Origin of the sequence: Synechococcus sp. OH30, from assembly GCF_047462175.1 — a bacterium.
Lineage (GTDB): Bacteria > Cyanobacteriota > Cyanobacteriia > Thermostichales > Thermostichaceae > Thermostichus.
Genome location: NZ_JANSIP010000001.1, coordinates 1 through 54,390, shown reverse-complemented (window position 1 = coordinate 54,390; position 54,390 = coordinate 1). Strand labels below are relative to the sequence as shown.

Annotated in this window: 60 protein-coding genes and 2 pseudogenes (1 of these 62 only partly in view); 34 read left to right on the top strand and 28 right to left on the bottom strand. The window is 58.9% G+C overall.

Going from position 1 to position 54,390, the window contains the following annotated elements; all coding sequences use genetic code 11:
• Positions 1-661: the 3' portion of an ABC transporter substrate-binding protein gene (locus NW830_RS00310; protein WP_414359988.1), read on the top strand. It extends 344 nt beyond the left edge of the window; only the last 661 of its 1,005 coding nucleotides appear in the window; its start codon lies beyond the left edge, outside the window; it ends in the stop codon at positions 659-661.
• On the opposite strand, the gene NW830_RS00305 is transcribed toward NW830_RS00310, so the two are convergent.
• Positions 658-1,188, bottom strand: a complete 531-nt coding sequence (locus tag NW830_RS00305) for a phycobilisome rod-core linker polypeptide (protein WP_414359990.1) — start codon at positions 1,186-1,188, stop codon at positions 658-660. The two genes, NW830_RS00310 and NW830_RS00305, sit on opposite strands and share 4 nt — an antisense overlap.
• Positions 1,189-1,633: 445 nt before the next feature.
• On the opposite strand from NW830_RS00305, the gene NW830_RS00300 reads away from it, so the two are divergent.
• The 7 genes from NW830_RS00300 to NW830_RS00270 all read left to right on the top strand — a co-directional run bounded on the left by NW830_RS00300 (position 1,634) and on the right by NW830_RS00270 (position 5,702).
• Positions 1,634-2,119: a 2Fe-2S iron-sulfur cluster-binding protein gene (locus NW830_RS00300; RefSeq protein ID WP_414348783.1), complete on the top strand. Its 486-nt coding sequence runs from the start codon at positions 1,634-1,636 to the stop codon at positions 2,117-2,119.
• 69 nt (positions 2,120-2,188) lie between these two features.
• Positions 2,189-2,872 (top strand): V4R domain-containing protein, encoded by a 684-nt coding sequence (locus NW830_RS00295; RefSeq protein ID WP_414359992.1) that lies wholly within the window; start codon positions 2,189-2,191, stop codon positions 2,870-2,872.
• A gap of 52 nt (positions 2,873-2,924) precedes the next feature.
• Entirely contained in the window at positions 2,925-3,206 is a 282-nt protein-coding gene (locus NW830_RS00290; protein ID WP_414332444.1) for a hypothetical protein, read from the top strand.
• Positions 3,207-3,296: 90 nt separating this feature from the next.
• Positions 3,297-3,836: a hypothetical protein gene (locus NW830_RS00285; RefSeq protein WP_414359994.1), complete on the top strand. Its 540-nt coding sequence runs from the start codon at positions 3,297-3,299 to the stop codon at positions 3,834-3,836.
• A gap of 16 nt (positions 3,837-3,852) precedes the next feature.
• Positions 3,853-4,323, top strand: a complete 471-nt coding sequence (locus NW830_RS00280) for a phycobilisome protein (protein ID WP_414359996.1) — start codon at positions 3,853-3,855, stop codon at positions 4,321-4,323.
• Positions 4,324-4,522: 199 nt separating this feature from the next.
• Complete coding sequence (locus NW830_RS00275; protein WP_414359998.1) at positions 4,523-5,212, top strand: V4R domain-containing protein; 690 nt, start codon at positions 4,523-4,525, stop codon at positions 5,210-5,212.
• Between the two features lie 310 nt (positions 5,213-5,522).
• Positions 5,523-5,702 carry a hypothetical protein gene (locus tag NW830_RS00270; protein WP_414360001.1) on the top strand — a complete coding sequence of 60 codons (180 nt, stop codon included), beginning with the start codon at positions 5,523-5,525 and terminating at the stop codon, positions 5,700-5,702.
• A gap of 128 nt (positions 5,703-5,830) precedes the next feature.
• Here NW830_RS00270 and NW830_RS00265 read toward each other — a convergent pair whose 3' ends face one another.
• Positions 5,831-7,411, bottom strand: coding sequence for an NAD(P)H-quinone oxidoreductase subunit 4 (locus NW830_RS00265; protein WP_414360004.1), 1,581 nt, complete (start codon positions 7,409-7,411; stop codon positions 5,831-5,833).
• A 220-nt stretch (positions 7,412-7,631) separates the two neighbouring features.
• Positions 7,632-8,633, bottom strand: coding sequence for a pyruvate dehydrogenase (acetyl-transferring) E1 component subunit alpha (gene pdhA / locus NW830_RS00260; RefSeq protein ID WP_414360006.1), 1,002 nt, complete (start codon positions 8,631-8,633; stop codon positions 7,632-7,634).
• A gap of 291 nt (positions 8,634-8,924) precedes the next feature.
• Here pdhA and NW830_RS00255 point away from each other — a divergent pair, with 291 nt between their 5' ends.
• Complete coding sequence (locus NW830_RS00255; protein ID WP_414360009.1) at positions 8,925-9,746, top strand: phosphatidate cytidylyltransferase; 822 nt, start codon at positions 8,925-8,927, stop codon at positions 9,744-9,746.
• A 142-nt stretch (positions 9,747-9,888) separates the two neighbouring features.
• Here the strand turns inward: NW830_RS00255 and NW830_RS00250 are convergent, their stop codons facing one another.
• Positions 9,889-10,326, bottom strand: coding sequence for a putative iron-sulfur cluster-binding metallochaperone (locus NW830_RS00250; RefSeq protein ID WP_414360011.1), 438 nt, complete (start codon positions 10,324-10,326; stop codon positions 9,889-9,891).
• Between the two features lie 44 nt (positions 10,327-10,370).
• Entirely contained in the window at positions 10,371-10,793 is a 423-nt protein-coding gene (locus NW830_RS00245) for a heavy metal-responsive transcriptional regulator (protein WP_414360014.1), read from the bottom strand.
• Between the two features lie 184 nt (positions 10,794-10,977).
• Between NW830_RS00245 and NW830_RS00240 the strand changes: the two genes are divergently transcribed.
• A complete protein-coding gene (locus NW830_RS00240) occupies positions 10,978-13,716 on the top strand; it encodes a valine--tRNA ligase (protein ID WP_414360016.1) in 2,739 nt (912 codons plus the stop codon).
• Positions 13,717-13,936: 220 nt separating this feature from the next.
• Positions 13,937-14,248 carry an RNA recognition motif domain-containing protein gene (locus NW830_RS00235; protein WP_414360089.1) on the top strand — a complete coding sequence of 104 codons (312 nt, stop codon included), beginning with the start codon at positions 13,937-13,939 and terminating at the stop codon, positions 14,246-14,248.
• Positions 14,249-14,320: 72 nt separating this feature from the next.
• Here the strand turns inward: NW830_RS00235 and cobN are convergent, their stop codons facing one another.
• From cobN to NW830_RS00215, 4 genes are all read right to left on the bottom strand, one after another.
• Complete coding sequence (gene cobN / locus NW830_RS00230; protein ID WP_414362811.1) at positions 14,321-16,531, bottom strand: cobaltochelatase subunit CobN; 2,211 nt, start codon at positions 16,529-16,531, stop codon at positions 14,321-14,323.
• A gap of 289 nt (positions 16,532-16,820) precedes the next feature.
• Complete coding sequence (locus NW830_RS00225) at positions 16,821-18,008, bottom strand: SBBP repeat-containing protein (RefSeq protein ID WP_414362810.1); 1,188 nt, start codon at positions 18,006-18,008, stop codon at positions 16,821-16,823.
• Positions 18,009-18,212: 204 nt separating this feature from the next.
• On the bottom strand, positions 18,213-18,452 hold the full coding sequence (locus NW830_RS00220; protein ID WP_414362809.1) for a hypothetical protein: 240 nt from the start codon (positions 18,450-18,452) through the stop codon (positions 18,213-18,215).
• A 171-nt stretch (positions 18,453-18,623) separates the two neighbouring features.
• On the bottom strand, positions 18,624-19,730 hold the full coding sequence (locus NW830_RS00215) for a dockerin type I domain-containing protein (RefSeq protein WP_414362808.1): 1,107 nt from the start codon (positions 19,728-19,730) through the stop codon (positions 18,624-18,626).
• Positions 19,731-19,911: 181 nt separating this feature from the next.
• On the opposite strand from NW830_RS00215, the gene NW830_RS00210 reads away from it, so the two are divergent.
• Together NW830_RS00210 and rpmB are read left to right on the top strand one after the other, a co-directional pair.
• The gene (locus NW830_RS00210; protein ID WP_414362806.1) at positions 19,912-20,268 is read left to right on the top strand and encodes a hypothetical protein; all 357 of its coding nucleotides are present in this window, start codon (positions 19,912-19,914) and stop codon (positions 20,266-20,268) included.
• A 23-nt stretch (positions 20,269-20,291) separates the two neighbouring features.
• The gene (gene rpmB / locus NW830_RS00205; RefSeq protein WP_414362805.1) at positions 20,292-20,528 is read left to right on the top strand and encodes a 50S ribosomal protein L28; all 237 of its coding nucleotides are present in this window, start codon (positions 20,292-20,294) and stop codon (positions 20,526-20,528) included.
• 57 nt (positions 20,529-20,585) lie between these two features.
• Here the strand turns inward: rpmB and NW830_RS00200 are convergent, their stop codons facing one another.
• Positions 20,586-21,314, bottom strand: a complete 729-nt coding sequence (locus NW830_RS00200) for a pentapeptide repeat-containing protein (RefSeq protein ID WP_414362804.1) — start codon at positions 21,312-21,314, stop codon at positions 20,586-20,588.
• A 244-nt stretch (positions 21,315-21,558) separates the two neighbouring features.
• Between NW830_RS00200 and gshB the strand changes: the two genes are divergently transcribed.
• The gene (gene gshB / locus NW830_RS00195; RefSeq protein ID WP_414362803.1) at positions 21,559-22,506 is read left to right on the top strand and encodes a glutathione synthase; all 948 of its coding nucleotides are present in this window, start codon (positions 21,559-21,561) and stop codon (positions 22,504-22,506) included.
• A gap of 361 nt (positions 22,507-22,867) precedes the next feature.
• Here gshB and NW830_RS00190 read toward each other — a convergent pair whose 3' ends face one another.
• From NW830_RS00190 to NW830_RS00170, 5 genes are all read right to left on the bottom strand, one after another.
• Entirely contained in the window at positions 22,868-23,488 is a 621-nt protein-coding gene (locus tag NW830_RS00190; protein WP_414362801.1) for a biotin transporter BioY, read from the bottom strand.
• 330 nt (positions 23,489-23,818) lie between these two features.
• Complete coding sequence (locus NW830_RS00185) at positions 23,819-25,186, bottom strand: RtcB family protein (protein ID WP_414362800.1); 1,368 nt, start codon at positions 25,184-25,186, stop codon at positions 23,819-23,821.
• A gap of 75 nt (positions 25,187-25,261) precedes the next feature.
• On the bottom strand, positions 25,262-25,684 hold the full coding sequence (locus NW830_RS00180; RefSeq protein ID WP_414362798.1) for an archease: 423 nt from the start codon (positions 25,682-25,684) through the stop codon (positions 25,262-25,264).
• A gap of 141 nt (positions 25,685-25,825) precedes the next feature.
• Positions 25,826-26,515, bottom strand: coding sequence for a hypothetical protein (locus tag NW830_RS00175; protein ID WP_414404510.1), 690 nt, complete (start codon positions 26,513-26,515; stop codon positions 25,826-25,828).
• A gap of 293 nt (positions 26,516-26,808) precedes the next feature.
• The gene (locus tag NW830_RS00170; protein ID WP_414362796.1) at positions 26,809-27,264 is read right to left on the bottom strand and encodes an ABA4-like family protein; all 456 of its coding nucleotides are present in this window, start codon (positions 27,262-27,264) and stop codon (positions 26,809-26,811) included.
• Here NW830_RS00170 and NW830_RS00165 point away from each other — a divergent pair.
• Together NW830_RS00165 and NW830_RS00160 are read left to right on the top strand one after the other, a co-directional pair.
• Positions 27,263-27,433 (top strand): hypothetical protein, encoded by a 171-nt coding sequence (locus tag NW830_RS00165; RefSeq protein WP_414362794.1) that lies wholly within the window; start codon positions 27,263-27,265, stop codon positions 27,431-27,433. The genes NW830_RS00170 and NW830_RS00165 overlap by 2 nt on opposite strands.
• Positions 27,434-27,810: 377 nt before the next feature.
• On the top strand, positions 27,811-28,074 hold the full coding sequence (locus tag NW830_RS00160) for a ParB N-terminal domain-containing protein (RefSeq protein WP_414362793.1): 264 nt from the start codon (positions 27,811-27,813) through the stop codon (positions 28,072-28,074).
• Here NW830_RS00160 and NW830_RS00155 read toward each other — a convergent pair.
• The 4 genes from NW830_RS00155 to NW830_RS00140 form a co-directional block, all read right to left on the bottom strand.
• Positions 28,054-28,752 (bottom strand): response regulator transcription factor, encoded by a 699-nt coding sequence (locus tag NW830_RS00155; protein ID WP_414362792.1) that lies wholly within the window; start codon positions 28,750-28,752, stop codon positions 28,054-28,056. The genes NW830_RS00160 and NW830_RS00155 overlap by 21 nt on opposite strands.
• 126 nt (positions 28,753-28,878) lie before the next feature.
• The gene (locus tag NW830_RS00150) at positions 28,879-29,667 is read right to left on the bottom strand and encodes an ABC transporter permease (RefSeq protein WP_414362791.1); all 789 of its coding nucleotides are present in this window, start codon (positions 29,665-29,667) and stop codon (positions 28,879-28,881) included.
• Positions 29,667-30,428: a uroporphyrinogen-III C-methyltransferase gene (gene cobA / locus NW830_RS00145; protein WP_414362790.1), complete on the bottom strand. Its 762-nt coding sequence runs from the start codon at positions 30,426-30,428 to the stop codon at positions 29,667-29,669. The genes NW830_RS00150 and cobA overlap by 1 nt, the downstream gene beginning before the upstream one ends.
• Positions 30,429-30,494: 66 nt before the next feature.
• The gene (locus NW830_RS00140; RefSeq protein ID WP_414362789.1) at positions 30,495-31,253 is read right to left on the bottom strand and encodes a sirohydrochlorin chelatase; all 759 of its coding nucleotides are present in this window, start codon (positions 31,251-31,253) and stop codon (positions 30,495-30,497) included.
• A 130-nt stretch (positions 31,254-31,383) separates the two neighbouring features.
• Between NW830_RS00140 and NW830_RS00135 the strand changes: the two genes are divergently transcribed.
• The 5 genes and pseudogenes from NW830_RS00135 (at position 31,384) to NW830_RS00115 (ending at position 35,353) form a co-directional block, all read left to right on the top strand.
• Positions 31,384-32,337: an asparaginase gene (locus tag NW830_RS00135; RefSeq protein WP_414362787.1), complete on the top strand. Its 954-nt coding sequence runs from the start codon at positions 31,384-31,386 to the stop codon at positions 32,335-32,337.
• 72 nt (positions 32,338-32,409) lie between these two features.
• Positions 32,410-33,177, top strand: coding sequence for a hypothetical protein (locus NW830_RS00130; protein ID WP_414362786.1), 768 nt, complete (start codon positions 32,410-32,412; stop codon positions 33,175-33,177).
• Positions 33,174-34,118, top strand: coding sequence for a hypothetical protein (locus NW830_RS00125; RefSeq protein WP_414362785.1), 945 nt, complete (start codon positions 33,174-33,176; stop codon positions 34,116-34,118). Before NW830_RS00130 ends, NW830_RS00125 begins: the two co-directional genes overlap by 4 nt.
• Positions 34,115-34,378 (top strand): annotated as a pseudogene (locus NW830_RS00120) (BREX system ATP-binding domain-containing protein); the annotation flags it as partial. The gene NW830_RS00125 and the pseudogene NW830_RS00120, both read left to right, overlap by 4 nt.
• Positions 34,379-34,441: 63 nt before the next feature.
• The gene (locus NW830_RS00115; protein ID WP_414362815.1) at positions 34,442-35,353 is read left to right on the top strand and encodes a hypothetical protein; all 912 of its coding nucleotides are present in this window, start codon (positions 34,442-34,444) and stop codon (positions 35,351-35,353) included.
• A gap of 312 nt (positions 35,354-35,665) precedes the next feature.
• Here the strand turns inward: NW830_RS00115 and NW830_RS00110 are convergent, their stop codons facing one another.
• Together NW830_RS00110 and NW830_RS00105 are read right to left on the bottom strand one after the other, a co-directional pair.
• Positions 35,666-36,340, bottom strand: a complete 675-nt coding sequence (locus NW830_RS00110; protein WP_414362783.1) for a DUF3318 domain-containing protein — start codon at positions 36,338-36,340, stop codon at positions 35,666-35,668.
• Between the two features lie 127 nt (positions 36,341-36,467).
• Entirely contained in the window at positions 36,468-36,959 is a 492-nt protein-coding gene (locus tag NW830_RS00105; RefSeq protein WP_414362781.1) for a YajQ family cyclic di-GMP-binding protein, read from the bottom strand.
• A 100-nt stretch (positions 36,960-37,059) separates the two neighbouring features.
• On the opposite strand from NW830_RS00105, the gene NW830_RS00100 reads away from it, so the two are divergent.
• Positions 37,060-37,899, top strand: a complete 840-nt coding sequence (locus tag NW830_RS00100; RefSeq protein ID WP_414362780.1) for an SDR family NAD(P)-dependent oxidoreductase — start codon at positions 37,060-37,062, stop codon at positions 37,897-37,899.
• Positions 37,900-37,971: 72 nt separating this feature from the next.
• Positions 37,972-38,334, top strand: coding sequence for an FHA domain-containing protein (locus tag NW830_RS00095; protein WP_414362778.1), 363 nt, complete (start codon positions 37,972-37,974; stop codon positions 38,332-38,334).
• Here NW830_RS00095 and NW830_RS00090 read toward each other — a convergent pair.
• Complete coding sequence (locus tag NW830_RS00090; protein ID WP_414362776.1) at positions 38,331-39,554, bottom strand: lipopolysaccharide biosynthesis protein; 1,224 nt, start codon at positions 39,552-39,554, stop codon at positions 38,331-38,333. The genes NW830_RS00095 and NW830_RS00090 overlap by 4 nt on opposite strands.
• A gap of 163 nt (positions 39,555-39,717) precedes the next feature.
• On the opposite strand from NW830_RS00090, the gene mrdA reads away from it, so the two are divergent.
• The 4 genes from mrdA to NW830_RS00070 all read left to right on the top strand — a co-directional run bounded on the left by mrdA (position 39,718) and on the right by NW830_RS00070 (position 44,680).
• A complete protein-coding gene (gene mrdA / locus NW830_RS00085; RefSeq protein ID WP_414362774.1) occupies positions 39,718-41,592 on the top strand; it encodes a penicillin-binding protein 2 in 1,875 nt (624 codons plus the stop codon).
• Positions 41,593-41,925: 333 nt separating this feature from the next.
• Positions 41,926-42,234: an HU family DNA-binding protein gene (locus NW830_RS00080; RefSeq protein WP_414362772.1), complete on the top strand. Its 309-nt coding sequence runs from the start codon at positions 41,926-41,928 to the stop codon at positions 42,232-42,234.
• A gap of 85 nt (positions 42,235-42,319) precedes the next feature.
• Complete coding sequence (locus NW830_RS00075) at positions 42,320-43,540, top strand: pyridoxal phosphate-dependent aminotransferase (protein ID WP_414362771.1); 1,221 nt, start codon at positions 42,320-42,322, stop codon at positions 43,538-43,540.
• A 189-nt stretch (positions 43,541-43,729) separates the two neighbouring features.
• Positions 43,730-44,680, top strand: a complete 951-nt coding sequence (locus NW830_RS00070; RefSeq protein ID WP_414362769.1) for a hypothetical protein — start codon at positions 43,730-43,732, stop codon at positions 44,678-44,680.
• 14 nt (positions 44,681-44,694) lie between these two features.
• On the opposite strand, the gene NW830_RS00065 is transcribed toward NW830_RS00070, so the two are convergent.
• Positions 44,695-45,177, bottom strand: a complete 483-nt coding sequence (locus tag NW830_RS00065) for a bis(5'-nucleosyl)-tetraphosphatase (RefSeq protein WP_414362767.1) — start codon at positions 45,175-45,177, stop codon at positions 44,695-44,697.
• A gap of 402 nt (positions 45,178-45,579) precedes the next feature.
• Between NW830_RS00065 and NW830_RS00060 the strand changes: the two genes are divergently transcribed.
• Positions 45,580-45,972, top strand: coding sequence for a YidH family protein (locus tag NW830_RS00060; RefSeq protein WP_414362813.1), 393 nt, complete (start codon positions 45,580-45,582; stop codon positions 45,970-45,972).
• Here the strand turns inward: NW830_RS00060 and NW830_RS00055 are convergent.
• On the bottom strand, positions 45,939-46,346 hold the full coding sequence (locus NW830_RS00055; RefSeq protein WP_414362765.1) for an ArsR/SmtB family transcription factor: 408 nt from the start codon (positions 46,344-46,346) through the stop codon (positions 45,939-45,941). The two genes, NW830_RS00060 and NW830_RS00055, sit on opposite strands and share 34 nt — an antisense overlap.
• Before the next feature lie 113 nt (positions 46,347-46,459).
• On the opposite strand from NW830_RS00055, the gene NW830_RS00050 reads away from it, so the two are divergent.
• From NW830_RS00050 to NW830_RS00035, 4 genes are read left to right on the top strand one after another with little or no spacing between them, the layout of a single operon-like run.
• Positions 46,460-47,176 (top strand): MBL fold metallo-hydrolase, encoded by a 717-nt coding sequence (locus NW830_RS00050; protein ID WP_414362763.1) that lies wholly within the window; start codon positions 46,460-46,462, stop codon positions 47,174-47,176.
• A 42-nt stretch (positions 47,177-47,218) separates the two neighbouring features.
• The gene (locus NW830_RS00045; RefSeq protein WP_414362762.1) at positions 47,219-47,686 is read left to right on the top strand and encodes a DUF29 domain-containing protein; all 468 of its coding nucleotides are present in this window, start codon (positions 47,219-47,221) and stop codon (positions 47,684-47,686) included.
• 44 nt (positions 47,687-47,730) lie between these two features.
• Positions 47,731-48,306: a rhodanese-like domain-containing protein gene (locus tag NW830_RS00040; protein WP_414362761.1), complete on the top strand. Its 576-nt coding sequence runs from the start codon at positions 47,731-47,733 to the stop codon at positions 48,304-48,306.
• Positions 48,303-50,090, top strand: a complete 1,788-nt coding sequence (locus NW830_RS00035) for a SulP family inorganic anion transporter (protein ID WP_414362760.1) — start codon at positions 48,303-48,305, stop codon at positions 50,088-50,090. The genes NW830_RS00040 and NW830_RS00035 overlap by 4 nt, the downstream gene beginning before the upstream one ends.
• Here NW830_RS00035 and NW830_RS00030 read toward each other — a convergent pair.
• The gene (locus tag NW830_RS00030; protein ID WP_414362759.1) at positions 50,053-51,321 is read right to left on the bottom strand and encodes a hypothetical protein; all 1,269 of its coding nucleotides are present in this window, start codon (positions 51,319-51,321) and stop codon (positions 50,053-50,055) included. The genes NW830_RS00035 and NW830_RS00030 overlap by 38 nt on opposite strands.
• Positions 51,322-51,539: 218 nt before the next feature.
• Between NW830_RS00030 and trxA the strand changes: the two genes are divergently transcribed.
• A complete protein-coding gene (gene trxA / locus NW830_RS00025; RefSeq protein ID WP_414362758.1) occupies positions 51,540-51,872 on the top strand; it encodes a thioredoxin in 333 nt (110 codons plus the stop codon).
• Positions 51,873-51,893: 21 nt separating this feature from the next.
• Positions 51,894-52,637 carry a lipoyl(octanoyl) transferase LipB gene (gene lipB / locus NW830_RS00020; RefSeq protein ID WP_414362757.1) on the top strand — a complete coding sequence of 248 codons (744 nt, stop codon included), beginning with the start codon at positions 51,894-51,896 and terminating at the stop codon, positions 52,635-52,637.
• A gap of 34 nt (positions 52,638-52,671) precedes the next feature.
• On the opposite strand, the gene NW830_RS00015 is transcribed toward lipB, so the two are convergent.
• From NW830_RS00015 to NW830_RS00005, 3 genes and pseudogenes are all read right to left on the bottom strand, one after another.
• Entirely contained in the window at positions 52,672-53,160 is a 489-nt protein-coding gene (locus tag NW830_RS00015; RefSeq protein ID WP_414362756.1) for a tetratricopeptide repeat protein, read from the bottom strand.
• 81 nt (positions 53,161-53,241) lie between these two features.
• Positions 53,242-53,688, bottom strand: coding sequence for a Uma2 family endonuclease (locus NW830_RS00010; protein WP_414362812.1), 447 nt, complete (start codon positions 53,686-53,688; stop codon positions 53,242-53,244).
• A gap of 324 nt (positions 53,689-54,012) precedes the next feature.
• Positions 54,013-54,390 (bottom strand): annotated as a pseudogene (locus NW830_RS00005) (hypothetical protein); the annotation flags it as partial.

Here is a 54,390-nt window from a genome sequence, read left to right as displayed (position 1 = left end):
GAAGGATCCCCAGTGTCTTTTGGCCCATCCGGGCGTGGGCATCGAGCGCCTGGAGGACTTGCGGGGCAAGCCCATCTGGGTCTCTCCGGGAGCCAACCTTACCTACTGGCCTTTCTTGCGGGCCAAGTTTGGCTTTACCGACGAGCAAAAGCGCCCCTACAACCTCAGCCTCACCCCCTTCCTGCTGGACAAACACTCTGCCCAGCAGGGCTATGTCACCTCCGAGCCCTTCCGCGTGCGCCAGGAGGGCGGCTTTGATCCGGTTGTCTTCCTGCTGGCCGACTACGGCTATTCCCCTTATGCCACCACGCTGGAGACTACCCGCCCCTTTGCCGAACAGCACCCGGAGGAGGTGCGAAAATTTGTGGCCGCCTCTATCCAGGGCTGGCAGAGCTACCTGGAGGATCCCCGCCCCGGCAACCGCCTCATCCGCCAGGACAACCCCAACATGAGCGAGGCCCTTCTGGCCTATGCCCACCAAGCCCTAAAAGACTACGACCTCCTCACTGCCGGCGACGCGGCCACCCTGGGGATCGGCGCCATGACCCACCAGCGCTGGCAGACCTATTTTCAGGAAATGGTGGCCCTGGGAATTGTCGAAGCTGGCCTGAATGTCCGCCAGGCCTACACCCTTGAGTTCCTCCCCAGCCCGATCGCCTAAGGGATCCCACCTCCCTCCATCACCGCCAAGCTCTGCAGCCGCGGGGATCCCTGCATCGCCAGCTCATGGCGCCGGTGCATCTGCTCTGTCAGCAGGTAGGCCCGGGGCGGATGGCCGCTCAGCCGCTGCCGCGGGTGGGGCAGTTGGTCGTTGCCAAAGCTGTGGCGGTACTCCTCCGAGTCGATAAAGGCATTGACCATGGCCTGAAAGCCCTGGCGCACCAGAATGTTGTGATAGGCCGCCACCTCCTCCTTGCTGGCCGGGGCCCGTCCCAAAAAGTGCTTAAAACCCTGCTCCACACAGCGGGTGTTGCAGCCGGCACTGAAAAAGAGCTGCCGGTAGAGCCGGGATCCCCCAATTTGGCGAACCAAGCGCTTGATCCCAATCCGACCCCGCAGGAAGTCCTGCTCGATTTTCTCCAGCTCTCCCGCCTTCTCGTGCTGGTAGGGCTGGCGTTCCAAAAGCTGTTGGTAGGCGGCCCGCAACAGGTTTTGCAACGTTTGCGGATCCCGCTGGCGTAGTTCCATAGCGATAGCTCCCAAGCAACGCGACCGACAAAAACCGATTGGGCAAGAGGTCAACTTAAAGAAACGATGAAGATGGAGTTGCTCGATACACTTTTACAGTCGGCATTAACCAGATCCAAAAATTGTCAATGCCAACCCGGAAGCCAATCGAGCAAAAGTCCTACTCAAGATTTATCTTGTCGATAAGTTGAACTGGGGAAGCTTGCGATAAATATTTACAAGAAGGCCCCAGTTTTTTTGAGTTTACGTGACTCTACTTTCCAGCTTTCTACATGGAGAAACTTTTCGTACTTACCCGTAGTTAAAGATTGTGACGTTTTGATTCCCCCAGCCTGGTCAAGATCCAGAATATGAGTAGGAACTGATTTCCTGCTTGCATTGCTTTTGCGGCAGGGCGTATCTGCCGGCAGAGTTTTTGTCTGCCTTGAAGTTGCGGATCCCACCTATGGTGAAACAGATCCGGCTAGATCCTCTATCCCGTGTCTCGGAGGTGGATACCTACAGCAATCTGCTGTCGGCCATTTTGTCGGAGGAGCTCCATGTCTCCAAGGAATGTAACGGCCGCGGCCTCTGCGCCACCTGTCATGTCTACGTCAAGGAGGGGATGGAGAGCCTCACCCCCATCACCCCCCGCGAGGCCAAAACCCTGGAGACGATCACCAGCGCCCGCAGCAATTCCCGCTTGGCCTGTCAGGCACGGGTGGTGGCCGATGGGGTGGTGGTGGAGCTGCCGCCGGGGATGTACGTGAACTCGCTGAAGGATATCGAGGTGCTCATCGGTCGGCGGGCCGAACAAGACTTGCTGCACCCCCGAACAGGGCGCGTTTTGGTGGAGCAGGGCAAGATCATCACCCGTTCCACGATCAAGCAACTGGAAAACGAAGACTTCCGCATCATCGGCAGCACCCTTGCCCAGACCCGCGAGGCCTAAGGGATCCCAACACTCTGCTTGGGTTCCTGCTGCAGTGGATCACGGCTCAGTTTTGTTGAGGAGAAAGCCATGGCCAGCGTTACCACTCGACCGGATCCCCGTCCCGCAGTCACCATGCCGGTGGGCCGCGACAAGCACGCCCACTACAGCTACCGCGATTTCTTCCGCTTTAACCGAGAGCAAGGCACGATCATCGACTGGAATAACACCCAAAACCTGCTGCTTAGCGAAGACTTTATTGTCGGCCTGCAGGCGGGCCTAGAGCAGGAAGTGGGCGATGCCTCTGCGGCGGTGATGTACACCATCGGCAGAGACTGGGGCATGCGCGATGCCCAGCATTTTTCCCAGTGGTATGAGCGGGAGTACGGGATTGGGGTCAAGCAGTCCAACCTTCTGTTTTTGCTGGAGACCTGGTGGTGGCCTTTTACGGCGCAAGGCTGGGGCAAGTGGGAGGTGGAAACCGAGTCCAAACAAAAAGGGTTCCTATTCATCAACCTGTTTGACTCGCTGGTGGCCCGCACCCTGGGCGATGTGGGCAAGCCAGTTTGTCACCTCTACGCCGGGCTATTTGCCGGATTTTTCTCTGCTATGACTTCCCGCGAGCTGGCTTGCATCGAGATCCAGTGCTACGCCATGGGGGAGACCTACTGCAAGTTTTTGCTGGGCGGGCAAGAGCGCATCGATGCTGCCAATTTCTGGATGAGCGAAGGGGCCAGCGCCCGCGAGATCGAGCGGCGTTTGTACCAACTGTGAGGTCTGCCTGTGGCTTTTGCAGTCCTTCCCCCGCCACTTTGGAGAAACGCCCATGGTCACCCTCAACCTAGACACCGATCTGGACTTAACCCAGCCGCTGGCGGTGTTTTTACAGGGGTTGAACTGGGATAACCGGCCCTTGGCCAAAGCTCCCTTCGCTCCAGAATCGCTGTCGGACTCCCCCCTGTTCTTGGCCCAGTCGGTAGGGCAGTTTTTTGCCGGCTGCAATTGGTCGGGCGTCCGCCCGCGCCCTGAGCCACCGCCGGAGCTGCCGCCAGAGGATCCCTTTACGCTTGAGGATTTTGCCGCTTTGTTTGGTGGAGCCTTGCTCTAGCCCTGCTTTGCCCCAACTTGGGTTTTGCTTCCTCGAGCCGCTCGATCTTTTGACTGGTTTTGAATCGGGTTTTTTAAGGAGACCTCACCCATGAATGACCTTCACCCTTGGCCAGAGCGCATTGCCGATCGAGAAGGGGATTACCTGACGCCCGACGATCTACAGGATCTCCTCCGCTACGCTCTCTCCTTTCCAGAGCGGCTGGATCTCTACCAGGTTTTGCAACAGCAGGAGGTGGCGTGGATCGAGAAGGTTCTGCAACAGCACGGGTACAGCGGTGAGGCAGGATCCTCTCTCACCCCCACTCAGCGTCTCTTGGCCCGGCAACTGGCCTTTTGCTTGCGCTCCCTGGGCCTGAGCTTGTTGTTGGGGGATCCCCTGCCCCTGCGGCAATGGAGGTGTGGGGCGATGGAACGGTATCTGGGTTTGCCGGAAGCGCTCCGGCAGTTGCAGGCGGTGGTGCAGGGATCCCTGCCGGCGGATCAGCAGGGTTTGCTTGCCCCCTACTGGCAAGCGCTACAGGCTGTCTGCACCCCTTCCCCAGAGCGGCTTGAGCCAGAATTTGCTCCTCAAACCGAGACTGCAGCTCCGTCGGAAGAAGCGCTCACCTTGATGCACATGTTCGTCTAAACCAAGGGGGCTTCTTATGAATTCAATGGTGACCGCGCTGATGCAACAAAGTGAGGGCCGCTATCTGCGCCCAGACGAGCTGAAAACCCTACACGCCTATGTGGAAGGGATCCCCAAACGAGTCCGCCTCTATCAAGTCCTGCAGGCCAAAGAGCAGGAGCTAGTGGAGCGGGTGATGGAAAAGTTCCAGCCGATGATGCCCCATTTGCCCCGCCAACATGGGCACCTGGCCTGGGAGCGTTGCCGCCGCGATCTAAGCATGGTGTGGCGCTACTGCTGCCTGGCCATGCTGCTCAACGATGAGGATTACCTGCGGGATAAGTTGCTCTACTGGCTGGAGACGATCCTGAAGTCCTTCAAGATGCGCGACCAGTGCCAGCCTGCCTATAAGTTGATGCTCGACTCCCTCAGCGCTGTCTTCGGCCCCGAAGCGAGCGAGGCCATCCGCCCCTACGTGCTCTTGGCCAAGTCGATGCTGGTCAACTGAGGTCAATGGGCTCTCAATATACAGCCCACTCCCTGGTCATCCATTCCTTGCACCTAACGCGACCACCCCCGGCCCCTCTCCCCAAGGGAGAGGGGAGTTGGGATCCAGGCAACCAACTATTTTGTTGCTATTTGAAATGACCATAAAAGCCTAAGTTTCAGCCGCCCTCAAGTCCGTCTATCTCCCTGCGAGGACAGCCATGACTACCCTGCAAGAGATCCTGCAAGACCAGATCCTGCCCGGGCACTGCTTTAGCCCTGCCTACTACATCCGTCCCGACATCCACAGCGGCCTGCTCTACAGCCGGGGAGGATACCGCCTGGCAGCCTTTCCCATGCCTCTCCTGGAAGCCATCTACGCCGGCTTGCGCTATGAGACGGGGCAAGCCACCCGCGTCATCCTCTACAACTGTGGCCGCCACTGGGGAGAAGCGTTTTTCCGCCGCATCGAAGACGAACTCTCCCGCTACTACCAACAGCCGTTGCAGGAATTGCCGCTGGGGATCTTCCTCGATGCCCTCAGCGAGCTCTGGGCCACCCACGGCTGGGGCCGCCTAGAGCTGGACTTTTCCGCTGCTGACCGCGGCTTGGTGGAGGCTAGGATCCGCAACTCCGGCTTTGCCCTGGCTGCTCGTGCCAGCCTCAGGCCGGAGGAACTGTCTGCGCGGCGGGAGCCTGCCGGCTATCTAGAGGCAGGAATGCTGGCCGGCCTCTTCTCGTTGCTCTCGGGCCGAGATCTGGTCTGTGTGCAAACCACCTGTGAATCCCTGGGAGCCGACTGCAACCGCTTCCTTATTGGCACCGCTCAGCGGCTGCACAATGGTGAAGAATGGGTGCGCAAGGGCCTCTCCCACGAGGAGATTGTGGATCGGCTGGCCGCTGGTTCCTAGAGGGGGAGCCTTTCTGAAAAACTGCCCTTCCAGGCGGCTGCCGAAGGAGAGAGTTAAGCTTTTCCAAGTCTTAAGACTTGTGAAGATAGGGATGGCTCACCTGCTCAATCCCTCACTTTTTGCGAAGTTTTTTAGCTCCTCAGCCAGCAGGTTCTCAACTGAGAAGCCTCTGCGATCCAAATTACTAAGAAAGTTATCTATTCCTGGGGATCCCTGCGTAATATATTTTTTCACACGCTCCCCCCTCAATTCGTCATCCTAAAATATTAGCTATCCCAGGTCTTGAGTTGGTGAGGGGAGAGAGAAAAAAATGAACGCCCGCGAACGGAGCCAAATCATCGCTTCCGAGTGGATGATTGATAGCCAAAATCCGGTTCATTCTATTTTCCGGCTGAAGCAGAGGGCAACTTACTCCGACGTTACCCTTTGGTGGTTGGCAGTGCAGCTCAACCTGAGCGAACGCAACTCCATTCATTCTGATCCTCGCTAGGGGCCAGAAGCGAACTCCAGCCTAAAACATCCCCCCTCCCACGTTTAACCTCGAAATAAAAAAAGAAGAGCTGGACTTCTCAAGCAACAGCTCTTCCGTTGAAGGCAAAAGCGGGGATCCCGACCCACTTAATCGGTCGGGGGCAAAGCCGCTACCTGAGCCGTCTGCAGGGGTCGGAGAGGTCGTTGCACAATTTCCGTCGGCAAGGCACTGCGCAAGTGGGCTGCCACTGCCACTGTTGTCACGTCATAGGTCTGAGTAGCCAAACGCGGGTAGAGGCCGATGCCGAGGATGGGCAAGAGCAGGCAGAGGGCGACAGCCATTTCCCGCGGGCGCAGATCCCCTAGATACTCCTCTAGCACCAGCCCGGGATCCTGAGCTCCATAGAACACCTGCCGCAGCAGGGAGAGCAAGTAGATGGGGGTAAGAATGAGGCCTACCGCCGCCAACAGGGCCACCCCTGCCTTAAAGGCCGGCGCATAGGCATCGCTGGTGGTCCAGCCCAGCAACACCGTCAGCTCACCCACAAAGCCGCTCATCCCCGGCAGCGCCAACGAGGCCAAAGCTCCTGCTGTAAACAGGGCAAAGGTTTTAGGCATTTGCTGGGCCAGGCCGCCCAGCTTGTCGAGAGCAAGGGTGTGGGTGCGCTCGTAGGTGATCCCTGTCAAGAAGAAGAGCACCGCCGCAATGAGACCGTGGGAGATCATCTGCAGCAGGGCGCCGTTGAGGCCTAGCTCTGTAAAAGTGGCAATGCCGATTAACACAAAGCCCATGTGGGCAATGGAAGAATAGGCCAGGCGCCGCTTGAGGTGGTTTTGCCCCAAAGCCCCCAGGGCCCCGTAGATGATGTTTACTGTGCCCAACACCGCCAGCACCGGGGCAAAGGACACATGGGCCTCCGGGAGTAGGCCCAGGTTTAGGCGGATGAGGCCGTAGCCCCCCATCTTGAGCAGCACCCCAGCCAAGATCATCGAAATGGGCGCCGAGGCTTCGCTATGGGCATCCGGCAGCCAGGTGTGAAACGGAAAGATGGGCAGCTTCACCCCAAAGGCAATCAGGAAAGCTGCATACGCCAAGACCTGCAGGGCCAGCGGGTAGGATTTTGCGCCCAGCTCTGCCATCTCCAAGCTAAAGCCCTCGCCGTAGAAGGCCATCGCCAGGGATCCCACCAGAATAAAAATAGAGGCGGCAGCGGTGTAGAGGAGGAACTTGGTGGCGGCGTATTGGCGCTGCGGCCCACCCCAAATGGAGATGAGAAGATAAACGGGTACCAGCTCGATCTCCCACATCAAGAAGAAAAGCAGCAGATCCTGCGCCAGGAACACACCCACCTGGGCGCCATACATCAATAGCAGTAGGAAGAAAAACAGGCGCGGCTTCTGGGCTACCTCCCAAGCCGCCACCATCGCCAAAGTCGTAATCAAGCCCGAGAGCAACACCAGCGGGAAGGACAGGCCATCCACCGCCAGCGACCAGTGAAACCCAATTTGGGGTACCCAGGCGTAGCGTTCTGCCAGTTGCAGCGAAAAATCCCGCAAGTCGTAGCGCTGCCCGAAAACATAGACCATCAGGCCCAAATCCAAAGCCCCCACCGCCAGGGCATACCAACGCACCCAGCGGCTCTGGGGGATCAAGGGGATTCCAAAGGCACCCAGCAGCGGCAGGAGCACCAGGACTGACAGCCAGGGAAACTCAAGAGAACTGCTCATGACTGGAAATGGGAATAAGTACTTATGCTCAATATCTCACTAATATGAAGCTATGTAAACAAATGGAAAGGGAGATTTACAAAAAAATCTGCGCCAGAGCGCAGATCTAGGTCCCCTCTCCAACGCTTGTCATGGAGAGCGCTAAAGGATCTGGCCTGACCATGCGCCTTGGGGTAGTTGGCCAGGCGAAGTCTCAGAGTGGGAACTCCCCGCTGCCTAGCTAGTCGTCTTCGGCAAAAACGAAGCGGTGCAACTCGTCCAGGGTAGGCTCAGGGCTTTCCAGCGCGAAAAGGACGGCATCCTCAATCACGGCGCTCACCTTTTCCTGAATGGCCTGGAAGTCCGCCTCAGTCATTAAGTTGTGTTCGAGGGCGTAGCGCTCCAGTTGCTTAATGGGATCCCGCTGCCGCCAGAATTCTTTTTCTTCCGGGCTGCGCAGCTCGTCGGGGTCGGCCAACGAGTGGCCACGGAAGCGATAGGTGAGGCACTCCAGCAAGGTGGGGCCTTCCCCGGCGCGGGCCCGCGCGATAGCCTGTTGGGCAGCCTCCCGCACCGCCAGCACGTCCATACCGTCCACCTGGTAGCCGGGCATGCCAAAGGCAGGGCCCTTGAGGTAGATGTCGGTTACCGAAGTGGCCCGTTTGTGGGCCATGCCAATGGCCCAGAAGTTGTTTTCCACCACGTAGACGATGGGCAACTTCCAGAGGGCGGCCATGTTAAGGCATTCATAAAATTGGCCATTGTTACAAGCCCCATCCCCAAAAAAGCAGACGGTCACCTGGTCGGTGCCGCGGTACTTGGCCGAAAACGCTGCTCCCGTCGCCACCGGGATCCCTTCCGCCACAAAGGCATAGCCCCCCAAAAAGTTGTGCTCCGCCGAAAAGAGATGCATGGAGCCACCTCGTCCCTTGCTGCAGCCGGTGGCTTTGCCAAAGAGCTCCGCCATCACTGCTCGTGGGGGAATCCCGGTGCTAAGGGCATGCACGTGATCCCGGTAGGTGCTGCAGACGTAGTCGGTGGGCTTGAGCGCCTTGATCACCCCCGTGGACACCGCCTCCTGCCCGTTGTACAGGTGCACAAAGCCAAACATCTTGCCCTTGTAGTACATTTCGGCGCACTTGTCCTCAAACAGGCGCCCCAACACCATGTCTTCGTAGAGCATGCGGGCCTCTTCGGCAGAGATGCGAGCACTCGCCACGGGAGGGGTAAGTTCCTGAACCATGCTGGAAGGTGATTAAGGGTAACCCATTTTTGCAGTCTTTTAATTATCCCACGCTTGGGGGCACTTGCAATCCCGCTGAGGGGGAGATCGAGGTGGATCCCAGTTCTGGAGGAAGGGGGGTAGACTGGAAGATTAAGGCAGGAGGCATTGCCATTGCAGCAGCCGCATCAAAGTCAGAACTCCGTCCCGCTGAGGCGAATACCGCAAGAGCAGGTATCCTGGCAAAGGCTTTTTCTAGGGGGGATCTTCTCCTGGAAGCCGAACGGCCGGCCAAGATAACGGGGTGCGCCTATGGGAGCCCGTTGGGTTAGCGGTTTTGCGGCGGTGCTATTTGCCCTGACGGTCACCCTGCTAGGGGGCTGGTACTTCACGGCAGCCATTGGGCTGATTATTTTTCTGGCGCAACTGGAGTTCTTTCGTCTGGTGCAGGCCAAGGGCAATGCGCCGGCCATGCGCACCACCATGTTTTCCAGCCAAGTGCTGGTGATTTTGCAGCAGGTTAAGCCGGAGTGGACCAGCCCTGCCTTTATCGTGGCCGGTTCTGTGATCTGCTTTTATCTGCTCTTTAAGCCCAAGCTGGCCACCATCGCCGACATTGCCACCTCGATTTTGGGATTGTTTTACTGTGCGCTGTTGCCCAGCTTCTGGATCCGCGTCAGGGCTTTGTCTTTTTCCCAAGGACTTGGCGAAGGGCTGTGGATTACGCTGCTAGCCATTGGCTGTGTCATTGCTGCCGATGTAGCGGCCTACCTCTGTGGGCGGGCCTTTGGGCGCACCAAGCTCTCCCTCCTCAGCCCAAAAAAAACGGTGGAAGGGGCCGTGGCCGGGATCGCGGCCAGCATGGCCCTGGCCATGGCCGGAGCCTACTACCTGAACTGGCCCTGGCACTGGTGGAGCGGCAGCGTGCTGGGGTTTTTGATTGGGCTAACGGGCCTGTTGGGCGACCTAACGGAATCGCTGATGAAGCGGGATGCCGGCGTCAAAGACTCCGGGGATCTCATCCCCGGCCACGGCGGCATTTTGGATCGGGGCGATAGCTATGTCTTTACCGCGCCGTTGGTGTTTTACTTTATGGAATGCCTGGAATGGCTCAACGCCTATTTCAGCCGATAATTGCGATAATTCCCACCCCAGCCGAGGAGATTCTAGACACAAGTTTGCCTTTAGAAGGTTGGACAATCTGTGCACAATCCTCGCAGGAACGGTACGACCAAAGCTACCCTTGGAACGGAGAAATCTCTGGTCTTTTGGCTCTTCAGCTATCTCGTTTCTCAACCTTCTCTTGCTGCACTTCTAAGATGACCTGCCTGACATTTTCCAGACAGCAAAACCCCTGGGGGTTGTTGACCTGGCAGCCACAGCGCCTGGCTTTGATGTGGGCGGCAATCTCGGCAAGAATGGCCTGGGGCGTTGTGGATCCCTGCAGCTCCTGCCGAATGCGCCGGCGCGTCCATGCAAAACAGTAGCAGACGGGTACGTCCTCGCCACTTTCTTTTTGAAAGACTGGCACCTTGAGGTCGTCAACCCCAAAGCTTTGACCTTGCTCAGAAAAATAAACAACAGGACAAATGGGATCCTGACAAAACGCGTAGCTACTGTCTGCATTCAGTTGTGCCAAAGCTCGAGGGCACAGCAGGCTCTTCAGGGTAATCAGTTGAACCGGGATCCCTTGCTCCCCGCTCCTTGGACACAAGGGCTGCCAAGCATTAGCAGAAAATGGTGCAAGGGGTTCTCTTGTCATGGGTCATCGAGCTGTTGTTGGAAGATAGTGCAAGAGGAACTTTTCTCTTGTTCAGAAAATTTCTGTTGACACTGTTCAATGAGTGTCGATAGCTCCCCTTTGAGTTCCTGCAGATGGGCAATTGACTTATCGATTTGTCTAAGTTTTTCCGTTAGCTTTACGTACACCTGCCAGCAGGGCAGAGCTTGCCCATTTTCCTGAAGCAAGAGCAGTTCTTTGATCTCAGCCAGGGTAAGTCCCAAAGCCTTGGCACGGGCAATAAAAGCCAGCCGCTCCAGCTCAGGCTCCCCGTAGAGGCGATAGCCCCCCTCCGTCCTGCGCGGTTTGGGAATGAGCCCCAGGCGCTCGTAGAAGTAGAGGGTTTGGGGACTGATGCCCAACTTCTCGGCTACCTGACCCACCCGCAGCAGTTCAGTCATGCCCGGTTCTATACCCTCTCTCCAGCAGCTCTCCTAGCCTAAACCCTATAGCTAACTACAAGGTCAAGAGGGATCCCCCGCAAGGTCCACCCCGGCAAAGAGAGCCGCAAGAGCCCGTCAGGCTAAAGTAAGCCTGCTAACCTATTAGGGTAGTCCTTACAAGAAGCCCTGGCCTAGATTCGGCATGACTGCTGCACCTGCCCTTGCCCACCTGCCCAGTCAGTACAACCCCTTTGCAACCGAGCCGAAGTGGCAGCGCTTTTGGGAGGAAAAGGGGTTTTATGTGGCGGATCCCAAGGCGCCGGGAGAAGCCTTCAGCATGGTGCTGCCCCCGCCCAACGTCACGGGCAGCCTCCACATGGGCCATGCCTTTGCCTTTACCCTGCCGGATGTGGTGGTGCGCTACAAGCGCATGCGCGGCTACAACGTCCTCTGGCTGCCCGGTACGGATCATGCCAGCATTGCCGTGCACACCATCCTGGAAAACCAACTGCGCCAGGAGGGCAAGAGCCGCTTTGACCTGGGCCGCGAGGCTTTTCTGGAGCGGGCCTGGGCTTGGAAGGAGCAATCCCAGGGCACCATCAAAAGCCAACTACGGCGCCTGGGCTTGTCACTGGACTGGACGCGGGATCGCTTTACTCTCGATGAGGGGCTGAGCCGGGCAGTTACGGAAGCCTTTGTCCGCCTCTACGAAGCAGGGCTAATTTACCGGGGCGAGTATTTGGTCAACTGGTGTCCGGCCACCCAGTCGGCTGTCTCCGACATCGAGGTGGACAACAGAGAGGTCAAGGGCCACCTCTGGCATTTCCGCTATCCCCTGGCTGCGGATCCCAGCCAGTACCTGGTGGTGGCCACCACCCGCCCCGAGACAATGCTGGGGGATACAGCCGTGGCGGTCCACCCCCAAGACGAGCGCTACCGCCATCTCATTGGCCAGTTCGTGCGGCTGCCCATCAAGGAGCGCCTGATCCCCATCATTGCCGACGAGTACGTGGATCCCTCCTTTGGCTCCGGCTGTGTCAAAGTTACCCCAGCCCACGATCCCAACGACTTTGAGATGGGCCGGCGCCATCAGTTGCCCTTGATCAACATTCTCAACAAGGACGGCACCCTCAACGAGAACGGGGATCCCTTCACTGGTCTAGATCGCTTTGTGGCCCGCGAGAGGGTGGTGCAGTGGTTTGCCGAGCACGGTCTGCTGGAGAAGGTGGAGGAGTACACCCACAGCGTGCCCTACAGCGACCGCGGGGGTGTGCCCATTGAGCCGCTGCTCTCCATTCAGTGGTTTTGCGATGTTTCCGGCATGGCGGCCCGCTGCCTGCAGGAGGAGCGGGAGCACCACAACCCCCGCTTTATTCCGGAGCGCTGGACCAAGGTCTACACGGGCTGGCTGGAGAAGCTGCGCCCCTGGTGCATCTCGCGGCAACTGTGGTGGGGGCACCAGATCCCGGCCTGGTACCCCGTCATCGACGGCCAGATCCCTGAGGATCCCCAGGCTTTTGTGGTGGCCCGCAATGCTGAAGAGGCTTGGGCGAAGGCACGGGAGAAGTTTGGCCCGGCCCTCGAGCGGCTGGAGCGGGATCCCGATGTGTTGGACACCTGGTTTAGCTCGGCTCTGTGGCCTTTTTCCACACTGGGCTGGCCGGAGGAGACGGAGGACTTCAAGCGCTACTACCCCACCTCCCTCATGTCCACGGGCTTCGACATCATCTTCTTCTGGGTGGCCCGCATGGCCATGATGGGAGTGCAGTTTACCGGCCAGATCCCCTTCAAAGATGTCTATATCAACGGCCTGGTGCGGGACGAGCACGGGGCAAAAATGTCCAAGTCCAAGGGCAACGGCATCGATCCCATCGAGCTCTTGGACAAATACGGCACCGACGCCCTGCGCTACGCTTTGGTTAAAGAAGTGGTGGGGGCAGGGCAGGATATCCGCCTGGCCTACGACCGCAAGACTGGCGAGAGCGCCAGCGTGGAGGCGGCCCGCAACTTTGCCAACAAGATCTGGAACGCCTCCCGCTTTGTGCTCCTGAACCTAGAGGGGCAAACCCCCGCCCAACTGGGATCCCCGGCTCCGGAGGCGCTGGAGCTGGCCGATCGCTGGATCCTGTCGCGGCTGCACTCCACGGCCACCCAGGTTATTGAAGAGCTGGAAGCCTACGGCCTGGGCGAGGGGGCGCGGCTCTTGTACTCCCTGATTTGGGATGACTTTTGTGACTGGTACATCGAGCTGGTCAAGCCGCGGCTGCGGGGGGAAGACCCCACCTCCAAGCGCACGGCACAGCAGGTGTTGGCCAGCGTGCTGGAGACCATCCTCCGGCTGCTGCACCCCTGGATGCCCCATATCACCGAAGAAGTCTGGCAGCTCCTCACCCAGGCCAACCAAGCCACCTCCATCTCCGTCCAACCCTATCCCACCCCCGACCCCAGCTGGGTTAACCCGCAACTGGAGCGGGAGTTTGGCCTGGTGATCCAGACCATCAGCAGCCTGCGCAACCTGCGGGCAGAGGCTGGCCTTAAGCCCCATCAAACCATCACGGCTCTGCTGGTTACCGAGGATCCTGACGAGCAGCGGATCCTCACCGCTGCCCAGGCCTACATCCGCGAGCTGGCCAAGGTTGAGTCCTTAGAAATCACGGGATCCCTGGCCACGGAACCCAAGCAGGTGGCGGCTGCCGTGGTGGGCACAGTGCAGGTGCTGGTGCCCTTGGGGGGGCTGGTGGATGTGGAGGCGCTGCGGGCCAAAGTGAAAAAAGATCTGGCCAAGCTGGAAAAAGAGGCCCAAGGGATCCGCGCCCGCCTAGAGAACCCCAATTTCCTCAGTCGGGCCAACCCGGAAGTGGTGCAGGCCAGCCGTGAGCAACTGGCAGAGCTGGAGGCCCAGATGCAGCTCTTGCAAGCCCGCTTGGAAAAGTTGGGCTAGCTCTCTTTTGGGGCTCTTGCCCTTGACAGCCGACTTGCGTAGCCTCGAGCTCAATGGCACTGGCTATTTTCGTGCAATGGGAGTGGCTATCCCCCATCTCTGTGTTCGAGATAGATGTCGGTTGTAGCGTTCGGTTCTTCTGATCTTGGCGGGTTTTCACGTTTTGTATTGGCAGACGGCTCTCCGAATATCTCGCTTTTTGTTCCTCTCTCTTTCGGAGATCGTCGATGTCAATTCCTTTAAGGTGACGGAAGCGGATTTGACCGCTGTTTTTGCTGAGTACGGTTCCGTGAAGCGGGTGCAGATCCCCACCGACTGTGAGACAGGCCGCATCCGCGGTTTTGGGTTCGTGGAAATGAGCTCTGAAGCCGAAGAGCAGGCTGCCATTGCCGCTCTGGACGGCGCAGAATGGATGGGCCGCAACCTCAAGGTCAACAAGGCTCGCCCCCGAGAAGAACGCCCCACCTCAGGCTTCCGGTCTGCCAACTCAAACGGCGGCGACCGGCGGCGGAGCTTCCAATCTCGCTATTGAGATGTCAACCCCTCACCCCCGGCCCCTCTCCCAGAGGGAGAGGGGAGCTGGGGAGCGAGCCTTTCCTTGCAATTAAGCCGGCGGTTTGTTCGGCCAGGGATCCGTGAGGTCGGCGGCCAGGGGATCCCAGTCCCAGCCCCAGTCGCGGGCGATGGCCTGCGTAAGGCCCAACTGTCCAGCACCCGGGTAGCGGGCCAGGGCCAACAGGAGATCCACCAGTTGCTCGCCAGTGGGGGTGCGGCCAAAAATGTGCAGTCCATCCCGGATCTGGGATTCCTTGAGCTCGCAGAGGTAGCCATCGAGGCGGGTCCAGTCTTCCTCTTTCTCTAGGTTGAACTGCAAGTCGAGGTGCTCTTGGCGGACAAGTTCCTGGATCTGGGCGCGGATCAGCGGGCAGCGCCCCGGATCCATCTGCTGGGCCTCGTAGTACTCGTCCATCAGCCGCTCCAGTTCCGCCAAGGGTCCGTAGAGCTCGGCGCGGGTTAGGGGCGGGGTGAGGTGGTCGAGGATGACAGCCTGAGCCCGCCGCTTGGCCTGGGATCCCTCGCCGGGATCGTTGACGATGAAGGGGTAGAAGTGGGGCAGGGGCCCCAAGGCTATTTCTGGGTAGCAGGTGGCTGAAAGGGCGGATCCCTTGCCAGGCAGCCACTCCAGGTTGCCGTGCTTGCCCACATGCACCACCGCCTGCACGCCAAACACTTGCCGCAGCCACAGGTAAAAGGCCAGGTACTCATGGGGTGGTACCAAATCTGGGGCGTGGTAGTTCAAAGAGGGATCCCGGTCGTAGCCTCGCGGCGGCTGGAGGCCGACAAAAACATGCTCCAGCTGCAGGCCGACAATGGGGAGGTCGTGGGCGGGCGGATCCCCCCACTGCCGCACCAGATCCTCTTGGACAGCGGCAGGCAACTGGGCAAACCACTCCCGATAGAGGGCAGCCGGCAGCACCTGCCGCGCCGGGCGTAGGGATCCCAACGGATCATAGGTTTGGCCCTGGGTTAGCCAGCGGATGAGCTCATCTCCGCTCTGGGGCAGTGGACAGGCGCGGTAGCCAGCTTCCGCCAGGGCCTTGAGGATCTCCACGCAGCTTGCCGGTGTATCCAACCCTACCCCATTGGCCAGCCGTCCATCCCGGCTGGGGTAGTTGGCCAAAATCAAGGCTAGACGGCGCTGATTGGCAGGAGTGCGCCGCAGCTTTACCCAGTTGGCCGCCAGCTCGGCCACAAACGCCACCCGATCCGGCACAGCCTCATAGGCCATGATCTCCGTCTGCAGGCGGGGATCCCACTGTTGAACCGTCTTGAACGAGATGGCGCGGCTGAGGAGGCGCCCGTCCACCTCCGGCAACACCACGTTCATGGCCAGATCCCGCGCCCCCAAGCCCCGAGTGGAGTTCTCCCAGCGCTCCCGCGACCCACTGCTCAAGACCACCTGCACAACCGGCACATCCAGCTCCTGCCAGAGGCGGACATCGGGCTGCTCGCTCTCCAGGCGGGCCAGGGAAAAGCTAGTGGTGTTCAACAGAAGTTCAATTTGGCCGCCGAAGTGCTCCCGGATGGCCTGCGGCAAGTCCGGTTCCTGCAGGCCATAGGTGTACAGACACAGCGGCTGCAACCCCCGCTCCTGCAGGGCTTTGGCCAGGGCATCTATTGGCTGCGTATTCCCCGCCAAAACATGGGCGCGGTAGAGCAGGATCCCTACCTTGGGGGCGTGGGGATCCTTGAGGGGGGATAGGGGGGGATGGTAGATCCCCAGCCGAGGCAGCACCTGCGGCTCTGGCACGGCGTACTCCTGTCCCAGGAACTCCCTGGCCAAGAATTTCAAGCAAGCCGCCACATTGGCTGCTCCTCCCTCCAGCCAGTACTGCCACACCCGGTCGGCCACTGCCAGGGGCACGGTGGAGTGGCTAACCAAATCCCAATCGGGGCGGTCATCCCCAGGGATCACAATCAGGGTGGATCCCGCTGCTGCCGCTACCTCTTTGGCCACCTCCAGGCCATAGCTCCAGTAGGCCCTTCCCCCCAACAGGCGCAGGAGCACCACCTGAGCTTGCCGCAACACCTTCTCGGCGTAGTCGTCGATGCTGAGAGGCTGTTGCAACTGCAAGAGGTTAGCCGCCCGCACCGCCGGGAAATCAGCCGGCAGCAGGCGCATGGCTGCGCTCAAGGCCGTCAGATCCGTGTCGGCTGCCGACAGGACAACGATGGGGGCCGGATCCTGCTCCAGGAAAACGACCCCGCCTTGGGAAGGATCCCATCCCCCCGGCAAAGCAGCTATCCGGTGCATAGAGCCAGTGCCAGGCGCCCCGCCATCTCCTTGAGACTACCCAGAAGGATAGCTTGGTAGCCCTGCACTTGAGTGGGGGGCGGAAAAGGGTATACTTGCCGAAAAGGTGTATCGTTCCCAGGCCAGCAGCTAATCACGGTGAAAAATCCGCCTGGTGCAAGCGTCTGGGACGCGAGAGGGCTCCGCCCCGCTGAGGCGAGCAGGGCTTTGCCTCAGGGGACTGTCTAGAGGCGTCTTGACAGCGCCACTACGTAAGAACCCTACGCCTTGAGGCGGTGGGAGTGTCAACCTAACGGCCGTACTTGAGCACAAAGACATCTTTCAGACCAGCATGGGGCTCTCCGGCGATGGATCCCCAGGTTACACCTACCACCCCGAGGGTGCCCTCTTGGTCTAGCGCCATCGCCTGGATCCAGTCGAAGTCGGCGCTGCCGAACTGGTGGCGCCAGAGCTCGCCGCCGTTGGTATCGTAGAGGCGGACAAAGGCATCGCTGCGACTTGCAGGAAATCCCTGGGTGGATCCTGCCACCCAGACCCTTCCGAGCCTATCCACGGCAATGGCCAGAGGGCGCTCCCCTTTCGCGCTGTCCCATTGGCGGCTCCAGAGCTCGTTGCCGTAGGGATCATACTGCCGCACAAAGACACTGTACCCCTGGAGCAAGGCCTGTCCAGCAGGAGCCTCTTGGGTATAGCCCGCCACCCAAACTTTTCCCTCCTCTCCCACAGCGATGGCAAGAGTGCCGTCGCCCCCTTTGTTGGAAAACTGGCGCAGCCAAACCTGGTTGCCGCTGGGATCATACTGGCCGACAAAGCCGCCGGCCCTTGTGCGGTCGCGGACGAATCCGGTTATCCAGAGATTTCCTGCCCCATCGGCGGCCAGGGCAGTGACCTGGGCCCCTAGCTCGCGGACCCAGAGGGGTTTGCCGTCAGCGTTGTATTGGCGCACAAAGCTCTTGCCTCCGCTATTTCCGGCTACCCAGACATTGCCCTTGCCATCCACGGCAATGGCAGTGACTTGGTCAGGCTCAGCACCGCCCAACTGCTGCGTCCAGCGCTCCCGACCCTGGGGATCGTGCTTACGCAGGAAGATGTCTTTTGCGCCGGCATTGCTGTAGCCAGGGAAAGCGCCGTAGGTCACTCCTGCCACCCAGGTGTTCCCTCTCCTGTCCACTGCCACCGCCACAACTTCGTCTAAAGCAGGGGTGCCCAACTGCCGTGTCCAGAGCTCTCGGCCCCAGGCATTGTACTTGCGCAAGAAACCATCACCACCCCCTGCCGAGCTTTGGCCCAAAAAGCTTCCCTCCGTTACTCCCGCCACCCAAATATTTCCCTTTCCATCAATTGCGATGGCGCGAGCCTCGTCAGAGGAAGGGGTACCAAACTGGCGCAGCCAAGGGCTGGGATTACACCCAAAACCTAAACCGAAAAAAGCTAAGACACCCAGAACTGCTCTAGCCAGTGCCTGTCTCCTGCTCATAGGCCCTCTTTTGGGGGGCACTGGGCAAAGCATAGCAAGGGCTCTCCCCAGCTATCGCGAGGGATAAGCCTCCACGTCTTCTGCAGCAGCACAGGATCCCTAGGTAACCTGAGGCATTGCTTCAGGGCTAGCCAGGCGCGGCAAAAACTGCAGCGCTGCTTGCCCTGGAACAGGCAAAAAGGCTGGGCCTCTTCAAAGTTGAACTCAGGCTGCCACTGCGCCCAGGGATGGATTTCCTGCGCGATGGCCTCGATGAGCTCGTCGGGGAAACAGGCAGCCAAACGTCAGCCCGCCGGCACTCCCCAAACAGCCGGGTGGTGCCAAGAGACCAGGGAGCAGGGAGAGGGCTTCGAGGCCGACAATGAGCAGGTGGAGCCGAGGAGGCTGACGCTGGGGCAAATGGGCTTGCGATTGATCCAGCTCGTCGTACACCAATCCATCCACCGCAGCTAGCAGCGCTTGTGGCTTGCTTTCCCCCAACAGCAGCGCAAATGGCCTCCCAGTAGGGGCTCAGCGCTACAACGACACCCAGGTCATGCTTTGAAGTTGGAAAGCCTTCGCGCAAGTTTCTTGAGAACATCCCACGGCCTAACTGGCGCAAGTTAGCTTGGGCGTTTAGTTGGGGATCTCAATCGCGACATTGGCCAACTGCACATCGTCGTAGTCCACCCAAGCCCCACCATCCTGGCCGAGGGTGTCACTCCCCAGCGGCACAACGATATCCAGGGATCCCCCAAAAAGAGGGATACTGATCCGGGGGCCGCCAGCGATCCTGCCCGGCTGGAGCACCGTTTTGCCAGTGCGCAGCGTCACCGTATTCGATCCCAGGCGCAAATGCTGCAGCGGCAGAAGGATGTGTAGGTCGTCTCCTCCCAACTGGAGTTGCTCCACCTCTACCCCGTTCAAAAGCACGCGCATGGGAGACATATCGGCAGTGGGGATCCGGGACTGGCCAGCCCGATAGGCAGCGGCTGTGTCCAACCCAATCAGGGATCCAATGCGCAAAACCGGTGGGCGGGGCGGCAGACGTTCTAGGCTGAAGGAGCGGGTCATTTCCACCCCTTGGGCAGGACCAAGAAATTGCCCGGCGGCAGCGGATTCCGGGGAGTAGTGGTTATCGCCCAGGCGGATGACATTTGCCTCCAGGACTAAAGTTGTGTTGGGATCCCAGCGCTCCAACTGCAACTGCCAAGGTCGATCCCCGCCGGCTGAAACTCTGCTTGTACTTTGGGAATACGGCAAGTAATTCTCCAGGCGCGCTACCAAAATCTCCTCTGCCGGCAGCGGCTCCGGCAGGCGAAACCGACCCTGAGCATCCGTGCGCACTGAAATCCCCGCCCCCGGAATGGCCACCTCCACACCGGCCAGGGGCTGCCCCGTCAGGCGATCCACCACCTGACCCGAGTAGGCAGAATCTAACTGCCCCTGTCCTGGGGGAGCATCCGTAGCGGCTTGAAGGCGCTGCTGGAGAACCTGCCCATCGGCTTCGCTAATCTGCCCGTCCTGATTGACATCGGCAGCTTGAATCTGCTCGTTGGTTAACTGCAGCTCTCCGCGCCAATAGGCTCCCAGCAGGTTGAGATCCTGCCCCGTCAAACGACCATCTCCATCCAGATCGCCCGGTTGAAAAGGCTGAACCTGGGCAGCGGCAACACCCATCCAGCCAAAACTCAGGGATCCCAGCAGCAAGAGAGAAGGGGCTAAACGGGAAACCCTACACATGGCAACTTTCCGTAGGGAAAAAGCTGGAAGGCGTCCTCTATGTTGTAACTCAGCTCACTTTCCTGCAGCAGGACTGCTTAAGCCGAGGCAGGGTACTCTCGAGCGCAATTTTGCTCACTTGCCTTCGGCTGCAGGAGCCGAAAACTTGATGGTAGGATAGCCGTGGTGACTTGCTTCCCCTATGGCTCGATACTCCTGCGTTACCCAGCTTGTGGGTTCAGCCGAGCAGTTGAGCGAAGCAATCCGCGCCCTCTTGGAGCGTTGCCAGCTCACCATTCTCCACAGTGGCCCTGACTACTGGGTGGCCGGCGAGCCTCCTGGAAAAAACCCCTACCCCAAGCTGGTAACAGTGGAAGTGTTTGTGGATCGCACCCGCCAGACCTCCGATGGGTCTGTCCAGGTAACCTGCATTGCTAAAAACGAAGAGCTGCCTCTAAGAAGCGTCAACCATTGCCAACAAACCTTTAACCAATTGAGGGCAGAGCTAGCCCAGTTGCAAGCCCAACTTGCTGACCAACAGAAAAACACTATACAATAGCAGCGCTGAGTTGCTTGTATTCCATGGCACGTCGTTGCCAACTGACCAACAAAAAACGCAACAACGCTTTTGCCATCTCCCACTCCCATCGACGTACCAAGCGCCTACAGGAAGTTAACTTGCAGTGGAAGCGCATCTGGTGGGAAGAGGGCAAGCGGTTTGTCCGCCTGCGTCTTTCGACCAAGGCCCTAAAAACCCTCAAGACCAAGGGGATAGGAACCATGGCCCGCGAGGCTGGCATTGACCTCAACCAATTTTAAGAGGTCGCTTGGGAAACTGGGCCCCTAGGCGGGCCTGGGATCCAAGCCAGTAGGCCTCTACAGCAACCCAAATAGCTTGCGCGACTTGGGCTGAAGCCCCGCCAGCAGCGTGTTGAGGGTGTCCCGCTGGGTTAGTTCGTTGGTGCCGCTGGCGTGCTCAATCAAGAACTTGCGCATTTCCTCGGAGAGCTTGGCGTCGGTAAAGTCGGCGCCAACAAAGCTGGCCCCCTCAATTTGGGCCTCTTGTAGATTGGCCCCCACCAGGAGGGCCTGGTCAAGGTTGGCCTCCTGCAACTGACAACTGGCCAGGACAGCCTGGGAGAGGTTGCAGCGAAATAGGTTGGCTTGGCGAAAGTCGGCGCCGAAAAAGTTCCCCTCTGTCAGGTTGGCAGCTACCAGGCTAGCCGCGCGAAAGATGGAGTGGCTGAAACGCCCTCCCCGAAAGCTGCTTTTGTCCAGCTTGGCAGCGGTGAAGTTGCTGTAGTCTCCCACGGCTTGACTGAAGCTGGATCCCCGCAGATCTGAAGCGGCAAAATTGGCCCGCTCCATCTCGGCACGGCGAAAGTTACACAGCCGCAGATCCGCCTGCTGCATGCTAAGGGAGCGCAAATTGGCCCGCGTCAGGTTGGCCTTGGGCATTTGAATGCGGTCGAACAGGCCTCGCGAGAGGTAAGCACCTTCGAGGTTGGCACCCACCAGGGAGCGTCCTTCCCGCAGGGCTGCTAGCAAGTCCCGCGTGGTTTCAATGCGAACCGGCTCCAAGGGCTGAGAGGGAGGGGCACTCACAGGCTGGCTATTCCCTACAAGCAGTCTAGAAACTCGATCAACCCCGCTAGCAACTGACCGCTAGCTCACAAAGACCCCTAGCTACCAGGCTAACGTTTGCACCGCCTGCTGAGGTTAAGAGGAAGTTAACAACGGCTCTCCGCCAGCTGTTCTGGCAACCCTTGCCGAGATGGCCTTCTAGTTGAATTGGCCTTGATTTATTGCATACTCAGGGCAGCCCTTCTTCTGTGAACCCTAACCCTCTATGCAGGTAGCCTTTATCCTCGATCCACTGCCCCAGTTGCAGGTGGGCCACGACACCAGCGTTGCCTTGATGGAGGCGCTGCAGCGACGCGGGCACCGCATTTTTTGCCTAGAACTAGCCGATCTCTACTGGGATCAGGGAGAAACCTGGGGGGCGGTATCTGAAATCCGGCTGGATCTAAAGGCGGATCCCTGGTACGAGGTCAAAGAACGGCGCCTGGTGCCCTTGAGCCAAATGCAGGCGGTATGGATGCGCAAGGATCCGCCGGTGGATACAGCCTATCTCTATGCCACCTACCTCTTGGATCGCCTCCCTCCCAGCCGTACCTTGGTACTCAACCATCCCGCTGGCATCCGCTCCGCCAACGAAAAGCTCTATGCCCTGCAATTTAAAGAGTGGATCCCGCGCACCTGTGTTAGCAGCAATAAGGCCTTGCTCCGCCAATTTGTCGAGCAGGTGGGGCAAGCAGTGCTCAAGCCCCTGGGCGGCAAAGGAGGAGAAGGGATCCTGCGGGCCAACGCCGGCGATCCCAACCTCAATTCCCTCATCGAGCTGAGCACTCAATTTGGCCGGCTGCCCGTGATGGTGCAAGAGTATCTGCCCCAGGCAGCAGCGGGAGATAAGCGCATTTTGTTGCTAGAGGGTGAACCTTTGGGCGCCGTCAATCGCATTCCCGGCGAGGGGGATTTTCGCGGCAATGTGGCTGCCGGCGGTCGGGTGGAGAAAACTGAGATTACCGAAAAAGAACGGGCTCTCTGCGCAGCTTTGGCGCCAGTACTGCGCCAGGAGAAACTCTACTTTGTAGGCATTGACGTAATTGGTGAGCGGCTGACGGAGGTTAACGTTACTAGCCCAACGATGTTGCGGGAGATCAGTCAGTTACAGGGAGTTGATCTGGCTAACCAAGTGGCCGAGTGGTTGGAGAAAAAAGTGCCTGTTAAAACCTAACCTCCCCCCGCACTCATTTAGATGCATGCAGCCACGGGAATTTCTCCAGCCAAGACCTTCTACCCCATCGTTGCGGGGGGCTTATAAAGTCCAGTGACGTACTCCCATCCCTCACCGAGTTGTATTCAGGTTCTCAGCTATCAAAAACTCTTCAGCGCTGTCAATTCAATAAAAATAGCCCCCAAAGGGGGCCTGTCGCGACCGGCCAGCGACCTACAAAGCCCTAGAGCAAAATAAGAAGCGCTCCATTAATGGGTGGCTTTGAACACCGCTTTGATCAAGTACTAGAATCCCAGAAAAAGAACTCGATCCCGGCAAACATCATCTTTTTTTTAGATTCTCGCCAGGCCAATCCTGCCCCCTAGGATTCGGGAGCAGCTGCTGGCTGCTTCCGCCCTAGCCAGCGCCAAGTGGCGGGCAACAGGACTGCCGCCAGCCCACACTTCAACCCATCGCCGGGGATGAAGGGAAACACCCCCTTGCTGAGCACCGCCAAGACGGAGGTGGGGCCGACATTCTCGTTCAGCCATACTCCCAGCCAGGTAGCTCCCAGAGCGTAGATCAAAACTGAGCAGGAGAGCATGGCTGCTGCCATCTTCCAAGGACTGCGATCCGCCCCCCAGCGCTCTACAAACCAGCCCATCAGCGCTGCAGCCAGGGGAAAAGCCAGCAGGTAGCCTCCTGTTGCCCCAGTTAGGTGTTTGAGACCAGCTCCGCCGCCGGAGAAGAAGGGCAGTCCTAGTAACCCCTCCAGCAGATACAGCAGCAAGGCAAGAAAGCCCAGCCTGGCCCCCAAGCCTGCCCCCACCAGCATTACCCCAAAGGTTTGTCCAGTGATGGGTACCGGCGTAAAAGGCAAAGGGATCCGCACCTGCGCTAGAGCAGCTACGACTAGGCTCCCTCCCACCACCAGCAGCAGATCGCGAACGCGAGAAGGACGGGGCAGAAAAGTCTGGGCTAAGGGTAGGTAAGTGGCAGTCATAAAGCACCTGCAGTATCGAGGTACAAAGCGCAGTATACCGCAATACAAAAAGGAGGAAGCACACGCCAACTTCTTCTAGAGGATCCGTGCTTGGGCAAACACATCTTGAGTAATAACTCACAAGCACGGCAAAACCTCATGTGGATAAGCTGTCCGCTTCGCTAAAGCACTGGCTGCAGCTGAGCACTCAACAGCTTCCCTAGAAGTTGGAAAATCCAGATTGGCCTCTCTTCAAGTGCCTAGACTGCCGAACTGTTTCCCTAGGAATTGGCAACAACAAAAAAGGGGCCATTAAGCCCCCAAAAATGGCCTCCCCTTGTTGGGGAATAGCTAGCCTTTGATACACAGAATGGGCTTTAAGCGCGCTACGAGTTTCGCAATCTTGGCTTGGTCGGCAGCGCGCACAACTTTGTCCACGTTTTTGTAGGCCTGGGGCGCTTCCTCAGCTACCCCCCGCAGAGAAGGACTGCGCACAATGACGCCGCGCCGTCGCAGTTGTTCGATAATCTCCTGCCCTGTCCAGGCCTTGAGGGCCTGGTTGCGACTCATTGCCCTTCCGGCGCCGTGGCAAGCTGAAGAGAGGGAAAGTGCCTCGCCTTGCTCGGTGCCAACTAGAATATAGGAGGCCGTGCCCATGGAGCCACCGATGATAACCGGCTGACCAACAGAACGAAAAGCTTGAGGGAGCTCTGGGTGGCCAGGCCCAAAAGCGCGCGTTGCCCCCTTGCGGTGGACAAACAGGCGGCGTTTTTTCCCCTCTATGATATGGGTCTCCTCCTTGCAGGTGTTGTGGGAGACATCGTAGATGAGGTCGAGTTCAGCCTTGGGAAAAAGCTCGGCGAATACCTGGCGCACCCAGTGGGTGATGATCTGGCGGTTAGCCAAGGCGCAGTTGACGGCTGCCCGCATTGCTCCCAGGTAGCTTTGCCCCACCTTGGACTGCAAGGGCGCACACGCCAGCTCGCGATCAGGTAGTTCTATGCCGTGCTCTTTAGCCGCCTGTTGCATCTTCTTCAAATATTCAGTGCCAATCTGGTGACCCAAGCCCCGCGAGCCGCAGTGAATAGTAATGACGACTTCCCCTTGCTTGAGACCAAAACTCTCGGCAACCTCGGGATCGTAGATCTCATCGACAACCTGGACTTCGAGGTAGTGGTTACCTGAGCCTAGGGTTCCCATCTCGCGCCGCTGGCGCTCACGGGCGTAGGCGGAGACTTCGCCTGGCTTTGCTCCCCGCATGCGGCCATGTTCTTCGATGCGCTCTAGGTCTTCCTTCTTGCCGTAGCCTTGAGCCACAGCCCATTCTGCCCCACCTTCCAGCATGGCTTCCATCTCTTTGTCGCTCAAGGAAAGCTTGCTGCGGCTGCCGAGCCCTACCGGTACGCTGGCATACAAGGCATTGGCTAAGGGTTCTGCTGCTTCCTCCACTTCTTCGCGCGTCAGCCCCGTCCGCAGGGTTCTTACCCCGCAGGAGATGTCAAATCCCACTCCGCCAGCGGAAATCACTCCCCCTTCTTCCGCATCGAAGGCGGCCACCCCACCAATGGGAAAGCCATAGCCCCAGTGGGCGTCCGGCATCACGTAACACGCTCCCACGATCCCTGGCAAGGTGGTCACGTTGCTGGCCTGCTCAGCCACTTTGTCGTCCATCTCCCGGATTAACTCCTCATCGGCAAAGATGAGGACCGGGACACGCATTTTGCCTTTAGGAGGAATGCGCCAGACCGTCTCATCTACACGCTCAAGTTTCCTGATATCCATAGACTGCCTCCCTTACACGTCCACCACACACTGTGCCACCCAAAGCTCACCCTCTTGGGCCACCTTGAGTTGCGTGTAAGTTGCCCCTTTAACTTCTACTGCCGGTCGGTGCTTGATGCGGTCAACTCTTTCCCCCCACAGGCTAGCCTTGAGATGGTCTTCTGCAAGATGCACTTCAACTTTTCCAAACAACATTCCTCTAACTGCCATCTCGTAGATCACTGCGTTGAGAAAATCCACCAACACAGGTTCTAGATCGCCTGAATTTTCTAGCTCGATCTCTATCCGCTCCGTCAGAGCCACCTTATCCAGGTCAGTGATTACAGCGGTTAGGGCCAGAGCTGCCTGGGCAAAAGCTTCCTCTGGCGTTGCCCCATAGCCGCGGACGCCAATGTCGGCCATGTGTTCAAAATGCTCCCATTTTGCCTGTACCACGGCAGTCTCCTTAGCTATCTTTTGCAGACCAAAGCCAGAGGCCACCTGCCACCTAGACTGACATCCTCCTGCCGCTGACCCTACGGCTACAGCACGGGGGTTCTGCAGGTTTGAGTTGACAACTTCCCACGCAGGGGATCCCTAGAAACCGGAAAGAAGACGTAACTCAAAGGTGAGGATGTTGGCCGCCAAAATCTCTAGCGCTCCTCCCTCAATGAGCTCGCGCGTGAGACCGCCTCCAGAGCCACTTTGTTGGAGTAACTCACGGCTGCGGCGCATCGTCTCTTGGCGTTGGGGATCGTCGACGACCACTTGCCGCTGGTTGGAGAGACTGAGGCGATAGTAGTTGGGTAGCTCGCCGCGAGTGGCATCAATGGCTAGATTCGTTTCTTCGGGAGCAACGCGAAAGGGGGCGCGGGCGGTGAGCAAAGCCACCTGGATATCCTGGTTTTGCCCGTCTAGGCCTTCTAACTCCGAGAGGTCGATTCGGAACCTAAGGGTGTCGCGGTCACGGTTAACGCGCTCAACCCGCACCTGGTTGAAGCCGACGGCAAACTCCCGCTCCTGCTCACCAAAGCGCTGAATGGTGGCTTGCAAGACGGACTCCTCGTTGAGGGGGGTAACCCGAATGAGGTAGTCCCAGTCCCGCACAAAAGCGTACTCATTGGGCCCGACGCGGACACTGGGATCCACCAGGTTGGCAGTGGGACCGGGGCTACCGGCTCGGCTAAGGGCCACCATGTACCAGTAATTGGGGCTGATGGGCAGGCCCATGGTCATGCGCACCTCTAGTACAGGCCGCCCCCAGGCCGCTCCAGCCATAAGGGCCACCGCGGCTGCTGCTCCAAGGCAGCTCTCTAGCCACTGCTGAGGACGCAGGTCAAGCTGAAGCGGGGGAAACCAAGTTACGCCTCTAGTCCTCATTGAACCGTCTCTCCGGCCTCAAGGCCGAAGGCTCCTATCCCAGATCCTAGCCTCTAAGAACTCCGTCTTGCTGGGGGACCCTGGGATCCCTCCCTCCAGCCCCTTGTTGTGGCGCCCCACCCCTAGCCTTCTACAAGCAGGCCGAAAAACCTGCCACACCCTTGGTCCTGAACCACGGAATCTGCAGCGGTAGGGAGCGGTTACGCCGACTCCTGCGGCAGTCCTGACTGCTTCTGCCGATATGCCTGGACAACCGCCACCGTAAGCAGATGGGAGAGCAAGCCCACTGGCCCGGCAAACAAGCACAAAAGTAGCGAATGGGTGGTCCATACCCGCTTTTCCCACCCCTCCAGGAAGATCCAGCGCCCCACAAACAAATCCATGACGATGTAGTGAACCCATCCCGTAGCCATCACCGAGGGCTGGCTAAAGAGAGCCGTCAGAGTGCTCAGAGAAAGCTGGGGATTGGAAAACTCTCCAAGAGTCCCTGCGTTAAACCCGCTCACCAGAAGATAGAGATAAACTGCTGCCAAAAGGGCAATGGGCAAGAGCGATGCCATTACCCTACGGGTTACCCCCCAACCCGGCAGCAGAATCATCAAGGCCCAAAAAGGTAGCGCGAACCAGTTGGCTGCGTTAAAGATTATCTCCAGCATGCTTGGCAACCTCCAACATTACCTGTCTATTCTCGGCCTCACAACCCCTGCAATAGAGCTGACAGCACGACGGCCACTGTTGCTGGTGGCGGCAATGCGAGAAATCCGGGATCCGCTATCGCTCAAGGCCCAGAGATGGCTAATGCTTTTGGCCGCGGAGGTAGGTTGAGCTGGGCCAATACGGGATTCTCCTGCCTCAGCGTCGGGGGATTGCTCCGGAGAAGAGAGCAACACCCTAGGTTTCTCTCCCTGCTGGGCTGCGGTAAGCCCTGCCTTGCTGGGCTGCTGTAACTGAGGCGGCAGGTTCCCAGGTGGCAGCAAGGGCATTCCAGGGAGAGGGCTGCTAGGCTTGGGCGCCGTCTTGGCTGGAGAGGCGAGCTTTCCCCACAGAACTTTGAGGAGTGGCCACATATGGCTTGGCTTCTTGCGAAGGCGCAAAGGGGAAACGGCGTTATCCTGCCATGCCTTCCTCCTTCTTGCCAAGGGCTGACAAACCAAACTCATAACGAGTATGATTAAGAGGTCCAACGCAGAAGGAGAGTTGGCATGGTGGAGATTCGCGAGATTCCCCTGCAGCAGATTTGTCGCCCGCTGCCGCGGCAAACGGATCCGGAGAAGGTGCGGGCACTGATGGCTTCCATCCAGGAAATAGGCCTGCAGGAGCCGATTGAGGTTTTGGAGGTGGAGGGAAAGTACTACGGCTTCTCGGGCTGCCACCGCTATGAGGCCTTTGTCCGCCTGGGCAGGGATCGGATCCCGTGCCGCGTGCGCAAGGCCACCCCTGCTGTTTTAAGGCTTCATTTGGCTTGAGGGAGGGATCCCTTTATCGCCCAGCTCTGCCTGGGAAATGTAGCCCCGCTCATAGGCAAAGCGCACCAGTTGGGAGCGGTTTTCCAGAGAAAGCTTGCTGAGAATATTAGTCAGGTGGGTCTGGACAGTGCGTGGGCTAATGCACAGCCTTTCGCCAATCTGCTTATTGGTGTAGCCCTGGACCACCTCCCGAAACACCCGCTCCTCGGCGGGGGTTAACTTGAGCTCCGCCAAGCGAGGGCGAGGGGCAGTTTCAGCTTTAGCGGAGTTCTGCTGCTGGATGAGACGGAGGATCTCTAATTGAGTGCGGCGGGATCGTTCAATCTGCGCCTCGATCTTGGCCACCAACTCCAATGGCTCAAAGGGCTTGATGATGTAGTCATCGGCTCCCCACTCATAGCCCTGAATGCGGTCGCCCAATTCGCCCCGGGAAGAGAGAAAGATAAAGGGGACGAGCTCACCACCCCGCTGTTGGCGCAGCTGCCGGCAGAACTCAAAACCGTTCATTTCCGGCATCACCACGTCCGACACCACCACATCCGGCTGCTCTTCAGCAAACAGGCGCAATCCTTCTCTGCCGGAAGTGGCTGTGCAAACCCGATAGCCATGCTGGCTAAGATGGCGGCTTAGCACCTTGAGGGCAAGGGGATCGTCATCCACAACGAGGACACGCTTCATAATGATCCAAAGGGGAGTTGACGCAGGAGAGACTCCTGAGATCCTCGCAGTTAACCTGGAGATCCCTAGCCCATGATAATCGCTGCAGGGGGCGGGAGGCAGTTCAGGCTCTGCGGGCAGCAAGGACTAAGCCCCCATCCCTGAGTAGCGTTGCAGGCCCTTTCGCCATAGCCAACGGTTGACCAGCCAAAACAGCCCCAGCCAAGCCAGGCTCATGCCAAAACCGCGCAGGAGGTCTTGCGGGATCCCCACCCAGAGGCTGGCGGGAAAATGCACCAAGTAGGGAAAGGGCGTCCAGGCTAAGACCTGGCGCACTGCCGGCGGAAACACCTCTAAGGGGGCAATTACACCCGAGAGGAACAAGTACACCAAAAAGTGAAACTGCTCTAGAGCTGATATTCGCTCCACCCAAAAGGCCAGCAGGGCCAGCGTGTACTGCATAAGAAAACGCAGGGCAAAAGCCAACAGAATAGCCAGGGATCCAAGGGCCACTTGTTGCCAAGAGGGGATCCAAAAAGCGCGGGGGTAGAGCAAGAAGAAGAGGGCAAGCAAAGCCACCGTAAAGGGAAGGCGGGCAAGGCGTTCCATGAGGTGGCTAACCACGTGGTGCCAAGCAGGATCCAGAGGTTGCAACAGACGCGGCGAGAGCTTCCCCTCCACAATCTCTCGCTCAAAATCCCAGATTACCCAGATGATGGTGAACTGGCGCACCAGGAACACCGCTAGGAAATAGCGGATGAACTCCAGGGAAGATAGGGCAAAGTTCCCCGAGCGAGCGGCCTCGCTCCAGAGCCCCATCATGATTAAGGGTAAAGATGCAGCCAACGCCCACAAAAGGAGTTCCGCCCGGTACTCCAGCATGTAGGCGTAGTAGGCGGAGCAGAGAGCAGCCAGCTTGCGCAAAAAAACCTTCATCAAGACCCTGCCGGTAGGGGAGGCAAAGGACGCAAGGTGGGCAAGACGTTGGCCAGCGTGACTACCGCTCCAATAACCACAATGGCAGGGGGCAACACTGGCGGTGGCTGGGCAACCAAGCTGTCCAAGCGCAGCAGATGGATCTCCTGCTCTGGAGTGGTACCCCAGCGGATTAAGGCCACTGGTGTATCGGGAGCTTTGCCGCCGGCCAACAATTCGGTGGCAATGTGGCCGAGGTTATGAATGCCCATGTAGATCACCAAGGTTTCCACAGCCTCGGCTAGGGCGCGCCAATTGACCTGGGGGCGGTATTTCCCCACCGCCTCATGGCCAGTTACGAAGGCAACTGAGGAGCTGAGCTCTCGATGGGTGAGCGGGATCCCGGCATAGGCGCTGGCAGCTATGCCCGCCGTAATTCCCGGCACCACCTCCACGGGGATCCCGGCCTGCACCAGCGCCAACATCTCCTCTCCCCCCCGCCCAAAGATAAAGGGATCCCCCCCCTTCAGGCGCACCACTACGGCTGCTGTCTGGGCTTTCTCAATCAGCAAGGCCGTGATCTGCTCCTGGGGGAGGGTATGGGCGCCACATTGCTTGCCAGCGTAGATTCGTTCTGCCGTTGGGGGGATCAAATTTAAAATGGCGGATCCCACCAGGGCATCGTAGATCACCACATCCGCATGGGCAAGCAGGGCCTTGCCCTTCACCGTCAGCAGCCCCGGATCCCCAGGCCCTGCCCCCACCAGATACACCTTGCCCATCTTGAATCCCAACAGCCTCCTGGAAAGATCCATTCTGCTTAAGCAGGACAGGTTTGACCAGCCCATCTAGCTAGGACAGGCCATCCGGACTGTCTCAACAATTGCCTGCATCAATTGGGGATCTCGCCAGAGGGGTGGCTCTACCTCCAGCTGCAACAAGGGCCACTGCCGCCGCAGCTGCCGCACCTGGTCTTGCAATGAGCGCAACAAGCTCCCCGGAAAGAGGAAAAAGGGCAGCACCCGCAGGCGGTACTGGCTTAGGCGCAAGCAGCGAATGACAGTGGCCTCTAGCGTAGGAGGCTGGGCAGCAAAAGCCGGGTGAATCAGGATCCCGGGCAGGCGCTGTTCCAGCACTCGGATCCCAGCTTCGAGTTGGGCGGCAAAGCTAGGCAGGCGGCTGCCGTGGCCAAATAGGATCCAGCCATGTACAGGATCGCCTAGGTGTTGCGCTGCCACCATGCGCGCTGCCAACAGATCAAGGAGGGCCGGGTGCTGACCGATGGGCGGTGTCAAAAGCAGCTTTAGCCGGGGCCAGCGGGCACGAAGCTCCTCCAGAGCAGCCGGCAGATCCTCCTCCACATGGGATCCCCCGCCCATAAAGAGCGATACCAGCACTACTGGGCTGGCGAGCCTAGGCCGCTGAGCCGCCAAGTGGCTGTGAATCTGCTCCCCCAGGCTTAAGGACCCACTTTCCAGTTGAACCAGCTCCACCGCCTGCGGAGCCAGCCGCTGCCGCACCCGCGCTAGCAAGTCCGCTGCCGCCTGCTGGTATTCCGGATCCCGGCTGCCGTGACAGACCAAAAACACCAGGGGAGTTGAAGACATGGTAGAGCCGAGGGATCCAAACGCACCTGCTCCATTTTGCTCCCTTCCGGCAAGGTTTCGCGCCGGATCTGGACGTATGAGATAATGGGTACATACCTTTCCAGACTCGTCGGCCCTTTCCCAGGATTTCATGTCATTTGAAAATCGCTCCTCTGCTCCTGAACTGTTGATCCACGTCTTGCGGGAGGGCTTGACCGAATCTATCCACCATTGCCAAGCGGTGGTGGCCGATAGTCGCGGACGCTCCCTAGCCGTAGCTGGCAAAAGCACCACCCCAGTCTTTGCCCGCTCTGCCCTCAAGCCCTTTCAGGCGCTGGCCATGCTTTCCACCGGCATCCGGGAGCGCTATCGACTTACTGAGAAAGACATCGCCATCATGTGCGGATCCCATCAGGGCACCGCGGCCCACGCGCGGCAGGTGTTCAGCATGCTCTGGCGCGCCGACCTCTCCCCGGAACTGCTGGTCTGCCCCACCCCCCCTGGCAAGCCCAGCCCCCTGTGCCACAACTGCTCCGGCAAACATGCTGGCATGCTCCTGGCCAGCCGCGCCCAAAACTGGACTCTGTCGGACTACGCCCAGCGGCACCATCCGGTGCAAGCCCTGGTGCGAGCCAAGTTGGCGGATCTATTGCAGATGCCCTCGGAAGAGTTTTTGTTTGCCCGTGACGACTGCGGCGTGCCCACTTACCAGTTACAACTCAACCACTTGGCTTTCCTGTATGCCCAGCTCACCGCTGGCGAGCGACCCGAGCTGGAGGCCATTGCCCGCGCCATGACCCACCATTCGGAAATGGTGGCTGGCGAGGGATGTTTCGACACCGAGTTAATGCGGGCTACCCAAGGCGAGCTGGTTAGCAAGTCCGGCGCCGAAGGGATCCAGTGCATTGGGCGCGTGGGGGAAGGGATGGGCCTGGCCATCAAGGTCCAAGACGGAGCAGCGCGCGCCAAATATGCCTTGGCTTTGCACCTGCTGCAGCGCATGGGCTGGATCCAACCTGCCGCTGCCGAAATGCTAGGGGAGCGTTTCCTCGCCGTCGGCCCCTACACCCGCCTGGAGGTGGAAGGGGAGCTGCGCATGCCCTGAGCAATCCAAGCGGGGCTGAGTCTTGCATCTTACTCCCTGGCAGTGCTACCTTGTCGAAAAATTGGAAGAACAATGTTTGAGGAGTCTTTCAAAGCTCTCGACGGCGAGCTGGCCAGCTTAGTTGAGCTCACTAAGAAAGTGACGAAAGCGGTAGGCAGTGCTCAAGCTGCTAGCAGAAGGGGAGATCTCCAAGCAGTAAACCGCCAGGTAGAAAGCTGCGGCTCTGCCCTCAACAAGGCTCTCTCCCAAGTGGAGCTGGTGAGGCGAGCTCTTGAACAAGCCCAGCAAGCTTTGTCCACCTCCTCCCTCGAAGACCTGGCCCGCGAAGTGGGGGAACGGGTAGACCAGCCCTGGCTTCCTACCGAGAATCCCAACATTTTTGTGGCCTTTCCCGCCTTAGTGCACTTTGCCAGAGAGGGGGTACGTATTGACCGCAAGATTTTCCGATCCCAGCGGCCCAGTGCTATTGCTGAGGCAATCAAGCGAGCAAGAGCCGCCAAGAGCAAAGAGACTGATCCCCAGGCTGTCCTTCAGCTCATTTGGAAGGCAGCAAGAATTGCGGCAGGCTACCTGAGAAAGCGTGTGGAGCAACTGCCTAACTCCATAAGTGTAGCTGCGCGAGATGTCTTCGATGTTCTCCACCTCAATAACTCAGACTACACAGAAGCAGAATTTACACGACATCTTTACCTTCTAGATCGAAACCCAATCAACAATGTGGATGGCTATCGCTTGATCTTCTCTGCATCTACAGGCACGCGCTCAGGTCGCTGCTATCGCATTCGCGATGAACGCGGTGAGGAACATATTTACTATCTTTTGGAGTTTGAGCGTCTATGAGTGGGGAAACCCAGAGTCGTCTACAGCTTGATTTATGGCTGCGTTGTCTTGAGAAAGACTACCTGGGATCCTTCATCCCTGCGGGTGGTGCAACCGTCAAGCTAGCTGTTGTCCCAAAAGATTCCTACTCCCGCCTCTACAAATCTCTTCGGGAAAAGCTATCTCCTCCTTCTTTTCGGCTTTTTGATCTAAGCGAAGAGTGCATCAATCTACATTCAATTGAGAATTTTTGGTTCGCCCTTGCTCAGAAGGTGGACTGGGAATCTTTTGCCAGAGAACTGCGCTATAGCATTCTCAGAAAAATTGGATACTCCCCCAGCTCAGAACACTGCACTTTAGAGGAACTGGCGGAGCTTTACCAAGTTGAGGCCCGCGAGATCAACATACAGTTTCAGCGAGAAATTAAGAAGCTGATTTTTCAGGACTACTCTCTGGCTCTCGACTTTCGCAAGGCTATTTCCCGTCTTATCTACGAGCCTCTCCAAAGTCCAGGCACTCTAGAAGGTTTGTGCCTTGCGGTTCAGGAGTGGCTCAAAGGCACACTGGAATCTATTAGTCAAGTGCGTGGGGCAGCTATTTTTCGAAGGATTGATAGGACAAATTCTCGAGAGATCCTACTTTCTTTTCTAAGGCTTTTTACGCGCCAGCTCGGTTGCACAGCAATTCTTGTCAGTCTGTTTCATTACTATGAGCGAAGAGAAAATGGACGTCCAATCTTCACTCGTAGGCAAATTATTGAGCTTTACGAAACCTTGCGAGAGTTTATCGATGCAGAGAGTAAGCTTGAGAAAACAGTTCTAATCTTCATGGCTCCTCCAGATTTTATTGAATCAGAACTTTTGTCCTACCATAAGTACCGGGCCTTGCAAACTCGAATTGAGAACGAGGTATATTCTCCCGATTATCCCAATCCTTGTACAACTATGGTTCAACTTCAATGAGCGAATCACTTGTAGCCCGAAGAGCGATTGAAGCGCTGCGAAACGGTGTTCCCAATCCATTTGCGGTTGCAGAACTTGGCTCTTGGCAACAAGAGGTCGAAGAGAAGTTTTGGGAATTATGCAACGCCCCCAGCTTAGAGCCTGGGGGGATGCTCGTGAAGGGGGACTTCGGAACTGGTAAGTCTCATCTTCTACTAACTCTGCAGGAAAAAGCAAAGAAGCGGGGTTTTGCCACCTCGCTGGTTGTCATCTCTAAAGAGCTGCCTCTTGGCAATCCTAGTCGCCTAATTCCCCGCATTCTTGCCGAAATCGAACTCCCTGACATGGCTGAGCGCGGGCTCCAAGGCATTGCAGGTCGTCTGCAGTACAAACAGCCTTCTTTCCAGGAGTTCCAGCTTTGGGTTAACCAATGGCGATTTGGAGAGGGCTGGTGGCCGGCCACTCTAGCTTTACACCAAAGGCTAGAGGGTGACGATGAGAAACTAGATGCTATTGTCCGCTTTTGGGCTGGTGAATCCACCCTGAGGCTCTCAGAGGTGCGGCAGAGACTTCGGGATCACGGTCTGGCAGGGGCTCACTCCGTCGGCAAGCTACCTCCTGCGGAAAGTTTGCACTGGCAGCGCCTGGCTTTTTCTGCTCAGCTATGTCGGGCCATAGGGCTCAGGGGCTTGGTGGTTTTGGTGGATGAGATCGAGCTGATTGCACAGTACAGCATCCTGCAGCGGGTCAAGTCCTACCGCGTTCTTGGCCATTTGTTTGGCAAGGAAACTTTACCTGAAGAACTAAAAGCAGCTCCGCTAATTCTAGTGGGAGCAGTAACCCGCGACTTTGAGCAGTCTATCTTGCAGGAAAAAGGGGATTGGGAGAAGGCACCTGAGATGGCGCGCCAGAAGCATGTTTCTGAGGAAGCTGTAAGGGCCGGCATGGAGGCCATTCGGCGGGCTATCCCCCTCCGTTCCTGTTCGGAAGCTCAGGAGGCCATTCAAGCGATGTTGCACAAGGTGGCGGGTCTCTACCAAAAGGCCTACCCTGATTGGGGAGGGCCATCACCGTCTGAGCTCCAGCTCCCTCCTCTTTACGGCACAACTACCGTGCGGTCAATTATTCGCCGTTGGATTACTGAGTGGGATGTGCGCCGGTACTACAACCCCACTGGTACAGTTCAGATTGAGGAAGACAAAGCGACTGGACACACCCCTACGGAAGAGATCCAAGAACTGGAAGAGGAAGCTTAAGCAAGCCTAGGTGCTCCTCAAACTTAATCGGCGGGAAGCCCCGCACTGTATGGGTGAAGAGCCAATCAGTGTCGGGATGAAAGCCGTTCGTGCTTCAGTTGAAGAGATTGAGTTAAATCTCTGGAGAGCTTCCCTGACTGGTTTCCGCCGTGGGTTGCACGGTGGCAGCATGCTGAGACCTCTGTACCAACAAGTCAGTGAAGCGTGAAGCCGGTACGCTATCTCTTCGCGCAGCGTGGCGTCAGCCATGTTGTGCTTACTCAACAAAGATGAGGGTCGGGAGTCATCCCCCACCTAGTTTGCAGGAACTGCTCAACGCTGAAAGGGATTTTGGTAGGGGTTGGGGTTCTGGCCCTTGTTGCGGTACTTGGGATTGATGGTCAAGGTGCCGGATCCCAAACCCCGCTGGGCCAGGAACTCCAGGTTGCGGTGGCGCATGGTGGTGTCGTAGTCGCTCTTAACGCGATCTTCGAGGATAGCCACCTGCTGCAGGGCACTCAGCAGAATGGCAGCCGCCTGTTCAGAGGTGTAGCCATTTTGGGAGGCATAGCGCACGGCAAACTCATCAGCTGCCACCTGGGCCTTCTGGCCTTTCTCTGCTTTGCGCAAAAGAAACGCCGCCGATGCTGCCAAAGCAGCTGCCAAGCCCACGCCGAGGTTATCCCCCATCTGCAGCTCCACCACAATGCCCATCGTGCCCGCCCCAATGAGAGCAGGATACAGCAACAGCGCTGACCAGTTGTCTCCCAAGGCCAGCTCAGTGGCCATCACGGCTTCCCGCAAAAAGTAGATCTTCTGTTGATCGGGGCTCAGCTTCTGCCAACGGCTCAGGTCAATGGCAAAGCGGGTGTACTTCTGCCAGGGGAAGCGCCAGAGTGGTTGCACAACCCGAGATTGGTCAGGGGAGCCAATCTCAATCTGCACCTCGGGGCGGATCTCCACCGGGAGAAACTGGATTAGGCGATCAAACTCAGAAATGGTGTACATCGCGGTAGAACTGCAGTTGGAGATGGAGATCACTACCCATGGTAAAGGATTCTGGCCTTCTCTGTGGGCTGGCTCCCAGAAAGCCTAAAGCCAAGGGGCGGCGGGAACCTTGCCCGCTGTTGCTGGGCTAGCGGTAGTTGACAAACTGCAGCGCTACCGGGTAATCCTGCTGCTTGAGCATTTGAATGACCGCCTGTAGCTCATCTTTGTCTTTACCGGAAACCCGCACCAGATCCCCTTGAATGGAGGGCTGCACCTTCTTAAAGTTGTCGCGGATTTGCTTGGCAATCTGCTTGGCCAACGCTGCGTCGATGCCTTTTTTAAGGCGAACCACCTGGCGCACCCGGTTGCCAGCGGCACTTTCCGGGGGCTGAAAGTCAAAGATCTTCAGAGAGAGGCCCCGCTTGGCCGCTTTGGTTAGGAGGAGATCCCGAATGGAGTTGAGAGCCATCTCGCTGGCGGTGGTGATGGTCAGGGATCCCTCCTCCAGCTTAATTTCCGTCTGAGTATCCTTGAGGTCATAGCGCTGCTTGACCTCCCGCTGCACTTGATCCAGCGCGTTCACCAACTCCTGCCGGTTGAAGTCGCTAACAATATCAAACGAGTGGGTGGAGGCCATAGCCCTTATCTTCACTGGCATTCCGTACTCTAAGCCTATCAGGGGCTCCCCAACGGCGGGAGAAGCTACAACAGAAAAAGAAGTTCCGGGGAGCAGGAGGATGGCCAATGTTGTTTTAATTACAGGCGCTTCCGAGGGTATTGGTAGGGCAACAGCCTTCACCTTCGCCCGCGGTGGCTACCGCCTGGCGCTGGCTGCCCGCACCGCCGAAACCCTGAAGCAGACGGCTATCGAGCTGGAGCAAAGCTTCAATGCGGAGGTGTTGGCCGTCCCCACCGATGTAACGCAGCCGGAGCAGGTGCAAAAGCTGGTCGAGGCTACCCTGGAGCGCTATGGGCGCATTGACTGCCTCATCAACAACGCTGGCATCTGCCTGAGCGGTCCTTTCCTGCAGACTACGTTGGAACACTGGCAGGCGCTGCTGGCAGTGAACTTCTGGGGCTATCTGCACACTATCCGGGCGGTGCTCCCCGACATGCTCAAGCGCAAGAAAGGCCAGATTGTCAACGTCGGCTCCATAGGCGGCAAAATGCCCCTGCCGCAGATGGCTGCCTATTGTGCCAGCAAGTACGCAGTCAGTGGCCTGACGGAGGCGCTGCGTCTAGAGCTGCAACCCCACGGCATCCAGGTCATCGCTGTCCATCCGGGCCTAGTCAACAGCAATTTTCTCAAGCGGGCCGTCTTTGTGGAGGAGACGGGAGCGGAGGTTTCTGCGGAGGAAAACTTAACCCACCCTAGCGGGGCACGGCAGCGAATGCAGCAGGCCCTGGAGAGCTTCTGGGTAAGCCAGCCAGAAGAGGTGGCGGCAGCCATCTGGGAGGCGGTTTGCCAGTCCAAATCCGAGGTGATCGTTGGCATGGCCCAGTGGGCAGTAGGGGCCTACACCCTCTTTCCTGGCTGGGTTGGCCCCTTGCTGCAAAGTTTGCCTGACTGGTCTTAGGCTCTACCTTGGCCAAGGGCGGGGCTGGACTATAGTGTATGCTAAGCCTGGCAGTTGCAGCGGTAAGGAGCTATGGTTGGTTCTGCGCCTTCTCCCCCAAGTACTCAGCAGCACCTCCTCATTGTGGAAGACCGCGATGGCCGCCGCACGCAGGTACTGACTGCCGCCAAATACTTTATCGGTCGCGACCTGGCCAACGACATCTGTCTCAACTCTCAGTACGCCTCCCGCTACCACGCCATGCTGCTGCGCATTCCTGCTGAAAGGGAGGGGGAATACTACTACCGCATTTTAGATGGAGACCTGGAGGGCCGGCCCAGCACCAACGGCCTGATGATCAACGGCCAGAAAATTTCTACCCACCAGCTTAAGTCGGGGGATGTCATCAGCTTTGGTCCGGACGCCAAGGCCACCTACATCGTCAAGACCCTCTAGCTTGAGCTTGGCTTACCTCCCTTCTGAGGGCCCAATTGCTGCCAAAGCAGCAGCAGCAAGGCCAGCACCAGGGTCACTTCTGAGAGTAAGGTGGCCAGGGCTGCCCCTCGCCACCCCCACGCCGGGATCCAGAGCCCGTTCAAAGCTCCATTCAGGACCAGGGCTGCCAGCTGTCGGCGGCTGCGCAGCTTTTGCAGGCCAGCACTAGTGAGCAGGTGAGACAACAGCAGGTGGATCCCTTCCAGCAAAATGACTGGACTCAGCCAGCGGAGGATGAGGGCAGTCTCTTGGTAGGCGGATCCCAGCAGCCAAGGGATCCCGTAGGAGCCCAGGGCCACTCCCACAGTAGCCAAGCTGCCGTAGCCCACCACCCAGGGGAAAAGCTGCCAGGCGTAGCGGCAGCCGTGGGATAGGCCCTGCTGACCCTGGCGGCACAGCTCGGCAAAATGGCTGGTGAGCAGAGCAATCATCGGCGTTTGCGAGAAGTTGATGACCCGGTAGGCGGCGCTGTAGAGTCCCCCCGCTGCTGTTGAGGCCAGGCGGGGCAAAAGCAGTTTGTCCAAGTCGGTGAAGGTTTTCGCCGCGGCCAGCCCCAGGGCAAAGTCCCAACCCGCCCTCAGCCGTGCCCTTACCTCTTGCCAGTCCAAAGCCGGGAGGCGAGAAGGGGCACACCACTGCCGCATTCCCCAGCTCATCCCCGCCAGCACCAGCAGCACCATCAGCCCGTAGAGGATGGCCCATTGGGTTAGGGATCCCCAGTCCAAAACCATCGCCAGCAGTACGGCGCTCAATCGCCCCAGCGCCATGCCCGTGTCAATGAGAGCGACCCCAGCAATTTGTTCCTGTCCAATCAGGATCCCCCTGTACACTTCGGGAAGGGCAATAAACAGCAGGTCGCTCCCCAGGAGGATCCCCACCTCAAGGGGTGAGGTCTCGGCCAACCAAAGGCTCAACAGAGGTGTTAACAGCAGCACCATCCCACTGCAGACCAGTCCGGCCAGCCACAGGCTGGGACTGATCTCCGGGGCAGCCGCGGCAGATCTCCGGTTGCTTAGGCGCTGGATCAGCAATTCCGATTGGCCCCAGTAGCCAAAGGGGGCAGCTAGGTTACTGCAGGCCAAGATGGCGGAGAACACTCCAAACGCTTCTGGACCCAGCAGCCGCGCCAACAGGACGAAATAGGCCCCAGACACCCCCAAGCGCAGGCCATTGCCCAGCATCAGCCAGGCTGCCTGGCGCAGTCGTTGCCCTGCCTTATCCAGAGCCGTTTTTCCTGGACGAGGCCTGGCGAAGCTCGAGATACTCGAGATACTGAATAGAGGCTGAGGCTGCCCACCTAGCTGGGCCCAGGGTCGGCTCCCGTTCTTCTTCCAGCAGTTCTTCATGGCCAAACTTTACCCTCTTGCCCCGCCCAGCTCCAGGGCTTTAGGGGAGCGGAAACCCTCCCCCTTCAAGCCGGCTGGGCCGCGGCGAGTCCCTTCCCCACCGCCGTCTGGTAGCCCCCCCTGGCTGGGATCCCCCCCGGCCAAAACGGTAGGTCAAGGCTATCGGTCCGTTGCCTTGCTCTTGCTGGCCAGCGGGCTGCTGTTTGGAGGACTGGGATCGCGGCTGGCCTACCTGCAACTGGTGCGCACTCAGTATTACCGCCAGTTGGCCGACACCAACCGCATTCGCCTCTTGCCCCAGCCGCCGGAACGGGGACGCATTGTGGATCGCAACGGCGTGTTGCTGGCGGGTAGTCAACTGTCCTACTCAGTTTTTCTCTGGCCCTTGGTGCAGTCGCGGCAGGGCTGGCAGGAGACGATCCCCAAGCTGGCCCAGTATCTGGAGATGGCTCCCGAGGAGATTGTCCAGAAACTGGAACAGGCGGGCTACCGCTCTCTCTTTCCTGTGCGCATCCTGCGCAACGCCAGCCCCGAGGTCGTGACCCGATTGGAAGAAAGAAGCCACGAGCTGCCGGGGGTGATGGTGGAAGCAGAGACAGTGCGGTTTTATCCCCATGGCAGCTTGGCCGCCCACGTGCTGGGCTACACCGGCGAGATCCCCCTAGAGCAGCTGCAGGCGGATCCCAGCTACCGCCTGGGGGATATTGTCGGCCTGATGGGGGTGGAGGAACTGTTTGAGAGTCATCTGCGCGGCCAGTGGGGTGGGCGCCAAGTGGAGGTGGACGCTCTAGGAGAAGTGCTGCGGGTGCTGGGCGAACAGCCTCCTCAACCGGGCAAGACTCTGCAGCTGACCCTGGACGTGCGGCTGCAGCAGGTGGCAGAGCAAGCCCTGGGCCAGCAGAAAGGAGCAGTGGTTGCCATGGATCCCCGCGACGGCTCGATCCTGGCTATGGCCAGCTATCCCACCTTTGATCCCAACCTCTTTTCCAGCCGCATCACCCAAGCCCAGTGGGAGAGCCTGCAAAAACAGGACTTTCCCTTCCTTAACCGCGCCCTACGGCCCTACCCTCCTGCTAGCACCTACAAAATCATCACCACCGCCGCTGGGATCGAGTCGGGGGTCTTCCCCCCAGATACGGTGCTGCAGACGGCTCCCTACATCACAGTAGGCGGCTGGCGCTTTTGGGACTGGAACCGGGCTGGCTTTGGGCGGCTGAACTACCGCCAGGCGATAGCCTACAGCAGCGACACCTTTTTCTACCAGATTGCCCTGGGTACCAAGGCCGCCCCCTTGCAAGAATGGTCGCGCCGCTTTGGGCTGGGCCAGCCTACTGGGATCGGCCTCAAAGGGGAAGCTGTTGGCCTGGTGCCTGACGCCGAGTGGAAACAGCGCCACTGGGGGGAGCCCTGGTACGTGGGCGATACAGTGAACATGTCCATCGGCCAGGGGTTTATCACCGCCACGCCCCTGCAGATGGCGGTGGTAACAGCAGCAGTGGCCAACGGTGGCTGGCGGGTGCGTCCCTTGCTCTCGCAGCAGGTGATCCCGGAAAGTCCCGTGCCCCTGCGGCAGAAGGTAGGTCTCTCCCCCGCTACCCTGGAGATCTTGCAACAGGGGCTGCGAGATGTGGTGGTTTACGGCACTGGTGGCAACGCCAACCTGGGGCCAGGCTTTCCCCCAGCCGCCGGCAAAACCGGCACTGCCGAGGATCCGCCGCGGCGATCCCACGCCTGGTTTGTCGGCTATGCTCCCTCTGACCGTCCGGAGCTGGTAGTCGTGGTCTTTCTGGAAAACAGTGGTGGCGGGGGCGGAACCCGAGCAGCCCCTATCTTCCGCCAGATCATGCGGGCCTACTTCCAAAGCAACTCGTGATCCTCCAGCTGTCCCCTTTCCCTAGCAGGGAGCATTATGGGCCGAAAAATTCCGCTCTCCTCCTCCATTGCCTTAGTGGGACAGAGTCCCTAAACTCCTTCTCCAGCCGGCTTCTAGCTTAATTTGGCTGTAAAATAGGTCAGTGATTTGGAACCCAATGGCTACAATCCTGCCATCGGCAGTGGCTGTGCCTTGACCTAGGGTAGGGCTAGCCCTGCTTCTCCAGCTACAACTTCTCTGAGCCGTAGGTGCTCCGCCCTGCTAGCGCCAACTTGGAAAAACACGGCCAGAGAAGGCTTTCAACCCATTGCCCAGCTCATTGAGGAGACTAGGATGAACAAGGCAGAGCTTGTGGAAGCCGTCGCTCATCGCGCCAACGTAACCAAAAAAGAGGCTGAGGCTGTCCTGACGGCAGCACTGGAGATCATCGTTGAAGAGGTTGCCTCCCGCGATGAAAACGGGGAACCCAAGGGGAAGGTCACCCTAGTGGGCTTCGGTTCCTTTGAGGCCCGCAAGCGCAAAGAACGGGAAGGCCGCAACCCGAAAACCAATGAGAAGATGGTGATTCCGGCTAGCGTTGTTCCCACGTTCACGGCCGGCAAAGCTTTTCGCGATGCGGTGGCAGCTGGTCACAAGTCTTGAAAGTGCGGGTGTAGGGGGACAGAGTCCTTGCGGCTAATCTGAGTCCCTATTGGCGGAAGCAGGATGGAGTCCTTAGAGGATTAGCGTGCAACGGCCTCAACATGGGGGCAATCGGGCTTGGGCAGCAGCAATTGCTGGTTGCCCTTCGGAGGCCATTTTGGATTTTTCCGCTAGCCTCAATCCCCTGGGCCCGCCGCAGTCGGTTGTGCAAGCCCTGGTGCAAGCGTTGGAGGCACCCGAGCCGGTTGCAATTAGCTGCTACCCGGACCCCGACTATCGAGAGCTACGCGCTTGTTTGGCGCAGCATTGGTCAGTTGATCCAGAGTGGATTTTTGTCGGCAACGGAGCGGCAGAATTGCTCACTTGGGCGGCTCGGGAGGCGGAGGGGCGGGAGGTATGGCTGCCTCGTCCCGCCTTTGGCGACTACGAGCGGGCACTGCGGGCAGCAGGGGCAGTCATCAAGCCACTGGATTGGTGGTCTTGTCCGGGATCAGCCACTGCTGCTTTGCTGCAAGAAGGGCTCCCCGCCAACAAGAGCGGCAAGGTGCTCTGGCTAAACAATCCCCACAACCCAACGGGCCAGCTGCTCCCGCGGGAGGCCATTCTGCCTCTTCTGCCCTACTTTGAGCAGGTGGTGGTGGATGAGGCCTTTATGGACTTTCTCCTCGGAGACGCGCCCCAAGACCAGAGCGAGCTCTGCTCCCCAAGGGCTGGCGGGCTGGAGGCCTCTTTGCCCCGTAGCCAAACCTTGATTCCCTATCTCGAGGCCCACCCCAACACCCTTGTCATCCGCTCGCTGACCAAGTTTTTTACCTTGCCTGGCTTGCGCATTGGATTTGCGGTGGGCCATCCGGAGCGCTGGCGGCGCTGGCGACAGTGGCGGGATCCCTGGAGCGTCAATGGCTTGGCGGCAGTGGCAGCAGCAGCCGCCTTGGCTGACACGGACTTTCGTCGGCGCACCTTGAGGTGGTTGCCCATGGCCCGCGAGCATTTGCTCAAAGGTTTGCAGGCGCTGCCCGGCTGGGATCCCTGGCCTAGCCAAGCCAATTTTGTGCTGGTGCGCTGTCCTGTCTCTGCCTCACAGCTTCAAGAGCAGCTGCTGCGGCAGCACGGCATCCTAGTGCGGGATTGTCTGAGCTTCCCTGAGCTGGGGGATCGCTACCTGCGCATTGGCCTGAGAACTCTGCCAGAGCAAGAGCGCCTGCTATTGGCCTGTCAGGAAATTCTAGAAAATCTCTCTGGCAAGAGGAGAAACGAGCTGGGTGGAGACCTTGGTTGCCCCTGCTCGCTCACACCCCCTGACTGACGAGTGTCTATCTTGCGGCCAAGCTCTAGAAGCCGGCCTCAGGTCTATGGCATGGTATTATCTGGGGCAGGGCAGTGATGGCTTATCTCCGTCCTTTGCCCCATTCCCGCCGTTAAGCTGTCAACAGGTGTGGTGGGAGGTTGGCTTCGTAGACCTCTTGGTTCCTAAGCTCGGGAGGGTAGGTTATCCATGGATTTTTCTCCGCTTCCAGATCCTACTCAGCCCCTGCCGCCGCCCCAGAAAAACCCGCCGACACCCCAACGCACGCTTCCAGCAGCCCTCAGCCCTCTGCACCCGGATTCCCCCAGGCAAAGGCAGCACTTTCGTCTCTGGCCACGTTTACAACGCCGCGACTCTCTCCCACCGCTGCGGGGCAGCCATCCTGGTAGAACCCTTCCCACCCACCGTCCTTCTCCTGTACTCCTTCAAGAGGTGGTGGAGGATTTGGAGAAAGAAGTGCCCCGCCCTTCTAGAGGAGTTTCGCCTCTAGGGGCTTTGCTAGTGGGGGTGCTCTCGTGGGCGGGGATTGGCTTTGGAGTGCGCTGGCTACTCTGGCCAGGGGAGCTGTTGCAGCCCAGAGTCGAAGAGAGCTTTGCCCCGCTGGACTTAGCCCAGCTCCCTCTAATTCCTTTAGAGCCACCGGCGGTGGAAGTGGGAGAAGAGTTCTATTCGGGTGGGGTACCCCCTCAGCAGCTGGCGCTGGGGTTGACCACCCCCTCCGTGGAGGAACTGCAAGTTGAACCCCTTGAAAATCTCCCCAACCCTCTAGACAGCCTGCAGACCCGTTCGGCCCTTGGTGCCCAGCAACTCCCTCCCAGAGAGGAGACATGGGTAGAGAAACTGGCAGCCAGCTTGGAGCGTTCCTCTCAAGAAAAGCTGCTCAAGACAGTACCCTTAGCTAGTAGTGACCCCGACTCGCTGGGCCCAAACCGCGGCGAGGGCACCTTCTTGGTGCTGACTACCTACGCTGGGGAGGAGAGCTTGGCCCAGGCTCGCCGCGTTGCCCCTGACGCTTTTGTTAAAGATGTGAACGGCCAGAAGTTTGTGCAGGTGGCAGCCTTTGAACAACTGGAATATGCCCGCTACCATGCTGAAACCTTGAAGAATCAAGGTTTTAACGTCACAATTGTCGAGCAGTAGCTTGGGCGGTGGAGTTACAACTCTCTTTGACCTCTCCACCACTCTTCTAGATAAGCTTGACAGCGGCGTAAAAGCTGGCGGCTTTCTTCAAAGGTAATTTGTTCCAAAGCTTCGAGGTAGGAGCACCAGCGGTAGGCAGCCACCTCTTCCGGTTGGATCCGTAGCTCCGGCGGAGGAAACTGGGGTGGCAGGAGAGCTATGTAGTAGGTAACAGTCTTAACCACGGCATACCCGGCTGAATCGGTGAAGGTGTAAGTCTCCTGTAGCGATAGAGGCTCGGACTGGCCCGGCAGTACTAGAAAGTGGTACTCGGTCAAGCCGGTTTCCTCACGCAACTCCCGCTGCGCTGCCGCCAGCTCACTCTCACCCTCATCTTTGTGTCCTTTGGGAAAGGCCCAGTGCCCCTTTTGGTGCTGGATGAGCAGATAGAGATGGGAGCCCTGGTCAGGCGGAAGCGGAAGCACCGGGATTATGCCGTAGGCAGCATCTGTCAGCATGCAAACTGGGCCTTGACACTCCTACCAATTAAAGTCGGGGGATTCTTACGCAGTCGATAAACGGAGGCAGAGAGGTGTTGTCAAACCGCCCCTACGCAGGTTCTTGAGACAAAGCCTCAAGGTTCTACTTTTAGCAAGTTGGGCTGGAACCCCCTCTTTGCTGCTTGGTACAGTCCTCGCGTAAGACCAGCGCAGAGGCTTGCCATCGCTCGGGTTGTTCCCTGGAATTGGGCAGCTCGTTTGCCTCCCAGAAGTTGGCTTGCAAGCTGTACCTACAATAGCAGTAGCTGTAGCGTTGGTTGGCAACTAAAAAGGTACGCAAGCTATCCTTCTTTCCCTCCTCTGGGATGGCAGTGGCCTAGCGCAGCCGTCGGCAAAGGTCAGCCTTCAGATTCCCAAGGGATCACCTGCCCCCAGATCGCCCACCAGGCCAACGAGCGCACCTTTCTGGCCTGGCTGCGTACCTCTGTGGCTCTCATTGCCTTTGGCTTTGCCCTCGCCCGCTTCAGCCTCTTTTTGCAGCAGATCGAAGCCGCCAGCTCCCCCAAGCAGCCCGCTCCGGCGCACGGCCTCCTGTTGGTGATGTTTGGAATCCTGATGATCGGCCTTTCTGCTTGGCGCTACAACCAGGTGATGCGGCAAATCGAGGCGGGCGACTTTCGCCCCAGCCGTTTCCTCATCTGGATCATGGCTGCCGTGGTGGCCCTGTTTGGGCTGCTGAGCCTTCCTCTTATGCTGCTTATGCTGCGCCGCCCCCGCCCTCAGGAGCCTTCGCGGCTTAGCCTGCCGGAGTGAAGGGCCGCCAGCGGCTCCAATTGCCGAGCCTGCTGCCTGAGGCGCTTAATTAACTGCTTGCACACCACCTCGCACAGCTCAAAACAGATGGGATCCGCAATTTGGTAGTAGACGCTCACGCCCCTGGGCTCGCGGCTGACGATCCCTGCCTGCGCCAGGATCTTGAGATGTTTGGAAACGTTGGCCTGGCCCATGCCGGTGGCCTCTAGGATTTGGGTAACGTTCTTGGGCCCCGAGCGCAACTGACACAGGATCTGGAGCCGGCTGGGCTCCGCCAGAACCTTGAAGTACTCCGCCACGCTGGTCAGCACTTCCGGCGTCAGGGTCAACTGGCACTCGTCTTTGCCAGCTTGCACAAGCTTGTCCCAATCCATAGGCTGTCTTGAGGGAGGTGGTAGCTTGATTTTAACACCAGATAGTTATACAGTAGAATAAGAACCCGGATGCGGAGCACGTTCGGGTTCTTGCCAACAGACAGGAGGGCAGCATGCTATTTCGCCAACTATTCGACGCTGAGACGAGCACTTACACCTATTTAATCGCAGACCCAGACACCCGCGAGGCCGTACTGGTGGATCCGGTGGTGGAGCAGGTGGAGCGGGACTGGAAGTTAATTCAAGAGCTGGGTCTGACCTTGAAGTACTGCTTGGAAACCCACGTCCATGCCGATCACATCACCGGCACCGGCAAGCTGCGGGAGTTGAGCGGCTGCCAAGGGGTGGTGCCGGTTCAGGCCAAGGCGCAATGTGCCGACCGCTTCATCGGCCATGGGGAAAAGCTGCAGGTGGGATCCATTGTCATCGAGGCCATTGCCACCCTGGGCCATACCGACAGCCACATGACCTACCGCGTCAATGGGGATCGCGTTCTTACAGGAGACTCGCTGCTGATTCGCGGCTGTGGCCGTACGGATTTTCAGAGTGGGGATCCCGGCTTGATGTACGACCACGTAACGCAGCACCTGTTTACCCTGCCGGACGAGACGCTGGTTTATCCCGGCCATGACTACCGGGGACACACCGTCTCCACCATTGGCGAGGAGAAGCGCTGGAACCCCCGCTTCGTGGATCCGGAAACCGGTAAGCTGCGCTCGCGGGAGAGCTTTATTGCCCTAATGAACAGCCTCAACCTGCCGCAGCCCAAGAAGATCCAGGAAGCGGTGCCGGCCAACGAGCAGTGCGGCCAAGTGGCAGCCGCAGTTTAGTTGCTAGTGTCAGGCGGCCCGTCAGAAAGGGGAGGGTTGAGAGTGGATCGCCAAAATCTCTATGAGAGGGATTTCTACGCTTGGACTCAGCAACAAGCCCAATTTCTGCGGGAGCGGGCCTGGGAGAAGCTGGATCTGCCCCATTTAATTGAGGAGATGGAATCATTGGGCAGGCAACAGCGGCAAGAGCTGCGCAACCGGCTGGGGGTTTTGGTGGGGCACCTTCTGAAGTGGGAGTATCAGCCGCAGGCCAGATCGGTAAGCTGGCTTCTTACCCTACAGGTGCAGCGGCAGGAAGTTCTAGATCTGCTGGAGGAAAACCCAAGCCTGAGACCCTATTTGCCGGAGGCCATCTCCAAGTCTTACCTGAGGGCGCTCCAACTGGCTCTGGAAGAGACCAAGCTGCCCAGAAAGACTTTTCCCAAGACCTGCCCTTATTCTCCTGAGCAAATCCTGGATAGCCAGTTTTATCCTGGCGAGCCCAGCAGGTTGCTGGAGGAGGAAGATTAGAAATCCCTAAGTCTTACAACAACCCTAGAAGCAAGGAAGAAACCATGATCGTAGCCCAACAAAATCCTACAGCTCAGCAGGAACGGGATCCCCGTCTTAAGGAGATCGACGCCTTGACTTTAAAGCAGTGGCTGGATCAAGGGCGGGTACAGCTCATTGATGTGCGGGAGCCGGCAGAATACCACGACGAGCGGATCCCGGGGGCGATCAACATGCCTCTATCTACCTTTGACCCCGCCAAGGTGCCGATCTCGACGCCGGAAAAGCCGGTGGTGCTGCAGTGCCGCATGGGCAGCCGCTCCATCCGTGCCGGCTGTCAGTTGCTCGAATACGGCTGGCCGGAAGCCATTAGCCTCAAAGGTGGGATCGAAGCGTGGAAGGCCGCCAAGCTGCCCACCACCCGCACCCGCAACGCGCCCATCTCGCTAATGCGACAGGTGCAGATTACAGCGGGATCCCTGGTGCTCATAGGAACCCTGCTGGGAGCCTTTGTCCATCCCGGCTGGCTGGTGTTGAGTGGCTTTGTGGGAGCGGGGCTGGTGTTTGCCGGGATCACCAACACCTGTGGCCTGGCGCTGCTTTTGGCCCGCCTGCCCTGGAACCGGGGTCAGACGCTATGAGCGGGATCCCGTCCGCCTCTTCCCCAAAGCAGGGGATCTGGGCGCGTTACCTGCCCTTGGCCAAGGATTCCCTGTGGTGGCTTCGCTACCGGCGAGAGGATCTGCCGGGGGATCTCATTGCCGGGGTGGTCTCGGCCATCCTGTTGGTGCCCCAGAGCATGGCCTACGCGCTGCTGGCCGGCCTGCCCCCCGAGACAGGCCTCTACGCCAGCATCCTGCCGGTCATCGCCTACGGCTTCCTGGGATCCAGCCGGGCTTTGTCGGTGGGGCCGGTGGCCATCATCGCCCTGCTGGTAGCCTCGGGTTTGGAGCCGCTGGCTGAGCCGGGCAGCCCAGAGTATGGCCAGTTGGCGCTGGGCTTAGCTCTGGAAGCGGGCCTGATCCAGCTAGGGGTAGGGCTGTTGCGCCTGGGGTTTTTGGCCAATTTCCTGAGCCACTCGGTTATAGCGGCCTTTAGCAGTGCCGCAGCCCTAATCATTGCCCTTAGCCAGCTCCGCCATCTGCTGGGGGTGAAGATTGCCAACACCGAGTCCTTCTGGCTGCTAGTGCAACGGCTGTGGCAGAGCCTGGATGGGGTCAACTGGGCCACCCTGGGGCTGGGGCTGTTGTCCATCGCCCTGTTGGTGTACGCCCAGCAGAAGCTGCCGGCGCAACTGCGCCGCTGGGGGATCCCGCCCTTCTGGGAGTTGCTGCTCACCAAGAGTGCTCCCCTGGCGGCCGTTTTCTTAACCACCCTGCTGGTTTGGGGGCTAAACCTCTCGGAGAGAGCGGGAGTGGCGGTGGTGGGATCCATTCCGGCTGGCCTGCCACCGCTGACGTTTCCCCAACTGAGCTGGCCAGAATGGGGATCCCTGCTGCCCACCGCCCTAACCCTCAGCTTGGTGGGCTTTACGGAAAGTTATGCCATGGCCCAGGCCCTGGCCAGCAAGCGGCGGCAGAAAGTGGATCCCAACCAGGATCTGGTGGCCCTGGGAGTGGCCAACGTGGCAGCAGCCGTCAGCGGTGGCTTTCCGGTCACGGGTGGGATCAGCCGCTCGGTGGTGAACGCTCAGGCGGGGGCCAACAGCGGTCTGGCCTCGGTCATTACGGGATCCCTGATAGCTCTGGCCATGATCTGGCTGATGCCCCTGTTTACTTTCCTGCCCCAGGCCACCCTAGCTGCCGTTGTGCTGGTGGCGGTGCTGGGACTGGTGGATTTTCACCCCCTGCTGCAGAGCTGGCGCTACGACCGCGGCGATGCCCTCGTTTGGCTGCTCACCTTTGCCAGCGTGTTGGCAATTGGGGTGGAGCGGGGGATTGGTCTGGGAGTGCTGGCCTCCATCCTTCTCTTCCTCTGGCGGGCCAGCCGCCCCCACATTGCCATTGTTGGCCAGGTGCCGGGTACCGAGCACTACCGCAACGTGCTGCGCCATGAGGTGATTACCGATCCGCGCATCTTGGCGGTGCGAGTGGATGAGAGCCTGTTTTTTGCCAACGCCGCCTACCTGCAGGAGTACATTCTGCAAGAGGTAGCAGCGCGGCCGGAAGTGGAACAGGTGCTGCTGGTGGCCAGCGCCATTAACTTCATCGACGGCAGCGCTCTGGAGGCCCTGACCCAACTGGTGGAACGTCTGCACCAAATGGGGGTGGGCTTTGCCCTAGCCGAGGTAAAGGGGCCGGTGATGGATCGCCTCAAAAGGGTGGGGTTTGTGGAAAAAGTGGGCGCTGAGCGCTTCTTCTTGTCAACCCACCAGGCAATGCAGGCTCTCAAATCCCAGGCGATGCCGGCAGCCGCTTCCGGATGAGCACCAGGGGTGTCTGCTCCGCCGCATTGCCCGCTGGGTTCTTGCGCAGCGCCTGCTCCACCAGCTCCCGCTCCACCCCTGGGCTGGCCGCCAGAAGAGTTACCTCTCCCAAGTCGTTGGCATCCACAATGGCCACCTCGTAGCCGGTCTGGGCGTGGAGCTCAGCCACCAGCTTAGCCGGCTGCCGCGGCCCTAAGACGATGAACTGGTCGTAGGGGGGCAAGGTGCCGGTGACATCGTCGATGAGGTCGGCCTGCTCCCCCGCCAGGGCATAGAACACCCCTGGGATCCCCAACAACTTGGCCAGGGATCCGACAACAAAAGCCGCCAGCACCCGCCAGGCTCCCGAGCAGTCGATCAGCGTCTGCATCCCGTAGCAGCTCGAGAGACTGGTCTTGGAGGGGAAGAAGTAGCAGAGGGTGCGGGCTAGCCAGCCAGGCTGCACCTGCAGGGGATGGCGAAAGTTGCCCTGGACGATGGCTGCCGCGCTTTCCGAGATGGCCACGATATCACCGGGCTGGATGTGAGGGCCCACGTAGCGCCGCAGCACCTCGGCGAGGTCATCGCTGGGGGTAAGCAGATGGGTGGGAATAGCAGCCCAACTCACTGGCCCCTGCTGCTGCCAGGCCAGCTCCGGCAAGGGCTCCACTTCCTGCAAGGGCAGGATCAGGTGGCTAGTCTTAAGGGTGCGCCGCTGCCGCCCGTACTGGACGTAGTCCAGCTCCAGCCAGGCCGAGCGCAAATCTGCCAGCCCTTCCCCCCTCAGCTCGATCTCCACTTCCAAGCCGGTCTGGCTTTGGGGGGTGATGATGTAGGCCTGCCAGTAGTTGTCCTGGCGAGGGGGCAGATCCGCATGGCGGGAGCGCAGGCGGATCTGGGTTTGGATCCCTTCGATGGAGCTGGCACTGAGCAAATGCAGTCGCGGCTGCACCTGGGCCAAGGTAACCTCAAAGAGGGGGTTGAGGTTGCGGGCCACGAACTCCGCCTGGATCAGCCAGTGCTCGGGGCTGAGGCGGTTGAGGTGCCAGCTCTGCGGCTCCACCACCAGGCAGTCGGCGGGGCGGGTCTTCCGCCAGTACAGCACCGTCGCCAAACTCAAGAGCAGCCCGGCCACCACCTGAATCCAGCCTGAGGGATCCCCCAGCCAACGCCAGATCCCCCAGAGGCTCAAGACCACCCCCGCCAATACGCCGACCACCACACCTCGGCTTACCATCCGGATTGTTGCCATCGGGATCCCACTCCTTGCAATCGTTAAGCCCTGCTAAAGCCTGCCCCTTCCGTCCAGCCCGCCCCCTAGACTACAGGTACCGACCAAGCCCTAGCCATCCTACCGGGAAACCGACAGCAAGCGGTCGCAGAATCTCTACCCACATTTCCATCTCAAACATTTAGCCTGCAAATAGGTTGCATTCTAAGTTTTCCCACAGCATCCTGCGGAGGTCGCCCATGGCCCACAAACAGCAGTTCAAAAGCTTTGACGACATGATCCAGGGATCCAAAACTCCCATTCTGGTGGATTTCTACGCCACCTGGTGTGGTCCCTGTCAGGTCATGGCCCAGGTGTTGGAGCAGGTGAAGCCCCAAGTGGGGGACGCCATCTCCTTTGTTAAGGTCGACACCGAAAAGTACCCCAGCATCGCTGCCCGCTGGGGGATCTACGCCGTGCCGACCCTGATCCTGTTTAAAGACGGGAAGCCGGTTGACCGCATTGAAGGGCTGCTACATCCCCGAGCTCTGCTCGAGCGTCTACGGGCCCAGGTCAACCTACCGGTGGCCTGAGCTTTGCAGGGGCTTGAGCCTGTGCCGCTTCTCCAAGTTCACCTGGCAGGAGAAGTGCCCTACCGCACCGCTTGGGCTTGGCAGCAGGCCAGGTTGGCCCGGATGATCCGCCATCCTGAGGTGCCAGATGGGCTTTTGTTGCTCACCCACCCGCCGGTCTACACCCTGGGGGCAGGGGCCGATCCCAAGTTTCTCAAAAGCCTGGCTGGACGGATAGGATCTCCGGATACTCAGCCAGAGTCCCCTGCTCCTGAGGGGCCGGAGGTTCTGCGGGTGGAGCGGGGCGGCGAGGTGACCTACCACGGGCCGGGCCAGTGGGTGGGCTACGCCCTACTGAACCTAAAGCGCCATAGGACTGTCTACGGCTCCCATGGCCAGCCGGATCTGCACCGCTACCTGCGCCACCTAGAAGAGGTGCTCATCCAGACCGTAGCCCACTTTGGCCTGCGGGGGGAGCGGCTCCCTGGCCTGACAGGGGTTTGGGTGCAAGGCCACAAGGTGGCGGCCATCGGCATCAAGGTCTCCCGCTGGGTTACCTACCACGGCTTTGCCCTCAACGTCTGTCCGGATCTGGCTGCCTTCGCAGCCATCGTGCCCTGTGGGATCCCCGATCGCCCGGTGGGATCCCTGGTGCAGTTTTGTCCGGAGGTAACAATGGCTGCTGTAGCCCCAGTGTTGGTGCAATCTTTTTGTCATGTCTTCGGGCTGCAGGCCCAGGCAGTTTCCCTGGCCGAGTGGTTGGGAGAGCCTCCTCAGTTTGTCTAAATCCGAGATGGCCCTAGATTCAATCCAAGGGCGACTACTCCACCCCCAACTGGCGCAACAGTTGCTGCAGGATGGCTTGGTCAGCAAAGTTGCCGCTTTGGGAAAAAAGAGCCAACGCCTGGCGAAAGTCAGCCATGGCAGCCTCTCGCTCCCCCAGTTGCAGGTGGGCCACGCCGCGACTAAAGTAGGCCTCTGGGATCCCCGGATCCAACTGGATGGCCCGCTCCGCATCGGCTAGGGCTTTTTGGGGCTGGCGCAACTGGTTGTAAACGTAGCTGCGGTTAACGTAGGCTGGCGCATAGGTGGGATCCAACTCTACTGCCCGATCCAGATCCGCCAAAGCCGCCACCGGATCCCCGCGCAGCAACTTGAGGGATCCCTGCCAGTTAAACTCGGAAGCAGAGCTTCGGGTGGAGGTCTTCTTAGGAGGAGTGGGGGAGGTGGGCAAAGAGAGGGCGGGGGCAGGAGCCAGGAATGCCGCCAAGCAACCTATCACAGCCAGCCTTCCCCATCGCCGCTTCATCGTGCCCCGCTGAGGATCCCAACCCAGTCCAGTATAGACTGCCGGCAAGAGGGGCAACCCTTGCACTTAGAAGGAGAGCTTCTAGAAGAGATGAGCAACCGGCAGAGCAAAGCCTGGAATAACCTCTTCGCCCTCCAGAAGATCAACTGACTTGAGGAGACGGTCGGGCTCTTGAGAGCTGCGATACACCAGGACGTAGCGCTTGCTGGGATGAACAAGCCAAGCCAGGCGGCTGCCATTTTCAAAGTACTCCACCAGCTTCTCCTGCATTTCTTCGAGCGTATTGCCGGGAGAAAGCACTTCAACGGCCAGATCTGGAGCGCCTTCTAAAAATCCCGTGGGCAGTTCGGCCATGCCCTGCAAGCGTTCTTTGGCAAAAAAAGAAACGTCAGGGGAGCGCCAATTTCCACTCTTCATCCTAAAAGCAGTGCTGGAATCTAAAACGATTCCCAGAACGTAGGGGGTTAAAGCTGCCAGGAGGAGACTGCAGACATAGCTGTGGAGCGCCCCCGCACTTCCCATGTCAATTGGCTTTCCAATGAACTACCCCACCGCGCAGGCGGGTGGGGTTTCCTCACCCGCTTGACAGCAGAGCTTTTGTCTCTTCTTCTGCCCCAGTTGCTTCATCGATCCCGTGTACCGGGCCTGTGAAGTAGAGCTGAAGCATCCAAGACTCACGAGGCTGGTCCCCAGCCCCGGTTGCTGTTCGCGACAGCGGGACGGAGTCCAATTAGTAGCAACGTTGTACAGTACCATCACCGTCCCCCTGTCCCGCGGTATCGCAAAACCACAAGCAGGGCAGACATGGTAGCGATTACTCAGGTCTGCCCACTCCTTGTGAATCGCATCACACTAAGGACTCCGTCCCGCTGACGCGAACGGACAGCGCTGAGACGGCTTAAGGGTTTGCGTAGGAAGAAACAAGACCAGACCACCCTTCTGCTCAATTTTGTAGGTCAGCAGCCGGTTGAGGGTTGCAAAACCTACCGACAAAATAGACTTGTTTAGTCCGGCCTTGGGCTTCTTCCCTTTACCCTTAGCTTTACGGGTCATGTTCTTGACGTTGAGCTTTAAGGACTCCGTCCCGCTAACGCGACCGGTTACCCCGATGTCATAACGACGCGCAATCTCTGAGGTAACCTTGTGTTGCCAATCTCTACGCTGACGGGCAACTTTGGCTTTGAGCTTGGCCTCCAGTCGGTTGATTTTCTTCCATCTCCTAGAAGCCTT

Bases quoted from the DNA above. Each gene is read 5' to 3' on its own strand.
- NW830_RS00270 (WP_414360001.1), top strand. From the start codon at position 5,523: ATGAACGCCCGCGAACGGAGCCAAATCATCGCTTCCGAGTGGATGATT.
- NW830_RS00160 (WP_414362793.1), top strand. From the start codon at position 27,811: ATGGTGGAGATTCGCGAGATTCCCCTGCAGCAGATTTGTCGCCCGCTG.
- NW830_RS00090 (WP_414362776.1), bottom strand. From the start codon at position 39,554: ATGCTGGGCAATGGCCTGCGCTTGGGGGTGTCTGGGGCCTATTTCGTC.
- pdhA (WP_414360006.1), bottom strand. From the start codon at position 8,633: ATGGTTCAGGAACTTACCCCTCCCGTGGCGAGTGCTCGCATCTCTGCC.
- NW830_RS00240 (WP_414360016.1), top strand. From the start codon at position 10,978: ATGACTGCTGCACCTGCCCTTGCCCACCTGCCCAGTCAGTACAACCCC.
- NW830_RS00185 (WP_414362800.1), bottom strand. From the start codon at position 25,186: ATGCGTGTCCCGGTCCTCATCTTTGCCGATGAGGAGTTAATCCGGGAG.
- NW830_RS00040 (WP_414362761.1), top strand. From the start codon at position 47,731: ATGATCGTAGCCCAACAAAATCCTACAGCTCAGCAGGAACGGGATCCC.
- NW830_RS00275 (WP_414359998.1), top strand. From the start codon at position 4,523: ATGACTACCCTGCAAGAGATCCTGCAAGACCAGATCCTGCCCGGGCAC.
- NW830_RS00125 (WP_414362785.1), top strand. From the start codon at position 33,174: ATGAGTGGGGAAACCCAGAGTCGTCTACAGCTTGATTTATGGCTGCGT.
- NW830_RS00245 (WP_414360014.1), bottom strand. From the start codon at position 10,793: ATGACTGAACTGCTGCGGGTGGGTCAGGTAGCCGAGAAGTTGGGCATC.
- NW830_RS00080 (WP_414362772.1), top strand. From the start codon at position 41,926: ATGAACAAGGCAGAGCTTGTGGAAGCCGTCGCTCATCGCGCCAACGTA.
- NW830_RS00100 (WP_414362780.1), top strand. From the start codon at position 37,060: ATGGCCAATGTTGTTTTAATTACAGGCGCTTCCGAGGGTATTGGTAGG.
- NW830_RS00210 (WP_414362806.1), top strand. From the start codon at position 19,912: ATGGCTCGATACTCCTGCGTTACCCAGCTTGTGGGTTCAGCCGAGCAG.
- NW830_RS00130 (WP_414362786.1), top strand. From the start codon at position 32,410: ATGTTTGAGGAGTCTTTCAAAGCTCTCGACGGCGAGCTGGCCAGCTTA.
- NW830_RS00265 (WP_414360004.1), bottom strand. From the start codon at position 7,411: ATGAGCAGTTCTCTTGAGTTTCCCTGGCTGTCAGTCCTGGTGCTCCTG.
- NW830_RS00155 (WP_414362792.1), bottom strand. From the start codon at position 28,752: ATGAAGCGTGTCCTCGTTGTGGATGACGATCCCCTTGCCCTCAAGGTG.
- NW830_RS00165 (WP_414362794.1), top strand. From the start codon at position 27,263: ATGCTTGGCAACCTCCAACATTACCTGTCTATTCTCGGCCTCACAACC.
- NW830_RS00285 (WP_414359994.1), top strand. From the start codon at position 3,297: ATGAATGACCTTCACCCTTGGCCAGAGCGCATTGCCGATCGAGAAGGG.
- cobA (WP_414362790.1), bottom strand. From the start codon at position 30,428: ATGGGCAAGGTGTATCTGGTGGGGGCAGGGCCTGGGGATCCGGGGCTG.
- NW830_RS00015 (WP_414362756.1), bottom strand. From the start codon at position 53,160: ATGAAGCGGCGATGGGGAAGGCTGGCTGTGATAGGTTGCTTGGCGGCA.
- NW830_RS00065 (WP_414362767.1), bottom strand. From the start codon at position 45,177: ATGCTGACAGATGCTGCCTACGGCATAATCCCGGTGCTTCCGCTTCCG.
- NW830_RS00030 (WP_414362759.1), bottom strand. From the start codon at position 51,321: ATGGCAACAATCCGGATGGTAAGCCGAGGTGTGGTGGTCGGCGTATTG.
- NW830_RS00280 (WP_414359996.1), top strand. From the start codon at position 3,853: ATGAATTCAATGGTGACCGCGCTGATGCAACAAAGTGAGGGCCGCTAT.
- NW830_RS00190 (WP_414362801.1), bottom strand. From the start codon at position 23,488: ATGACTGCCACTTACCTACCCTTAGCCCAGACTTTTCTGCCCCGTCCT.
- NW830_RS00305 (WP_414359990.1), bottom strand. From the start codon at position 1,188: ATGGAACTACGCCAGCGGGATCCGCAAACGTTGCAAAACCTGTTGCGG.
- cobN (WP_414362811.1), bottom strand. From the start codon at position 16,531: ATGCACCGGATAGCTGCTTTGCCGGGGGGATGGGATCCTTCCCAAGGC.
- NW830_RS00035 (WP_414362760.1), top strand. From the start codon at position 48,303: ATGAGCGGGATCCCGTCCGCCTCTTCCCCAAAGCAGGGGATCTGGGCG.
- mrdA (WP_414362774.1), top strand. From the start codon at position 39,718: ATGGCCAAACTTTACCCTCTTGCCCCGCCCAGCTCCAGGGCTTTAGGG.
- NW830_RS00115 (WP_414362815.1), top strand. From the start codon at position 34,442: ATGGCTGAGCGCGGGCTCCAAGGCATTGCAGGTCGTCTGCAGTACAAA.
- NW830_RS00055 (WP_414362765.1), bottom strand. From the start codon at position 46,346: ATGGATTGGGACAAGCTTGTGCAAGCTGGCAAAGACGAGTGCCAGTTG.
- NW830_RS00070 (WP_414362769.1), top strand. From the start codon at position 43,730: ATGGATTTTTCTCCGCTTCCAGATCCTACTCAGCCCCTGCCGCCGCCC.
- NW830_RS00290 (WP_414332444.1), top strand. From the start codon at position 2,925: ATGGTCACCCTCAACCTAGACACCGATCTGGACTTAACCCAGCCGCTG.
- NW830_RS00295 (WP_414359992.1), top strand. From the start codon at position 2,189: ATGGCCAGCGTTACCACTCGACCGGATCCCCGTCCCGCAGTCACCATG.
- NW830_RS00110 (WP_414362783.1), bottom strand. From the start codon at position 36,340: ATGTACACCATTTCTGAGTTTGATCGCCTAATCCAGTTTCTCCCGGTG.
- trxA (WP_414362758.1), top strand. From the start codon at position 51,540: ATGGCCCACAAACAGCAGTTCAAAAGCTTTGACGACATGATCCAGGGA.
- NW830_RS00050 (WP_414362763.1), top strand. From the start codon at position 46,460: ATGCTATTTCGCCAACTATTCGACGCTGAGACGAGCACTTACACCTAT.
- NW830_RS00095 (WP_414362778.1), top strand. From the start codon at position 37,972: ATGGTTGGTTCTGCGCCTTCTCCCCCAAGTACTCAGCAGCACCTCCTC.
- rpmB (WP_414362805.1), top strand. From the start codon at position 20,292: ATGGCACGTCGTTGCCAACTGACCAACAAAAAACGCAACAACGCTTTT.
- NW830_RS00140 (WP_414362789.1), bottom strand. From the start codon at position 31,253: ATGTCTTCAACTCCCCTGGTGTTTTTGGTCTGTCACGGCAGCCGGGAT.
- NW830_RS00135 (WP_414362787.1), top strand. From the start codon at position 31,384: ATGTCATTTGAAAATCGCTCCTCTGCTCCTGAACTGTTGATCCACGTC.
- NW830_RS00255 (WP_414360009.1), top strand. From the start codon at position 8,925: ATGGGAGCCCGTTGGGTTAGCGGTTTTGCGGCGGTGCTATTTGCCCTG.
- gshB (WP_414362803.1), top strand. From the start codon at position 21,559: ATGCAGGTAGCCTTTATCCTCGATCCACTGCCCCAGTTGCAGGTGGGC.
- NW830_RS00225 (WP_414362810.1), bottom strand. From the start codon at position 18,008: ATGAGCAGGAGACAGGCACTGGCTAGAGCAGTTCTGGGTGTCTTAGCT.
- NW830_RS00105 (WP_414362781.1), bottom strand. From the start codon at position 36,959: ATGGCCTCCACCCACTCGTTTGATATTGTTAGCGACTTCAACCGGCAG.
- NW830_RS00215 (WP_414362808.1), bottom strand. From the start codon at position 19,730: ATGTGTAGGGTTTCCCGTTTAGCCCCTTCTCTCTTGCTGCTGGGATCC.
- NW830_RS00150 (WP_414362791.1), bottom strand. From the start codon at position 29,667: ATGAAGGTTTTTTTGCGCAAGCTGGCTGCTCTCTGCTCCGCCTACTAC.
- NW830_RS00300 (WP_414348783.1), top strand. From the start codon at position 1,634: ATGGTGAAACAGATCCGGCTAGATCCTCTATCCCGTGTCTCGGAGGTG.
- NW830_RS00170 (WP_414362796.1), bottom strand. From the start codon at position 27,264: ATGCTGGAGATAATCTTTAACGCAGCCAACTGGTTCGCGCTACCTTTT.